Origin of the sequence: Pseudomonas gingeri, assembly GCF_013385635.1 — a bacterium.
Lineage (GTDB): Bacteria > Pseudomonadota > Gammaproteobacteria > Pseudomonadales > Pseudomonadaceae > Aquipseudomonas > Aquipseudomonas gingeri_A.
Genome location: NZ_JACAPR010000008.1, coordinates 171,352 through 225,926 on the forward strand (window position 1 = coordinate 171,352; position 54,575 = coordinate 225,926).

The window sequence follows — 54,575 nt, forward strand, 5'->3', positions numbered from 1 at the left end:
GGGGCGCGAAGCGGTCCTGAAATCAGCCATCGCAGTGTGTCAGGTAGAACGTGGTGATCGGCCTTAGGGCTGCTTCGCAGCCCGGCGCGGGTAAGCCTGCTCGCCACAAGTCCGGTTCCGGCGTGATCCACCCGCCACTACTCGCTGTCCAGGGTACGACGCCGATACGGGAACACATCGATGACCTTGCCGGCGCGAATCGCCTCCTGCAGCCCCTTCCAGTAATCGGCGTTGTACAACTCGCCGTGCAACTGGTCGAACAACCGGCGCTGCGCCATATCGGCAAAGAGAAACGGCGGAAACTCCTCGGGAAAGACGTCCAGCGGCCCGATGGAATACCAGGGCTCGGAGGCCATCTCGTCTTCCGGGGTGCGCGGCGCGGGGATATGACGAAAGTTGGCCTCGGTCAGGAAGCAGATCTCGTCGTAGTCATAGAACACCACACGCCCGTGACGGGTCACGCCGAAGTTCTTCAGCAGCATGTCGCCGGGAAAGATATTCGCCGCCGCCAGTTGCTTGATCGCCAGGCCATAGTCCTCCAGCGCCTCGCGCACCTGGGCTTCGTTGGCATTCTCCAGGTAGAGGTTCAGCGGGGTCATGCGCCGCTCCGTCCAGCAATGGCGGATCAGCACCGTCTCGCCTTCGACCTGGACGGTGGAAGGCGCCACTTCCAACAGTTCCTCCAGGCAGGCCGGATCGAACTTGCTCAACGGAAAACGGAAGTCGGCGAATTCCTGGGTATCGGCCATCCGCCCCACGCGGTCGACGCTTTTCACCAGGCGATACTTCTCGATCACCGTCGCCCGGTCGACGTTCTTCGACGGCGAGAAACGGTCCTTGATGATCTTGAATACCGTGTTGAACCCCGGCAGGGTGAACACGCTCATGACCATCCCGCGCACGCCCGGCGCCATGATGAACTGGTCGTCGGTATTGGCCAGGTGATTGATCAGTGCCCGATAGAACTCGGACTTGCCATGCTTGTAGAAGCCGATGGAGGTATACAGCTCGGCGATATGCTTGCCCGGCAGGATGCGCCGCAGAAAGCCGATGAACTCCGCCGGCACCGGCACATCGACCATGAAGTAGGAGCGAGTGAAGGAAAAAATGATCGAGACATCGGCTTCGTCGGTGATCAGCGCATCGATCTGGATCCCGCGACCTTCACGGTGCAACAACGGAATCACCAGCGGCCATTGTTCCTCATGGGTGTAGATCCGCCCCACCAGGTAGGCGCCCTTGTTGCGATAGAGCACCGAGGAGAACAGTTCGACACTCAGTTCAGGGTCCTTGCAGACCCAGTCCGGCAGGTTTTCGCGCAACTGCGCTTCGAGCCGGCGCAGATCGCCGGGCAGGTCGGCATAGGCCTCGCTGAAGCTGTAGTCGCTGAAGATCTGTTCGAGCATCCCCGAGAGTTCGCCCAGGGGACGATAGGTCCGGGTCTGTGCCGCCCGTGCCCGTCGCAGGGACGGTCGGGTGGTGTGGATAAACATGCAACCGTCGCTGATCAGGTCGTGGCTGAACAGCCCGCAGAAGGTCGAGTTGTACCAGGTCTCCGCCAGTTCATCGTCGAAGCGCAGGTCGATCAGGCTGATATAGGCACTTTTCACCAGAGGCCAGAGGTTGACGTCGAGCAGTGCCTCGGCGTCGAACCCGGCCCGCAGCCGCGCATTGACCTCGCCGACCTTCTCTTCGTAGAGATTGATCCGTGCCGCCGACGCCGCCTGGGCCTCCTGCCAGCGCGCCCCTTCGAAACGGGCGCGGGCACCGTCGGTGATCTGGCGAAAGTGCTCGCGGTAATTGTCGAAGCCATCAAGAATCATGCGGGCGATATCGGCGGCTGGCCATTGCTGCGGCATAGTCAAACCTCTGCGGGATTTTCGGACATTATTCTGATCGCGAGTCACTGGAGCTTAGGTGCCAGGTGTCAGGTTACGCAACCGTTGCCTTGCCGACGACATCCGGGGACACTTGCCCGCCTACCCTGCCAAGGATGCTCCCCGTGAAACCCGTCGATATCGTGCGCATGTTTAGCCTGGCCGCCGTCTGGGGCGCCAGTTTCCTGTTCATGCGCATCATTGCCCCGGTGCTCGGGGCCTTTCCCACCGCCTTCTTTCGCGTCTCCATCGCCGCCGTCGGGCTGCTGGTGATCCTGTCGCTGATGCGCGTCAGCTGGGACTTCAAGGGCAAGTTCAAGGTCTGCCTGATGCTTGGCGTGATCAACTCCGGACTGCCGGCGACGCTGTACTCGGTCGCGGCCCAGGTGCTGCCGGCCGGCTACTCGTCGATCTTCAATGCCACCACGCCGCTGATGGGCGTGCTGATCGGCGGCCTGTTCTTCCACGAAAAACTCAGTCTGAACAAGCTGCTGGGAATATTCCTCGGCCTGTTCGGCGTCGCGGTGCTGACCCGCGCCGGCCCGGTGACCTTCAACCTGGAATTGCTGATGGGCGCCGCGGCGTGCCTGCTGGCCACTACCAGCTATGGATTCGCCGGCTTCCTCACCCGCCGCTGGCTCGACCATCAGGGCGGCCTGGATCCGCGACTGTCGGCCATGGGCAGCATGTTCGGCGCGACCCTGGTGATCCTGCCGTTCTTCGCCTACAGCGCCATCGCCCACCCGCCGGCCAGTTGGGGCGGAATCAGTGTCTGGGGCTCGCTGCTGGGCCTGGGGCTGGTGTGCACGGCATTCGCCTACATCATGTATTTCAAGCTGATCAGCAGCATCGGCCCGGTCAAGTCGATGACCGTGACCTTCATGATCCCGGCGTTCGGCGTGTTGTGGGGCGCACTGTTTCTCGACGAGCCGCTGTCGATGGCCCATTTGTATGGCGGGGTACTGATTGCGGTGGCGTTGTGGCTGGTGTTGAAGCCAGCGGTGTTGGTGGTAAAGGCCGCGACAGAGGGCGACCGGTAGTTATCGGGCGGTTTGCAGGTCCCCTTCGCGGGCAAGCCCGCACACAAGTTCTCGGTTCTACACAGATTATGCGTACGACTCGAACACTGTGGGAGCGGGCTTGCCCGCGAAAAGGCCGGCCCAGACGCAGCGGCACCCCGCCACTGCGCCCATCGCCGCCATTCAGGCAGCTTTGCGGAACACGAATACCAACCCGACGATGATCAGCGCCATGCCCAGCATACTCAGGGCCGCCAGGCGGTTACCGAAGATCAGGTAGTCCATCACCGCCGTCACCGCCGGGACCAGGTAGAACAGGCTGGTGACATTGACCAGGTTGCCCCGGGCAATCAGGCGGTACAGCAGCAAGGTCGCCAGCACCGAGACCACCAGGCCCATCCACAGCACCGGGACGACGAAGCCAACACCGGTTTCAAAGTGGAACGGCTGGAACGGTACGAAGAGCCCGCACAACAGCAGCCCGGCCAGGTACTGCACCGGCAGCGTGCCCAGGGGATTGTCGGTGATGCGTTTCTGCATGATCGAGCCGAACGTCATGCTCGCCAGCGCCAGCAGGCCGAAGAGCATGCCGGCCAGGGACATGCCCGCCAGGCCGATGCCCTGGTAAACCACCAGGATCAGCCCCGCCAACCCGAGCCCGAGGCCGAACATCCGGCTCCAGGAACGCCGCCGCTCCATCAGTACCGCGGTGAGAATCGGCTGCACGCCCATGATCGTCGCCATGACTCCGGGGGTGACCTTCAGGTCCAGGGCCAGCAGGTAGAAGATCTGGTAGGCGCCCAGCAACACCATGCCCGTCGCGGCGGCATACAGCATCGGCTTGCCGCCCCGGGGCAGCTTGAACTTGAGCAACGGGATCAACAGCAACAGCCCCAGCAGGGCAATGGAAAAACGCAACAACAGAAAGGCGAACGGCGAGGCATGGGCCAGGCCCCACTTGGAGAAGATCGCCCCGCTGCTCCAGAGCAGCACAAACAGACTCGTCGAAGCCGCCGCGGTCGCGGATTGTCTTGAAATGACCAACATGGATACCACCTGTGATTCAGGCAAACGCCAACTCAGCTGGAAAGCTGAAGATTCAGTAGGTTTTTTTCAGGCAGGCAGGGGGCGACAGCAACGGTTGCTGATCAGACCCGGATGCCAACGCCCGGCGGTGATACGACTACGTACACCGGCGTGCCACTGACAGGTGGAGGGTAATGACTGATCTGCACAGGCTGCTGGTTCCCGCACGGCACTACGCCAGCGTTGACCGCTGAATCGACTACCGCGTTGATGGGGGAAGCTGGCATGCGCAGGTCTTCTTTGAAGGGGCGAAACGGTGAATCAGGTGATGCACCGAGCGCTGACTATAACCAGCGCTCGACACAGATTGCAACAGGTCAGCCGAACAACCAGTAACCCAGCAAGGTCAGCACCAGCACCGCCAGCACCGGACGCAGGACGCGGTAGGCCTTGGGATGCTTGCGTTTCCACTGCTTGACCACGCCACTGAAGCGATCACTGAAATTCTTGCTCCAGGCGTAGGCCTGGTTGATGCCGCCGACGCGCTCGTCATCGAGGTTCTGCGGCGCGGTGGCGCGCCCCAGCAGGCCGCTGACCCAGCGATTGATCGAGGTCATCAGGCGGTTGCTCAACGGCCGCTCGATATCGCAGAACAGGATCACCCGGGTCTGCTCGGTTTCGTTCTTGACCCAGTGCACATAGGTCTCGTCGAACATCACATCCTGACCGTCGCGCCAGGCGTAGACCTGGCCGTCGACGAAAATCCGGCAATCGTCGGAGTTCGGTGTCGACAATCCCAGGTGATAACGCAACGAGCCGGCGAACGGATCGCGGTGCGGGTTCAGGTGACTACCACCGGGCAACAGGGCGAACATCGCGCCCTTGACGTTGGGGATGCTGCTGACCAGCGCGACGGTTTTCGGGCAGAGCAGCTCGGCCGACGGCAGCGGCTTGTCGTACCACTTGAGGTAGAAACGCTTCCAGCCCTTCTTGAAGAACGAACCGAAACCGGCGTCGTTGTTCTTCTCGGCGGCGCGGATATAACCCTCGTCGAACAGGTGCATGGCCTCTTCGCGAATCACTTCCCAGTTGTCCTTGAGCACATCCAGCTCGGGGAACTTGCTGCGGTCCAGGTACGGCTTGGACGGCACCGCGGAAAACAGGTACATCAGGGCGTTGTACGGAGCGAACAGCGCGGAATGGTTGACGAACTGGCGCAGCACCGGCAAACGCGCCTTGCCGCGCAGATGCACGTAGAGCGTACTGCCGAGGAACAGCAGCAACACTGCGGCCTTGGCGGCAAAGGAAAAGGTCATTCAGCACTCCTTGAAAATGGGCAACGTCCGGGCAAGGCAGTATTCGCCCGACGTGGCAGCCGGCCATGATAAACATTACCGGCCTCGGGAAAAACCCATCGGCCCGCACATTCAACATGAGCGGTCGCGCAACACAGCATTTATGTAGCACGTCCCGCCTGAACCGGGACTGATGCAGATCAGTCCCGCCGGCGTCACCCGTGCCGGTTTACTGCTGGATCTCCTGGTCGGTGAACAGGTCACTGAAGAGCATGCTCGACAGGTAGCGCTCGCCGGAGTCCGGCAGCACCACGACAATGGTCTTGCCCTGCATTTCCGGGGTTTCCGCCAGACGCACGGCCACGGCCATCGCGGCACCACAGGAAATGCCGCAGAGGATTCCCTCTTCCTGCATCAGTCGCAGGGCCATGGCTTTGGATTCGTCATCGGTGACCAGTTCCACCCGGTCCACCAACGACAGGTCGAGGTTCTTCGGCACGAAACCGGCGCCGATGCCCTGGATCTTGTGCGGCGACGGCTTGACCTCCTGTCCGGCCAGGGTCTGGGTAATCACCGGCGACGACACCGGCTCCACCGCCACCGAAAGAATCGGCTTGCCCTGGGTCAGCTTGATATAGCGCGAAACACCGCTGATGGTACCGCCGGTACCCACGCCCGCCACCAGCACATCGACCGCGCCATCGGTGTCGTTCCAGATTTCCGGACCAGTGGTTTTCTCGTGGATCGCCGGGTTGGCCGGGTTGTCGAACTGCGCCGGCATGAAATATCGCGCCGGATCGCCGTTGACGATCTCGGTGGCTTTCTCGATCGCGCCTTTCATGCCCTTGGCCGGCTCGGTCAGCACCAGCTCGGCGCCGAGGGCCTTGAGCACCTTGCGACGCTCGACGCTCATGGATGACGGCATGGTCAGCAGCAGCTTGTAACCGCGGGCGGCAGCGACAAAGGCCAGGCCGATCCCGGTATTGCCGGAGGTCGGCTCGACGATGGTCATGCCTGGCTTGAGCCGGCCGCTGCTTTCGGCGTCCCAGATCATGTTCGCGCCGATCCGGCACTTCACCGAATACCCCGGGTTGCGCCCTTCGATCTTGGCCAGGATGGTCACACCACGCGGGGCGATGCGGTTGATCTGAACCAGGGGCGTATTACCGATGGAATGGGCGTTGTCGGCAAAAATACGGCTCATGACGGGGTCCTTTGGGCAGCGGTTGAGTTGGCTTCAAGGGTATGCCCCGGGGTGTCGGGCGTCCAGTCATGGCGAACGTATAGCGCCGCCGGGGGTCCATCGCCTATAGACAGCCTTCGGGGCACGCCGATGAAACGTCGTTACAGCTGGCCGTTGTGGGGCCTGGCAGGCTTGGTCCTGCTGCTGGTGCTGCTGGACCTGACCCTGCCCTACCTGGTGCGCCACTACCTGAATGAAAAACTCGCGGACATGGGCGATTACCGCGGCCAGGTGACGGATGTCGACCTGGCCTTGTGGCGCGGCGCCTACCGAATCAACGGGCTGCAGATCGTCAAGGTCAGCGGCAAGGTGCCCGTACCCTTCGTCAAGGCGCCATTGATCGATCTGTCGGTGAGCTGGAAATCCCTCTGGGACAATCACGCCGTGGTGGCCGAGGTACAGTTCGTCGAGCCGGAGCTGAACTTCGTCGATGGCGGCGCGAATAACCGCCAGGCCTCCCAGACCGGCCGGGGCACCGACTGGCGGGCACAGTTGGGCAAGCTGCTACCCATCACCCTCAACGAGGTGCGGATCGACGATGGACGCATCACCTTCCGCAACTTCAACTCGCAGCCCGCGGTCAACCTGCAGGCCACCCAGGTCAATGCCAGCCTCTACAACCTGACCAATGTCGTCGACCTCGAAGGCCGGCGCGATGCCCGTTTCGAAGGCAAGGCCCTGCTGTTCGGCCAGGCAGCCCTGCAGACCAGCGCCACTTTCGATCCCCTGAGCAACTTCGAGGACTTCGAGTTCCGCCTGCGGACGACGGGCATCGAGTTGCGGCGGGTCAACGATTTCGCCTCGGCCTACGGCAAGTTCGATTTCAATGGCGGCAGCGGTGACGTGGTGATCGAGGCCCAGGCGCGCAAGGGCCAGCTCACCGGCTATATCAAGCCGCTGCTGCACGATGTCGAGGTGTTCGACTGGCAACAGGACGTCGAGAACCAGAACAAGAGCATCCTGCGCTCGGTGTGGGAGGCCCTTGTCGGAGCCGGTGAAACCGTGCTGAAGAACCAGCAGAAAAACCAGTTCGCCACCCGGGTGGAACTCAGCGGCAGCGTTCACCAGCAAGATATCAGCGCGTTCCAGGCGTTTTTGCAGATATTGCGCAACGGTTTCGTCCAGGCCTTCAATGCACGCTATGAACAGCCCAAGCCTTCCAGCGATCCATAGACCTGACCGGGTCAGGATGTGACGCTCCATTCAGAGACTGAATAAGCCGTCTGCGTTCACACTCGACCGGGCTGCGCGTTATAGTCGGGCATGGGATTTTCCCGCCGCCCTGTCTGCCAGGCCGGCGTTACCGTTCGAGGAATGACAGATGAAGTTCGAAGGCACCCAGGCCTACGTCGCCACCGATGATCTGAAGCTGGCCGTCAACGCCGCAATTACCCTGGAGCGTCCGCTGCTGGTCAAGGGCGAACCCGGCACCGGCAAGACCATGCTCGCCGAGCAACTGGCCGAGTCCTTCGGCGCCAAGCTGATCACCTGGCACATCAAGTCCACCACCAAGGCACATCAGGGCCTGTACGAGTACGACGCGGTCAGCCGCCTGCGCGACTCGCAACTGGGCGTGGACAAGGTCCACGACGTGCGCAACTACCTGAAGAAGGGCAAGCTCTGGGAAGCCTTCGAGTCCGATGAGCGGGTGATCCTGCTGATCGACGAAATCGACAAGGCCGACATCGAGTTCCCCAACGACCTGCTGCAAGAACTCGACAAGATGGAGTTCTACGTCTACGAGATCGATGAAACCATCAAGGCCAGGAAGCGCCCGATCATCATCATTACGTCCAACAATGAAAAAGAGCTGCCGGACGCCTTCCTGCGCCGCTGCTTCTTCCATTACATCGCGTTCCCCGATCGCAATACGCTACAGAAGATCGTCGATGTGCATTACCCGGACATCAAGAAAGACCTGGTCAGCGAAGCCCTCGATGTGTTCTTCGACGTGCGCAAGGTGCCGGGCCTGAAAAAGAAGCCTTCGACCTCGGAACTGGTGGACTGGCTGAAACTGCTGATGGCCGACAATATCGGCGAAGCGGTCCTGCGCGAGCGCGATCCGACCAAGGCCATCCCGCCACTGGCCGGCGCCCTGGTGAAGAACGAGCAGGACGTGCAGTTGCTCGAACGCCTGGCCTTCATGAGCCGTCGCGGCACCCGCTAGGCGCTGTCCGAAAGCGGCCTGCGCGTCGATCGTGCTGCGTTGAAAACAGGCTCGGAATGCTCATTTAGCGGGCTAGACTCCGCTTCCTCGCCTGTTTTTGCCTTGCCTGATCGTCGCTCGGCGAGCTTTCAAACAGACCCTCCTGTTTATCCGAGGCGATTGCCATGCTGCTCAACCTGTTCAATGAAATGCGCGCGGCCAAGGTCCCGGTGTCGGTGCGCGAGCTGCTCGATCTGATCAACGCGCTGAAACAGCGCGTGACCTTCGCCGACATGGACGAGTTCTACTATCTGGCCCGGGCGATCCTGGTCAAGGACGAACGTCATTTCGACAAGTTCGACCGGGCGTTCGGCGCCTATTTCAACGGCCTGGAAAAACTCGACGATCATCTTCAGGCGCTGATTCCCGAAGACTGGCTGCGCAAGGAGTTCGAACGTTCGCTGAGCGATGAAGAACGCGCACAGATCCAGTCCCTCGGCGGCCTCGACAAGTTGATCGAGGAATTCAAGAAACGCCTGGAAGAACAGAAGGAACGTCATGCCGGCGGCAACAAGTGGATCGGCACCGGCGGCACCAGTCCGTTCGGCTCCGGCGGCTTCAACCCGGAAGGCATCCGCGTCGGCGATGCCGGCAAGCGCCAGGGCAAGGCGGTCAAGGTCTGGGACCAGCGCGAGTACAAGAACCTCGACGACCAGGTCGAACTGGGCACGCGCAATATCAAGGTGGCCCTGCGCCGCCTGCGCAAGTTCGCCCGCCAGGGCGCGGCGGAAGAGCTGGATATCGATGGCACCATCGACCACACCGCCCGCGACGCCGGCCTGTTGAATATCCAGATGCGACCGGAGCGGCGCAACACCATCAAGTTGTTGCTGCTGTTCGATATCGGCGGCTCGATGGATGCCCACGTGAAGATCTGCGAAGAGCTGTTCTCAGCCTGCAAGACCGAGTTCAAGCACCTGGAGTACTTCTACTTCCACAACTTCGTTTATGAGTCGGTGTGGAAGAACAACCTGCGCCGGGGTTCGGAGCGCACCTCGACCCAGGACCTGCTGCACAAGTACGGCGCCGACTACAAGGTGATCTTCGTCGGTGACGCGGCCATGGCCCCGTATGAAATCACCCAGGCCGGCGGCAGCGTCGAGCACTGGAACGAAGAAGCGGGCTATGTATGGATGCAGCGGTTCATGGAGAAGTACAAGAAGCTTATCTGGATCAACCCGTATCCGAAGGACACCTGGGGTTATACGGCGTCGACCAATATCGTCCGGGACCTGATCGAGGACCAGATGTACCCGCTGACCCTGCGCGGGCTGGAAGAAGGGATGCGGTTTCTTTCCAAATGATGGGGGCCTTCGCGGGCAAGCCCGCCCCCACGGTTATTGATCGTTCCCACGCGGAGCATGGGAACGATCAGCGTCCTTTGGGGCCTACGCAAACCTGCGCATGAACTCGATCTGCTGCCGATGGGCGCTTTCCTGCACCGTCGGCGCCAGTCTTACCTGTGTCCCCGGCAGGCATTGCGCCAACCGCGCCAACGACAGCGGCGTCAACGCGCCCAGGCGTGGATAACCGCCGATGGTCTGCCGATCATTGAGCAGGACGATTGGCTGTCCGTCCGGCGGCACCTGGATCGCCCCCAGGGGGATGCCCTCGGAAATCATCGGCTCGCCCTGGTACTTCAACTCCGGCCCCAGCAGCCGAATGCCCATGCGATCGGCACGGCTGTCGAGGGTCCAGGCGCTGTTGAACGCATCGAACAGACTTTGCCCGCTGAACTCGCCAATCTGCGCGCCCAGTACCACCTGCAACGGTGCCCTGGCGTGGAAGTCGGGAATCTGCGCCGTCGACAGTACTCGCGGTGCCACCGCCGCGCCCGGATAACTCAGGCTGCCGCCCTTCTGCAAGGGCCGGCCCAGTCCGTCAAGGCCACCCAGTTCCTCGCGCACCACGCAGGCGCTGCTGCCCAGCACCCTGGGCGCATCGAAACCACCCGGGGCCGCCAGATAGGCACGGGCACCGAGCAAGGGCTGGGTGAACTGCAACCGTTGTCCCTTGTTCAGGACAAAGCTGCGCCAGGGCGCCAGGGCCTGGCCATCCACTTGCGCGCCCAGGTCGGCGCCGGCCAGGGCCAGGCAGCAGGTTTCCAGAGCCAGCAGCGTGACGCCGCCGAGGGTGACTTCCACTACCGGCGCATCCACCGGGTTGCCCAGCAGGCGATTGGCCCAGGACATCGATACCCAGTCCAGCGCACCGCCCTGGGTGACCCCGAGATGGCGCACGCCGAACCGTCCGCGGTCCTGCAGCAGGCACAGCGGCGTGCTGGCCTCGATCAACAGATGGCTCATGCCAGGGCCTCCAGCGGCGTGTCGTCGCCACCCAACTTGATGAACTCGGCGTGGTCGACCGCGGCAAACCGCACTGTATCGCCCGGCTGCATCAGGCTGTAGCCGTCGCGCTCGCGGTCGAACAGTTTGCTCGGGGTGCGCCCGATCAGGTTCCAGCCACCCGGTGACACCACCGGGTAGGCGGCGGTCTGCCGCTCGGCGATACCGACGCTGCCCGCCGCGACTTTCTTGCGCGGCGTATTCAGCCGTGGTGCCGCCAACGGCTCCTCCACCAGCCCCATGAAAGCGAAGCCGGGGGCAAAACCCAGGGCAAACACCTGGTACTCCCGCTCGCTGTGGCGGCGGATCACCTCAGCGGTCGACCAGCCGGTCCGTTCGGCCAGCAGGCTCAATTCCGGGCCGACACTCAGGTCGTACCACACCGGCAGCACATGGCATTGGCCGGCAGTCCGGGCATTCGGCGTCAGATCGTCCAAGACCTCGGCGATCAGTTCCCGGGCCTGGCCCGGACTCAGGGTCATCAGGTCGTAATGCACCATCAAGGTCGTGTAGGACGGCACCAGGTCGACCAGGTGTCCGGCAAAACCGTTACGCAGGCGCTGGCTGGCGGCGAGCATCCATGGCATGTTTTCTTCGGCGATCGCGTCGAACAGCCGCACCATCAGGCAGTCGATCGCCACCACTTCAATCCGTGGCTTCATGGGTTCGACTGCCGGTCCAGGGCCTCGCGAATGCGCTGCACGGCCTCCACCGAACTGGCATTGTCGCCATGCACGCAAAGAGTATTGGCCCGCAGGCGCAAGGCGCTGCCGTCGCTGGCGACCAGATCGTCGCCACGGGCGATGGTCAGGGCCTGTTCGACGATGCGCTCCGGCTCGTGGTGCACCGCCCCTGGCAACTGCCGGGAAACCAGGCGTCCGGCGCTGTCATAGGCGCGGTCGGCGAAGGCTTCGAACCACAGGGTCACGCCGTACTGGTCACCCAGTGCCTGGGCCACGCTGTTGTCACGCATCGCCAGCAGCATCAGCGGCAACTCGCGGTCATAGGCGGCAATCGCCTGGATCACCGAACGCAATTGCTCAGGGTTGGCCATCATGTCGTTGTACATCGCCCCATGGGGTTTGACATAGCTGACCCGCGCGCCCTGGGCCCGGCAGATACCGTCCAGCGCGCCAATCTGGTAATGCAGCAGGTCCTGGATTTCCTGGGGCGTACAGGCCATGGAGCGGCGACCGAAGCCGACCAGGTCGGGATACGCCGGATGGGCGCCGATCCGCACATCATTGGCCAGGGCCAGGGTGACGGTCTTGCGCATGATGCTCGGGTCCCCGGCGTGATAACCGCAGGCGACGTTGGCGCAATCGATGAACGGCATGACTTGCGCATCCAGACCCATGGTCCAGTTGCCATAGCTTTCACCGATATCGCAATTCAATAACAAGCGGCTCACGGTCGTTGCTCCTGTGGGCTTTTAACTTTTCTTGACGTGGGGCTTTTCACAGAGACCCACAGATTACTGCGCTTCGAGTTGCTTGCCACGGGTTTCCGGGAGGCTCAGGGCCGCGAGGATCACCACGCCATAGGACACGGCGGCAAAGGCACCGATGCCCACGCTCAACGGCACCGTCTGGCTGAGCAGGCCGATCAGCAGCGGGAACAGCGCGGCCAGCGCGCGGCCGATGTTGTAGCAGAAGCCCTGGCCCGAGCCACGGATCCGGGTCGGAAACAGTTCGGTAAGGAACGAACCCATGCCGCTGAAGATCCCCGAGGCGAAGAAACCCAGCGGGAACCCCAGCCACAACATCACCTCGTTGCTGACCTGCAACTGGGTATAGAGCAGGACGATGGTGAAGGAGCCGACGGCAAACAGGATGAAGTTCTTCTTGCGGCCCAGCAGGTCGGTCAGATAGGCACTGATCACATAGCCGACATAGGAGCCGATGATCACCATCGCCAGATAACCGCCCGTGCCCAGCACGCTCAAGCCGCGCTCGTTCTTCAGGAAGGTCGGCAGCCAGGAGGTGATGGCGTAGTAACCGCCCAGGGCGCCGGTGGTCAGCAATGACGCACGGATAGTGGTGCTGAGCATCCCCGGGGCGAAAATTTCGTAGAACCGCGCCGGGTTGCTCGGCGCTTCCCTGGCCTTGGCCTGACGATAGATTTCCGGGTCCTTGACCAGCCGGCGGACGAAGATCACGAAGATCGCCGGCACGATGCCCAGCAGGAACAGCGCCCGCCAGGCGTCTTCCGGCGGTAGCCAGGAAAACAGCAGGGCATACAGGATCGCCGTCAGGCCCCAGCCCAGGGCCCAACCGGATTGCACCATGCCCACCGCCTTGCCGCGATCCTGGGCGCGGATCACTTCGCCCATCAGCACCGCGCCGGCCGTCCACTCGCCGCCGAAGCCGAAACCCATGAGGGTCCGCGCCACCAGCAGTTGGTTGTAGTTCTGCGCAAAGCCGCAGAGAAAGGTGAAAAAGGCGAACCAGAGTACCGTCAACTGCAGGGTGCGCACGCGCCCGATACGGTCGGAGAGGATCCCGGCGATCCAGCCACCCAGGGCCGAGGCGATCAGGGTACTGGTGGAAATCAGCCCGGCCTGGCCGGTGCTGATGCCCCACAGGGCGATCAGCGTCGGGATGACAAAACTGAGCATCTGGGTGTCCATGCCGTCGAGGCCATAGCCGATCTTGCAACTCCAGAACGTCCGACGTTCCTGCTGATTGATATGGCGATACCAGGCGAACGGACCGGGTGGTCCCTCGGGCTTGGCAACATCCAGCGAGTCGGGCGTACTCATGGGGGAAATTCTCCACAGCAAACTTATTGGTATTGTTCTGGCGGCCGGCGACGCTTATCGTGATTCACCGGTCGAGGGTCATTTTTGGTTGCACCCGCCCTCTGCGTCCAACTAAAAAAAGCCGTCCCCAGGCATAAGAAAAAGTTGATTGCATGAATCTCAAGTTTCTCGAAACCTTCGTCTGGGTCGCCCGGCTCAAGAGCTTTCGCCTGACCGCGGACAAGCTGTTCACCACTCAGGCGTCCATCTCCAGCCGGATCGCGGTGCTCGAAAGCGAGCTCGGGGTCAAGCTGTTCCTGCGTGACTCGCGAGGTGTCAGCCTGACCCCCGAAGGGCTCAAGGTGCTCGATTATGCCGAGCAGATGATCGACACCATGCAGGCCCTCAAGCACTCCATCGAGATCAGTTCGACCAAGGTCGGGCGCATGCGCATCGGGGTCATGGACTCGGTGATCCACACCTGGCTCAGTCCCCTGGTGGCGGAAATGATGGACCGTTTTCCCCTGGTGGAAATCGAGCTGGTGGCCGATACGGCGCTGAACCTCTGCGATCAGCTGCAAAAAGGTTTTCTCGACCTGGTCCTGCAAACCGATCTGTTGCGCCAGGAATCCATCCGCAGCCTGGAGCTGGCCAGCTACCCCATGGGCTGGGTGGTAGCCAGCAACTCGATCTACAACCGCGAGTACACGAGCCTGGCGGAAATCGCCCGGGAACGCATCGTGACCTTCTCCAAGAACTCCCGGCCGCACCAGGAAATCCTCGGCCTGATGCAGACCCACGGAGTCCCGGCGCCGCGCCTGAACTGCGTGAACTCGGTGTCGGCGATTACCCGGCTGATTCGTGACGGCTTCGGTATCGGCGCTTTCCCGCCGGCGCTGGTCAGCGAGGAACTGGCACGGGGCGAATTGACCTTGCTGGCGCTGGAAGTGCGCCCGCCGAACCTGGAAGTGGTGGTGTCCTGGCGGGTCGGCGTGGAGTTGGTGGAGGAGATTGTCGCGCTGTGCCAGAAGGTCCTGCACAGCTACGCCGGCAAGGTCGGGGAACAGTACGTGGTGCTGAGCAAGGCCTAGCCCCCCACAGGACTGATCGTCCCCACGCTCTGCGTGGGAATGCCGCCCGTGACGCTCCGCGTCACCCGCAGAGCGGACGCGGAGCGTCCAACGAGGCGTTCCCACGCTGGAGCGTGGGAACGATCAATTCATTGTGGGAGCGGTTACCAGCCCCGCTCCCGCCGCGCCAGGCGCTCACGCTGGCGCTTGCCGCCGAGCACGACCCAATCCACCAGCCGGAAGAAACCTTCGATGACGAAGGAGAACAGCAGCGCCGCGCCCATGGCCCAGCCGATCGCTTCGGGCGACAGCAGCACCTGATAGGTGTAGCCCTGCAGGGTTTCCTGGCGGATCGCCGGGTCCGCCGCATACGCCACCTGCAACGCGCGCTTGTACCAGGGCCCCTGCATCGCCTGGAACTGGTCATCGAGCAGGCGCTGGCGATTGAGCAAGGTGCCGAGGCTGTCGGCATCGCTGCGGAATACCGGGTCGTCACTGGCGCGATAGTGCGCCACCAACGCCTGCAGATCGCCCTTGAAGAATTGCTCGGCGGTCTTCTGGAAGCCCTGCAGACCGGTCTGCGCCTCGATCAGATGCGCCTCGACCCGCTTGGCGTAGTCGTTGATGAAGCCCGGCACCTGGACGCCGATCAACAGCCCCAGGGTAAACAGTATCAGCCGCAGGTAACTCAACCACATAACGGACGTCCTTATTCAGTCTGGCCCTGGCTGACGCATTCACCGCGCCGCCACAGGCTCCATTGGCCCGGTTCGTAGCGGGTCCAGGTCTCGTTTTCGGTCAGGGGTTCGGTGGCGATCACCGTGACCACGTCGTTGGGGGTAGTCTCGGCCTGGAAGTCGACGATCACATCGACATCCTTCAGCCGTGCCGGACCAAAGGGCGCACGGCGGGTAATCTGCGCCAGCTTGGTCGAGCAATAGCAGAACAGCCAGTCGCCGTCGCTGAGCAGGCAGTTGAACACCCCCTTGCCGCGATACTCGGCACAGGCCTGGACCAGAGACGGCAACAACGCCTCCACCTCGACCGGCTCGGGGAACGCCTGGCGTACGCGATTGAGCAGGTCGCAGAAAGCCGCCTCGCTGTCGGTATCGCCGACCGGGCGATAAAAACTGCTCGGCGGCTGGAAGTCCGCCAACTGGCCGTTATGCGCGAAACACCAGTTGCGTCCCCACAGCTCGCGGACAAAGGGATGGGTGTTGGACAGGCAGACCTTGCCGACATTGGCCTGGCGGATATGCCCGATCACCACTTCGCTCTTGATCGGGTAACGCTGCACCAATTGCGCGACTTCCGATTCACAGCTCGCGGCCGGGTCCTGGAACAGGCGCAGCCCGCGACCTTCGTAGAACCCGATACCCCAGCCGTCGCGATGGGGACCGGTACGTCCACCACGCTGCATCAGCCCGGTAAAGCTGAAAACGATATCGGTCGGCACATTGGCGCTCATGCCCAACAATTCACACATGCTCGGACTCTCGCTTCAATGCAGGAACACGCTTACAAACGCGGCTCGACCCGTGGGCGACCGGCGCCAGCAGGAGGCGGCGGACGACGCGGGCGTTCCTGGCGATCCGGGGCGGCAAAAGGCTGGTCATCCGCCTCGACTTCAGCGCGAGCCGCGGCGGCAGCTGCCGACTGCAGCTTACGGGCCTTGCCGGCACGCTCGATCGGCCAACGGATCAGCACAAAGACCACATACACACCGAGGGCGATGATCAGATACATGAACAGGTCGGAGACCGCGCGCCAGGCGTTGTTGCCGACCTTGAACAACAGGTCGAGGGCGGTAATCGCGACGGCCGGGGCAAAGCGTTCCTTCACCGGGTCGAGAATGGTCGGGCTGAACAGCAGCACCGCCCCCACCACGCGCAGCGGTTCGCGCAACCAGCGCCAGGTCCAGCGGGTCAGGCGAAACCACACCAACAGGCAGCCCAAGGCGGCAAAGGCGTAGCAACCCCAGGCGATCAGATAGTCGTTCTCGGTCATGGTGTCCATGGCATGGCTGGCAATGAGGGGCTTATGATAACGGCTTTTCGCCGGTCCGGCTGCACCGCCGTCAGCGAACCTCAAGACAGAGAGTTGCCCATGTCCCGCAAAGCCACCGTCAGCAGTGCCCCGATTGCCCACAAAGGCCCAGGCCCGGATCCCTATGCCTGGTTGCAGGAACGTGACAGCGCGGCGGTACTCGACTACCTCAAGGCCGAAAACAGCTACCAGGAAGCACAACTGGCCGACCAGGCCGAGCTGCGTGAAAGCCTGTTCGAAGAGATCAAGGGGCGGATTCTCGAGACCGACCTGTCCCTGCCCTCGCCCTGGGGCCCGTTCCTCTACTACACCCGCACCACCGCCGGTGACGAGTACGCCCGCCACTATCGCTGCCCGCGCCCGACCGATGACAGCCTGACGGTCGATGAGAACGCCGAGGAGCTGCTGCTCGATCCCAATGTGCTGGCCAATGGCGGCTTCTTTTCCCTTGGTACCTTCAGCATCAGCCCGGACCACCAGCGCCTGGCCTACAGCCTCGACACCACCGGCGAAGAGGTCTACCAGCTGTACGTCAAGGAATTGGCCAGCGGCCAACTGATCGAACTGCCCTTCGAGGATTGCGACGGCAGCATGACCTGGGCCAACGACAGCCGCACGCTGTTCTTCGGCGAACTGGACGACACCCACCGCCCGCACAAGCTGTATCGCCATACTCTCGGCGAAGCGGCTGCCGAAGCCGTGCTGCACGAGCCCGACGGGCGATTTTTCCTGCATTGCTATCGCAGCAGCTCCGAACGGCAACTGGTGGTGCTGCTCAACAGCAAGACCACCAGCGAAGCCTGGGTGCTCGACGCCGATACCCCGGACCAGGCCTTCACCTGCCTGGCGGCACGGGTCGAAGGCCATGAGTATTTCGTCGACCACGGCCGGTACGAGGATCAGTGGCGCTGGTTTATCCGCAGCAACCAGGACGGCATCAACTTCGCCCTGTTCCAGGCCGCGGACGACGGCGTGCCCCGGCGCGAAGACTGGCAGCGGCTGATTGCGCACAATGACCAGGTGATGCTCGAAGGCCTGACCCTGAACGCCCGTGCCCTGTGCCTGAGCCTGCGCGAAGGTGGCCTGCCGATCATCGAAGTGCACCCCGAGGGGTTGCCGGTCTATCGCGTGCAACTGCCGGATGCCGCCTACAGCCTCTACGTGCAGGACAGCCTGGAGTTCCACAGCGAGCGAATCCGCCTGCGCTACGAAGCCCTCAACCGCCCGGCCCAGGTCCGTCAGCTAAACCTCGCCGACGGTGAGCAGAAAGTCCTCAAGGAAACCCCGGTGCTCGGCCCGTTCGATGCCGACGCCTACGTCAGCCAGCGCCTGTGGGCGACCGCGCCGGACGGTACACAGGTGCCGATCAGCCTGGTGGTCAAGCGCGAACTGCAGGGCCAGGCCACCCCGCTCTACCTCTATGGTTATGGCGCCTATGGCGAAAGCCTCGACCCCTGGTTCTCCCATGCCCGCCTGAGCCTGCTGGAGCGCGGGGTGGCCTTTGCCATCGCCCATGTGCGTGGCGGCGGCGAGCTGGGCGAAGTCTGGTATCGCGCCGGCAAGCAGGAACACAAGCAAAACACTTTCAGTGACTTTATCGCCTGCGCCGAACACCTGATCGCCAACGGCCTGACCACCTCGAAGCAATTGGCAATCAGTGGCGGCAGCGCCGGTGGCCTGCTGATCGGCGCGGTGCTCAACCAGCGTCCGGAGCTGTTCCAGGCGGCGATTGCCGAAGTGCCGTTCGTCGATGTGTTGAACACCATGCTCGACCCCGACCTGCCGTTGACCGTCACCGAGTACGACGAGTGGGGCAACCCGCAGGAGCCCGAGGTGTACGCGCGGATCAAGGCCTATGCGCCTTACGAGAACGTCAGCGCCCAGGCCTATCCGGCGACACTGGTGATTGCCGGCTACAACGACAGTCGCGTGCAATACTGGGAAGCGGCCAAGTGGGTGGCAAAATTGCGGGCCACCCGCACCGATGAACATCTACTCTTGCTCAAGACCGAACTGGGCGCCGGCCATGGCGGCATGAGCGGGCGCTACCAGGGATTACGTGACGTAGCCCTCGAATATGGCTTTGTCTTCAAGGTTCTCGGCATTGCCTGAGGAACTCTGCCCGGCGGCCTTGTCTTAACTCTGGGCCAACGGGTCTCGAAACCCGCAAAGAACAGGCAAACAAGAACAGATCGTGAACCATGCCAGAACCGACCTTACTGAATAACGAAATTCGCGACATGCTGATGGACTGCGGTCTGTTCAACCAGCTGCTGCCGGCCGACTGCCAGGCGGCGGCCGGCTATTTCAGCATCAGCACCATTGGCAAGGGCGAGGCGATCTTCCACGAGGGCGATGCCGGCACTTTCATGTGCATCATCCATTACGGCAGCGTCAATGTGCAGAAGAACAACGACGCCGGCCAGCCGGTGGTGATCGCCACCTTGCGCGCCGGCCGGGCCTTCGGCGAAATGGCGGTGCTCGATGGTGAGCGGCGCTCGGCCAGTTGCGTCGCCGCCACCGACTGCCAACTGTTGAACCTGGGCAAGGACTCCCTGGAAAAGATGCTCAACGACGCCCCGAAAATCGCCGCCAAGATCATTCGCGCCATCGCCATCGCGCTGTCGAAACGCCTGCGCATGGCCGACGGACAGTTGCTCTCGCAACAGATCTAGCTGGAGATCGGCTTGGCCTTGTCGTTCTGCTCCAGGCCCGGCAGCGTCTGGTCCTTGGGCGGTGACGGCAGCTCGATGCTGGGCAAGGGTTCGCCGGGCTTGGGCGGCGTACGCGGCGTGACCTGAGGATACGGCGTTGGAGTCGCCGTGCCGGGGGAGCCCGGGGTCGGTGTCACCGGTACCGGCGACAACTCTTCGGCCTGTACCGCGGTAAACGTCAACGCGGACAGCACAATGCCCGTTAGAATGGTGCCCTTGATCATAAAATAATGCTCTTGATCATCAAATAATGCCTTTCAATAGAATCGCGTCTTTCATCAAATAACCGCGCAGCCACATCGATCAGTCTGCTATCAGGCTACTCGCAACGCGACCATTTTGCCCCCCTAATGAGATTTCCATGAAACGTTTCGTTCTGCTCGACACCACACCGATTCCCGAAAACGGCGGTGCCCTGTGCCTGTTCGAGTATGGCGAGGACTTCGTGATCAAGATCCAGGGCGGCGACGGCGGGCAATTGATGAACACCCGCATGCACGGTTCCGAAGATGCCCTGGCCGAGATTCCCTGCCGCAAGGTCGCCGGCCGGCCGCAGTCGCGGGTGCTGATCGGTGGCCTGGGCATGGGCTTTACCCTGGCCTCGGCGCTCAAGCACCTGGGCAAGACCGCCGAAGTGGTGGTCGCCGAACTGGTACCGGGCGTGGTCGAGTGGAACCGCGGCCCGCTCGGTGAAAAGGCCGGGCGCCCGCTGGACGATTCACGCACGGTGATCCGCATGGAAGACGTGGCCAAGGTGCTGCAGGCCGAGCCCAATGGCTTCGATGCGATCATGCTCGATGTCGACAACGGCCCCGAAGGCCTGACCCAGAAGGCCAACAGCTGGCTCTACTCGGCCGGCGGCCTGAGCGCCTGTGCCAAGGCCCTGCGGCCCAAGGGCGTGCTGGCGGTGTGGTCGGCCAGTGCCGACAGCCATTTCTCCGACAAGCTGCGCAAGGCCGGCTTCAAGGCCGAGGAAGTCCAGGTCTATGCCCACGGCAACAAGGGCACGCGTCATACCATCTGGATCGCCGAGAAGCTCAAGAACTGAGCTAAACTTTGCCGCATAACCGTCATTAACCTATTCGACAAGGTGAACCCATGAGTTCGGCCAACCCACCCTCCCATACCGCCAAGCTGGATCGCATCCTGGCCGATGCGAAACGCGATAAAGAGATGGGCTATCGTGACAAGGCGCTGAAGATGTACCCCCACGTCTGCGGTCGCTGCGCCCGTGAATTTTCCGGCAAGCGCCTGAGCGAACTGACCGTGCACCATCGCGACCACAACCATGACAACAACCCGCAGGACGGTTCCAACTGGGAACTGCTCTGCCTGTTCTGCCATGACAACGAGCACTCGCGCTACACCGACCAGCAGTACTTCGGCGACAGCTCGCTGAGCAGCCCGAAGATCGCCAAGGCCACCCACAACCCGTTCGCGGCGCTGGCCGGGCTGATGAAGAAAGACGAGTAGAACGGCTGCACCTAGACCGTAAAGCGCTGGACCAGCACGCTGAGATCACAGCCCAGGCGCGACAGCTCGAGGCTTGCCGTTGCCGTACGAGCGGTCGATTGCGCCGACTCGTCGGCGATATCGCGCACGCGGGCGAGGTTACCGCTGATCTGTTCGCACGCACGGGTTTGCTGATCGGCGGCCGTGGCAATCTGTGAGTTCATCGACTGGATCAGCGACACCGACTGACGGATCTCACTGAGCACGCCACCGGCCTCGCGCGCCAGGGCCACACTGGACAGGCTCATCTCCTGGCTCTGGCGCATGATCGCCGTGGCCTGCTCGGTGCCGCCATGCAAGGCCGCGATCAGCCCCTCGATCTCCTCGGTGGAGCGCTGTGTACGCTGGGCCAAGGCTCGTACCTCATCGGCCACCACCGCAAAACCCCGTCCCGCCTCGCCGGCACGCGCCGCTTCGATGGCCGCGTTGAGCGCCAGCAGATTGGTCTGCTCCGCCACCTCGCGAATCACCCCGAAAACCCCGCCGATGCGTTCACCGTCCTCGCGCAAACGCGCCATGGCCAGGGCGGAGCGATCGACGTTGAGCACCAGGGCTTCAAAGTGCTCGATCGCCAGGGTCACCACACGATTGCCCTCGACACTGCGTTGCTCGGCCGCCTGCGCCGCTTGCGAAGCATGCTGGGCATTACGCGCGACATGCTGGGCGCTGTCGACCATCTCGCTCATGGCACCGGCCACCTCTTCGGTCTGCTGGCGCTGTTGCGAAACACCCGCGCTGCTGTGCGCCGTGACCGTCGACAAGCCTTCCGCGGCCTGGGTCAGTTGCCGCGTACCGTCGCCGATGCTGCCGATCAACTGCCGCAGGTGCCCGGCCATTTCCCGCGTGGCCGCCATCATTTGTCCCAGTTCGTCGCGGCGGTGGCTTTCCAGGTTGCCAGTCAGGTCGCCCGCGGCGATCTGTCGGGCGAGGGCCAGGGTACGTTTGAGCGGTGGCACGATCTGCCGCGTCATGCCCCAGGCCGACAACAAGCCCAGCAACAGCGCGAGAAAACCGGCCGCCAGCAACTCACCCCGGGCCATCCGCACATCGTCACCGCGCCCCAGCAGTTGCCGTTGATAGACCGCCGCGCTCAGTTGCTGCAGATCGCCGGCCTGCGCCAGCATCGCCTGCTTGGCCTGCTGGCTGTTGAGCACGCTGTCGCGAAAATCCACGACCCGGTCCTGGTAGGTCACCGCCGCCCGCAATGCTTCCAGCAATGGCGTTTGCAAGGCATCCCCCGGTAGCTGTCCGTACAGGTCGTTGCCCTGCACGCGAATCCGGTCGGCTATCTGCGAAACACGCACCTGCGCCTCGGGTTGCGGGTCGGCGATATACAGGCGCACCTGATCGCGCAGTTGCGCCATCAGCCATTGCAGTTCGACCACCGACTGCGCCTGGTCGATGGTCACCGCCGGGTCGCTGCGCATCTGTTGAAACAACTGGGTACGCAAACGCGTCAGTTGCTCGGCGATGTTCTCCATCACCGGCACCATGGCGGCTTCCGCGGCCCGGGCCTGACGCCGGGCCGCGACGAACTGGGCGAAACTCTGCTGATAAGTCCGTGCCACCTCGCGGATACGCGCCAGGGTTGCCTGGGCGTCGGTTTCCAGGCTCATTTGCAGCTTGTCGACCCCGGCATACAGCGCCTGCATCTGCCCGGCATAGGCGTCGACCGCCGAGCCCTGCCCGGTGCGATCGAATTCGTTTTCCTGCAAGCGCACGGCCGCGATCTGGGTGTCCAACGAGACGCTGTCCACCAACGCCTCGCTGCGCATCGTCAGTTGCCCGATGCTGTACAGGGCGATGGCGGTGACCAGCGCGGTGAGCAGCAAGACGATGCCAAATCCCAGCGTCAGCTTGCGACGCACCGAAGCCCCCATCAACCAGTCGGCGACGCCATGCATAACGAACTCTCCTGTGAGGCCGGCAGCCGGCCGAGGCAATGAGCAAAACACCTTGAGGCACTTTGATATCGCTGGCATTCTAAATCGATCGCTCTAAAACACAAGATCAAGATTTTTTCAATCCGCTGTAATTTAAAGCCCTTCGGCGTCTCAACAGGGCGAAGTGCCATTACGCACGCTTTCTTCCTTGCTTCCGTCACGAGAGCGCCTTCGATGAAGCTGAACCAACTGATTCAAAGCCTGCTGGGCTCCCGCCAACCGGCACAGGTTTCGCGCCCGGAGCAGGAACTGCTGTCCAGCCTGCTGGTGATGGCCTGGGTGGTGGAGGCACGCGACCCCTACACCGGCGGGCATCTGTGGCGGGTGGCGCAGTTCTGCGAACTGCTGGCGCAGAAGGCCGGTTTCACGACGGAGGAAGTGGCGCGGATTGCCCTCGGCGGTTTTGTCCATGACCTGGGCAAGATCGGCATTCCCGACGCGGTGCTGCGCAAGGCCGGGCCCTTGAGCGACGAAGAGTACGCGGTGATCAAGACCCACCCCGACATCGGCTACCGGCTGCTGCATGCCCATCCGCTGGCGGCGCTGGTCGAGGACGCCGTGCGCCTGCACCACGAAATGCCCGACGGCCGGGGTTATCCACTGGGACTCAAGGCCGGGGAGATTCCCCACCTGGCGAGCATTGTCGGCATCTGCGACGCCTTCGATGCCATGACCAGCACCCGCCCCTACCGTGCGGGCATGCCCCAGGCACAGGCGCTGCAGATCATCGGCAAGAACCTGGGGAGCCAGTTCGACGAACACTTTGGCGCGCTGTTTATCCAACTGGGGGAGTCAGGGGCGCTGAGCCCGATCATCGGTCATACCGACCAGGGCATTCCCCTGCGCCATTGCGGCATGTGCGGGCCGACCGTGGTGCTCAGGCGCACCCACCGCGCGGGCGATCATGTGTTCTGCGGCAATTGCGGCGCCGACTACCTGCTGCAACAGAAAGAACCGGGAAGCACGCTGGAGCTGCAAGCCACCGGCGGCGGTGGCAACGCACAGGACCTCAGCCCCCAGGCCGATATCGAGTTGATCGAGCGGCTGGTCCGGCAGCAATTCGTCCAGGTTCTGTAGCCATGCGTGCCCGCCGTCGGGACGCCCTATTTCAATAAGGCGAAGAGCGGGCGCACCAACCCCTCCAGCAGTTCCCGCTCGGGCCTGGAGCGGGCCAGCACCCGCAGCCCCATCAACACGCCCAGGCACAGGCGCGCCAGATCGTCCGCCGACTGCGCGGCATTGATGCTGCCCTGGGCCTGGCCGGCACGGATACAGCGCAGGAAAAAGTCCTCCATCCCTTCCTGGACCCTGGCCAACAGCGCCTTGAACTCCGGATCGTGGGGCGCCACCTCCAGGGCCGCGTTGACGATAAAACAGCCCTTGTGCTCAGGGTCGCCCAAGGACCGCTCGATGATCTCGTCGAAGAACGCCAGCACCGCTTCGCGGGGTGGCAGTTGCCGCTCCAGGCGCGCGGAACGCTCGCAGAAGCCGTTCTGGATGTAATGATCGAGCGCCAGGCCGAACAGCGCGCGCTTGTCACCGAAGGCGTTGTACAGGCTGGCTCCGGTGATCCCCATGGCCTGCGCCAGGTCCCGTACCGAGGTCGCCTCGTAGCCGCGGGACCAGAAGCAGCGGATCGCCGCCTCCAATGCCCCGGTCTCGTCAAATTCTCTTGGTCGCGCCATAACTCACACATTGATTCAAATTGAAGTCGAACGGCGATTGTCACATAACCGGGTTCTGATCTATTTTATAACACTCGATCTAAAACATCAGCCAGGACCTTTTCCATGATCCGCTTCTTTTTCCACCCCACGCCCAATCCCGCCAAAGTCTCGCTGTTTCTTGAAGAAACGGCACTGCCCTACGAAGTGATTCCCGTCGATACCAGCAAGGGCGAACAACACAGCCCGCAGTTCCTGGCGATCAACCCCAACGGCAAGGTACCGGCCATCGTCGATACCGAAGGCCCGGGCGGCCGTGAAGTGCGGGTGTTCGACTCCAACGCGATCCTGCTGTACCTGAGTGAAAAGACCGGGCTGCTCGGCGGCGAACCCGCTGATCGCGGTGAACTGCTGTCGTGGCTGATGTTCCTCGGCACCGGCCTCGGGCCGTTTTCCGGCCAGGCGGTGCACTTCCAGCATTCGGCCCCGGAAAGCCTGCCCTATGCCATCAATCGCTATCGCCGCGAAGCCGAGCGGCACTACCGGGTGCTTGACCGGCATCTGGCCGGGCGCACTTACATCGTCGGGGACAGCTACTCGATTGCCGATATCTCGGCCTGGGGCTGGATCGACCGGGCGGCGCGAGTGCTCAAAGGCGAAGAGTCGCCGCTGGCCGCCTACCCTCACCTGTCGGTCTGGTTCCAGCGTATCGACGCCCGTCCGGCCGTGGCCCGCGCCCGCCAGGTGGGCAAGAGCCATGCCTTCAAGCAGGTCAATGACGAACAAACCCGACGGGCGCTGTTCCCTTCGAACTATCCCGACACCACGGCCTGACGGAGATGCCGGTATAATCGCGTCTTTTTCCTGGAAGGCACCCGGCTCGTGGCAAACAAAAGGTACAGCTGCATTGGTTTGTATAACCCCAAGTCACCGGAAAACGTCGGTTCGGTGATGCGTGCAGCTGGCTGCTACGGCGTGGCCTCGGTGTTCTATACCGGCAAGCGTTATGAGCGGGCCCGGGACTTCGTCACCGACACCAAGAAGGTCCACCAGGATATTCCGCTGATCGGCATCGACGACCTGAAGAAGATCCTGCCCCTGGGCTGCATCCCGGTCGCCGTCGAGCTGGTGGAAGGCGCCCGCTCGCTGCCGGAGTACACCCACCCGGACCGCGCGCTGTACATCTTCGGCCCGGAAGACGGCTCGCTGGACAAGGAAATCCGCGACTGGTGCGAGGATGTGGTGTACATCCCCACCACCGGCTGCATGAACCTCGCCGCCACCGTCAACGTGGTGCTCTACGACCGCCTGGCCAAGGGCAACAACACCCGTTCGGGCCCCAAGTTCTGAGATTTTCGGAACCCGCACGGCCGCCCGCAGTCTGCAGTCTATCCATCAGCCGTCTAGCGATTGACCGTCCAGGAGACAGACCATGAGCGACAGCAAAATCGTACAGCGCATCGAATCCACCCCGTTCCAGTCCCCGGACCCGCACCAGAACGTCCAGGGCTGGGAGCGTATCGGCTCGCTGGCCGGCGGCGTGGTGATGATGGGCAAGGGCCTGCGCCGTGGCGGCGTGTTCGGCCTGATCCAGGTGGCCATCGGCGGCGTGGCGCTGGCCCGTGGCATCACCGGCCACAGCTCGGCCAAGAGCCTGCTGGAAAAAGGTCGCCAGGACCTGCACGGCGTGCGCACGAAGATCGAGCGGGCGGCGGATGAGTTGAAACAGATGAAGGCCAATGCCGACGCGGCTACCCGCACCGCGACCGTGACCGGCAATGACTCGCTGAAGACGCCGAAGGCCTGAGCCTGAGGCTACTTCAGCAAATCACTGGCCAGGACCTTCGACGACCCGCCCATCACGCTCTCGCTGAGCTGGATGAATTCGTGGGTCGTCACCGTGTCCAGGCGCATCGCCGCCCGGCTCACATCGTCCAGTGAGTGCTGGTTGCCGGTGCGCTGGCGAATTTCCCGATCCAGCTCCTGCAACAACAACACCGCACGGGCCACCGTCGGCCCGCTGACCTGGTCGCCACGCAGACCGGTGACCTTGTGGCTGACGCGGGCCAGCTTCGCCTGCAGGGCCTGATAGCGTTCCTCGCTCATGCCCCCCGCCCGGCGCACCAGCTCGATGGCGTAGTACTCCGCCAGGCCTTCACCGATCCAGTCGCTGCGATGGCTGTCGTTGATCCGCCCGAAGACGTGCACCAGCTCGCGCACCAGCGGACTGGCCCCGGACTCACCGATCAGCGGCCCGGTGGTGTGCAGGTAGATCGAGTCATGGGCCGCCTGGCTGCCGCGCATCATCGACTCGCCCGCCCCGACCACCAGCAGTTTCGGCGGATTGCGCGGGAAGACTTCCTGCACCTTGGGCCAGACAAACGTCAGCAGCGTCAGGACATCCATGCGCCGCATGCCTTCGCCCCGCGGACCGGCGACCGTCACTTCGGTTTCCCCCAGGCGCGTGCGCCGGCTGCCGAGATTGCCGGCCAGCATCCAGCCGGTCGGGCGATCGAACAGGCGCGAGACGTTATCGATGCGAAAGCGGTTCCTGCCGATCCGGGGCCAGGCGGTCTCGACGCTTTTCCAGCCGGTGGGCAGCTCGAACTCCAGGCGCGCCACCAGTTCCGTGCCGTCCTGCTGGTCCAGGTGTGCCGGCGGGACCAGTTCCTCGCCGCGCAACAGGGCCCAGTTGGCGGTCATGCGGGTATCGAAGGTGCCGTTCTTGCGCGGATGGCTGATGCTCACCCGATAGCTGAGACTGGCCTTGCCGGGAGCCGGCCGCCAGATCCCGCGGCTGGCGCTGCCGGCCTGGTCGGGTGCCTGCAACCACTGGCCATCGGCCTTGAAGTCGGTGTAGTAACCCTGGCTGCCCAGGTCGAAGTCGAGGCTGCGCACCGCCGAGCCCTGGGCCAGGGTCAGGCGCACTTCGGCCTGATCGCTCTGGGGCAGCAGGCGCACATGATAATCCAGGTCGACTTTTTTCCCGGCCCAACCGGGACCGGCCAGCATCAGCAGCAGCAACCCCAGCAACAGTCGGCAATGCACCGGCATACACACTCCCTCGGGCCCGCCTGACTCAACCGGCGCGGAAAATCAGGTGATCTTCCCAATCGTCCTCGGGCACGCTGCCTTCGGCCAGCATGCGTCCGGACTGGGAAATCCGCTCATGGTGCACCGCATCGCGATCGCCACAGACCAGATGGTGCCAGAGCGGCAGGTCCTTGCCTTCGCTGACCAGGCGATAGCCGCAGGTCGGTGGCAGCCATTTGAACTGGTCGGCCTTGCCCGGCGTGAGCTGGATGCAGTCGGGCACCGAATCGCGACGATTGCCGTAGTCGGTGCACTGGCAGGTCTTCAGGTCGAGGAGCTTGCAGGCGATCCGCGTGTAATAGACGCTGTTGTCCTCCTCATCCTCGAGCTTTTGCAGGCAGCACAAGCCACAACCGTCGCACAGCGACTCCCATTCCTCCTGATCGAGTTGATCGAGGGTCTTGCGTATCCAGAAGGGTTCGACTCTTGCGGCCATGGCTCAAACATCTGCATCGGGTAGTGAAAAGGCCGCCAGTCTAGTGCCCGCGCCGCAAAGGGCCAAGCATTGGCGACTGTCGGTTGAAGAAGACTTGTCAGCCGGCACGCCGCGCAGTAGCTTTGGTGCTCGTAAAAGCCCTAGCCAACCGCCATTAGCGCTCTACCGCGCCGCACGAAGCAGATTGTAGACGGGCCAGATATCACCACCGGATACCGCTGCAACGGCCCGGGTCGACTCCCACCCTTCATCCCAGACTCTAGTTCAGGAATTTCCCATGAGCGCCAACCCACGTGTCGCCGATTACCCGATCGATGCCCAGTTCACCCAACGCTGGTCGCCCCGCGCCTTCACCGGCGAAGCCATTCCGGAAGAAACCCTGCTGAGCTTTTTCGAAGCCGCCCGCTGGGCGCCGTCGGCCTACAACTCGCAGCCGTGGCGCTTCCTCTACGCGCGCCGTGACACGCCGAACTGGCAACGCTTCCTCGGCCTGCTCAACGAGTTCAACCGTGGCTGGGCGCAACACGCTTCGGCGCTGGTCATCGTGATCTCGAAAACCACCTTCAAGGTGCCCGGCGCCGCCGAGGAAACCCCGGCCCTGTGGCACACCTTCGACACCGGTTCGGCCTGGGGCTACCTGGCCCTGCAGGCCAGCAAGAGTGGTTGGCACACCCACGGCATGGCCGGCTTCGACCAGGAACTGACCCGCCAGGAGCTGAAGATTCCAGAAGGTTATGCCCTGCACGCGGCGGTGGCGGTGGGCAAGCTGGGCGACAAGGCGACCCTGGCCGACTACCTGCAGGCCCGCGAAGTACCGAGCCCACGCGAGCCGTTGAGCGCGCTGGCGGCCGAAGGTGATTTCAGCCTGTAATCGCCCAGCGGACTGTCGATCGTTCCCACGGTCCCCGTGGGAATGCGGCCCGTGATGCCCTAGTGGGAGCGGGCTTGCCCGCGAAGCTTTTGAAGCGGACGCAGAGCGTCCAGTGAGGCATTCCCACGCTGGAACGTGGGAACGATCTGGCGTCAATCAGTACCCGCGATCGAAGTCCACTTCCCCGCGCAACGCGGTCTCGGCCTGATAGGCCCGCAGGTTATCGACGAACAACTGCACCATCATGGTCGGTGAAGTCGGTGCCGAGCTGTGGCCGGTCAGCAACAATCCCCACGCCGTCCAGAACGGGTGGCGCTGCGGCAACGGCTCCTGGCGGCAGACATCGATCACCGCCCCCGCCAGATGTCCTTCCTTCAAGGCCTCCACCAGATCAGCATCGACCACCGCCACGCCGCGCCCGGCATTGATGAACAGGCCGGTCGGCTTGAAGCGCTTGAACAGCGCCGCGTCGTACAGGTCATGGGTATTGGGTGTGTTGGGCAACAGGTTGATCACATAATCCACCTCGCCGACCCGCTCACCCAGCGCCTCGAGGGCATCCACGCGGATAAACGGCGGCTGCTCCCGGGCCTCGCTGGCGATCCCGTACAGCTCGACCCCGAACGGTTGCAGAAACTGCGCCACGCTATGGCCGATGTCCCCGGCGCCGACGATCAGCACCTTGCGCCCCGCCAGGCTCTGTCCCAGGCGATTGTCCCATTTGCGCTCGACCTGGCTGACCAGTCGCGCCAGCACTTCGCGCTCGTGGCCGAGCATATAGGTCAGGACGTACTCGGCCATCACCTGGCCAAAGATCCCCACGGCGCGGGTCAGGCGGTAGTGGCGCGGCAGTCCTTCGGCCAGCAGCGGCGTGACACCCGCCCAGGTCGATTGCAGCCACTGCGGCTGGTGGCCCTGGCGCAACAGGGTCGCCAGCAGATCCGGCTGCCCCAGCCAGATCGGGCAGTCGGTCGCCAGGCTCGACAGCGTGGCCGAATCACCGCTGGTCATTACTTCAAGTTCGGGTGCCGCCTGGCGCAGCAGGCGGGCATACAGGGCGTGGTCGTGTTCGGCAATCAGAACGCGCATGGTTCAAACCTTTCAAAAACGGTGCAGGCAGCCGCCGACGAAGCGCTCTCCATCGTGCTCGGCCACCGCCAGAAAATACATTCCATTTGAGTCGAATGCCCTGGACAGGGCATTCAGGGATATCCGTCAGACCGGATCATTGCGCCGCAACAGCTCTTCGGGCAAGTGTTCGATGTACTCGTCTTCCGCCGGCGGCATCTGCAGGTGATAGCCCTGGGTCTCGAGGTTTTCGAGCACCTTGTGGATATCTTCGCGCGACAGCTTGCGCTCGGGCGTCAGCACCAGGTCGAAGGCATGCTGCGGTTTGCCGAACGCCAGCAACAGATTCTCCGGCACGCGCTCCAAAGCATCGCTCTTGAGCACATAGAGGTACATCTCGTTCTTGCGCGGGCTTCGGTAGATGGAGCAAATACGTTTCAAGGCTGTTCTCCGGCAGTCGCCAGGCTATCGAGCAAGGCCTGGCCCATCAATTCGCGGCGCCAGCCACGCAGCGAATCGGGCAATTGATAAGGTCCGTCAGGAAAGCCGCTCTTGATCAGCGCTTCCAGGGTTTTCTTGCGCAGCATCAGTTCCGGCGCGATACCCAGGCGCTCGGCCTCTGCCTGGCCGACCGCCCGCAGGCGCTTGACCAGCGCCCCGGCTTCGATCGGCAGCGGCTCGGGCACCGCCGGTGGCCACTGGTCCATCGGCACGCTGCCGGCCTGCTTGATCAGTCCGAGGAGGAATTCTCCGTCCTGGCGCACGGTACGCGGGTGCATGTCGTCGATACGGGCGAGGGTCACCAGATTGTCCGGCTGACTCTTGGCCAGGGGCCACAGGGAATGTTCGCGGACAATCCGATTGCGCGGCAGGTCACGGGCCCGGGCCTCGCGCTCGCGCCAGGCACAGAGTTCACGCAGCACCGCCAGTTGCGCCCTGGACAGCTTCCAGGCCAGCTTAGCCTCGCGATAGACCTCGTAGGGATCGACCTCGCGGCGCAGGTTGGCAACCAGTTCGGCACCGTCCTCCAGGACCCAGGCGAACTTGTCGTCCGACAGTTGCGGACGCAGGCGGGTATAGACCTCGGCCAGGTGCAGCGCATCCTCGGCGGCATAGCTGACCTGGGTGTCCGACAGCGGGCGCTGAAGCCAGTCCGAACGGGTCTCGCCCTTGGGCAATTCGATGCCGAGCACTTCCTGGACCAGGCGCGAATAGCCCATGGAAAAACCCAGGTTCAGGTACGCGGCGGCCAGTTGGGTGTCGAACAGCGGCACCGGCAGGCTGCCGGTCAGGCGCAAGAGGACTTCGAGGTCTTCACTGCAGGCATGCACCACCTTGATCACCGCCGGGTTTTCCAGCAAGGCGGCCAGGGGTTGCCAGTTGTCGATAGTCAAAGGGTCGATCAGGTAAGCGCGGACGCCATCACCGATCTGGATCAGCCCGGCGATGGGATAAAAGGTGTCGACCCGCATGAATTCGGTGTCGAGGGCAACGAAGGGTAATTGTTGCCATTCAGTGCAATGCTGACCGAGGCTATCGTTGTCGCGAATCCAGTGAATATCGATGGCCACACGGCTCTCCCTTGAAGAATGGCGCGCAGTATATATCGCCACAGGCGATTTCCGAGCATTCACTCTGCAACAGCATGAGTGAAAAGACCCGCTGCGAAAAAAGAATAGTCCTACTCATGAAGTTCAGCCCGACCGAGGATGACTCAACTGTCCTTGCGCAGGACATAGACCCGACGCATGGCGTAGCCCGGCAGGAAATCCCGATGGCCGACAATCTCGAAGCCGGCTTCCTGGAACTCCGCCTCGATCAGCGCCTTGCCCAGCACCACGCGCTGGCTGTTCAGACCTGAGTGGGCGGCCAGGCGCCGGCGACGCCAGGCCATGACATTGCCGTCCACCCACAGCGAGACAATCACTGTATCGCGGCTGACCCGATGAAACTCCCGGAGCATCGCCAGGCGCTGCGCCTTGTCGGCGACATAGGCGAACAACTGCACGCAGAAAATGCAATCCACCGCGTTTTCCGGCAAGCCGATGGCGAACACCGAACTCTGGAAGGTTCGGACCCGCTTGAGCAATTCGAGAGAATGATGCGCCGCGCAATGGTCGAGCATGTCCTGGGACGAATCGGCGGCCAGCACCACGCGATTGCCCCGCTCCGCCAGGACCGACCAGAACCGCCCGGAGCCACAGGGCAGATCCAGGACCAGGCCCGGTTCGCCGGCGATCTTCAGCGCATGGCGCATCAGTTGCCTTTCGCGCCAGTACCCCAGGCGGTACAGCAACCCCTCGGGACCGATCTCGCGATACACCCGGGCATGCTCGCGCGCATGGTGGCGGGCGAACTCAAGCTCGACGAGTGAAGGCGGTTGCGCTGACATGTCTGGCGAACTCTGGTGCATTGGCCGGTGCCGGTTCTACCTGGAACACCAGGCCGATTGAAAGAGCTGCCGGGAAGCGCTATGCATCTCCCGGCAATGCTCGAACCTTAGTCAGGCGTGCATCAATATTTCGTGAAAAAAATGCCGCTGCCGCTCAAGAATGCGCTCCCGGATCGAAATTGCTTTTTTTGCCGCGACTCACGCCTGATGCAAATACCAGCGCCAGTCCTGCTCACCGACCTCGCCCATGAACTGCCGGTACTCGGCGCGTTTGACCGCCAAGTAGACACCGAGGAACTCGCCGCCGAAAGTCTCGCGGGCCCAGGCGGAACCTTCCAGCGCCCGCAAGGTGGTCAGCCAGTCGGTGGGCAAGCGTTCACCGGCCTGAGCATAACCATTGCCTTCGATGGGCGCGCCGGGGTCCAGTTGCTGGCGGATACCGTGATGAATCCCCGCCAGGATCGCGGCGGCGGCCAGATAGGGATTGGCATCGGCGCCGCAGATCCGGTGTTCGATGTGTCGCGAGAAAGCCGGTCCACCCGGCACACGCAGGCTCACCGTGCGGTTGTCGACGCCCCAGGTCGCCGCCAGCGGGGCATAACTGTTGCTCTGGAAACGCCGGTAGGAGTTGGCATTGGGGCAGAACATCAGCAACGAATCGAGCAGGGTCGCCAGCATGCCGCCCACCGCCTGCTTCAACAGCGGCGTACCCTCCGGCGCTTCGCTGGCGAACAGGTTGTGGCCGTCCTTGTCGGCCAGGCTGACATGCATATGCATCCCGGTACCGGCCAGGTCATCGAAGGGCTTGGCCATGAAGCAGGCGATCATTCCATGCTTGTGAGCCACCCCCTTGACCAGCCGCTTGTAGCGCACCGCTTCGTCCATGGCCTGCAAGGCATCGCCACGGTGCTCCAGGGTGATTTCCACCTGGCCGGGGGCGTATTCGGATATCGCCGTGCGTGCGGGGATCCCCTGGAGTTTGCAGGCGTTGTAGAGGTCGGCGAGAAACGGTTCGATCTGCTCCAGTTCGCGCAGGCCGTAGACCTGGGTAGCCCGCGGGCGTCCGCCATCGGCATCGCGGGCGGGCTGCGGGCGACCGTTGCTGTCGCGCTGCTGGTCCAGCAGGTAGAACTCCAGTTCCGCCGCCATCACCAGGTAATAACCGTCGGCCTGGAGTTGCCCGATCACCCGCGTCAGCAATTGCCGTGGATCGGCCACGGTGGCCGGCAAGCCCTCGGTGGGGTGCATGCTGACCTGCACCGCCGCCGTCGGGATAAGGCGCCAGGGCATGCGTTGCAGGCTGCCGCTGATCGGGTAGGCCCGGCAATCGATATCGCCGACTTCCCAGACCAGCCCGGAGTTTTCCACATCGTCGCCATTGAGGGTCAGGCCAAGAATGGTGCTCGGCAACGGACGACCGCTGGCGTACACCGCCAGCAATTCGTCGCGGTGCAACAACTTGCCCCGGGGCACGCCGTTGTTATCGACAATGAACAACTCGAACATCTCGATATCCGGGTTCCGTTCAAGGAACGACCGGGCTTCTTCCAGGGCAGCAAAGGACTGGCAGGCAACACTCATGGGCTTCTCGTATTCCGCGTCAGGCGCACGCGCGCCGGTTCGAACCAGGCGACCGGCACGGCCGCCTGCGATCAGTGAAATGACTTAACGGGAATGACGCCGATCCGGCGGGCGCGCATGGCGGCAATGCCAGAGAGCCCAGAAGGCCAGTTCGGAAGGCAGGGCAACCAGACTCGGTACGGTTATCGACGGGCGAGAAGAACCGACGCCCGGCGCCTGGGCGCCCGTCGAAACTTCATGCTTGTTCCCGTTGATCCAACCGTCCATAGGACTGCCGCAGTAGACACGAGCCTGCAGACTCACACGACACGATAAGTCGTTAAATCCAGTATTTACAACGCTTGGTTGCACAACGACTAAACATTCCCCCAATTCAGCACGGTTTGCACAAAGGCTCGGGAGGCGGCACTGCGATAGGCCCCCTGGCGCCTCAGCAAGACCACACTGCGGGTGGGCAACGAGGGTTGCAGCGGCAATGCAACGAGGCCCGGCTGCTCGCGGGCAATCGCACTCGGCAGGATCGTCGCCAGTTGCCCGCGCCGGACAATCTCGACAATCGCGCTGATGGAGTTGGCTTCGATCGCCACCTGGGCACCGATGCCTTGCTGGCGGCAGTACAGGTCGATGTGCTGGCGGGTCGCGAAATCCCTGCTGAGCAGGACCAGGGGCTGGCGCTCAAGGTCCTGGAGACTGAAGGACGCTGTGCGATCGGCCTGCGGGTGAGGCTCACCGACCACCAGGCTCAGGGTTTCGGTAAAGAGCACCTGGCTGTCGATATCCGCCAGGTGTGTTCCGGCGAAGGCAATGCCGATATCCAGCAGGTCCTCGGCCAGGGCGGCTTCGAGACGATCCTGGGTCAGTTCCTGGACGCTGAGGGTGATGCCCGGATAACAACGGTTGAACTGTTCGAGCAGCGGCCCGACGAGATAAGCGGTGAACGTTGGCGTCATCGCCAGGCGCAGCGTCCCCCGGCTGAGGTCCTGGACATCATGCATCGCCCGCTTGCCCGCCTCCAGGTCCTGCAAGGCCAGTCGCGCAAATCGCACGTAGGCCGCTCCCGCATCCGTCAGGCGTACGGCGCGCCCGGAGCGGTCGAACAACGGCGCACCCAGGGACTCTTCCAACTGCTTGATCTGCTGCGAGAGCGTCGGCTGGGAAACATGCAGCGCCTCGGCGGCCCGGGTGAAATTGCCATGTTCGGCGACCGCCAGTAGATAACGCACATGACGTAGGAGCATCGGACATCCAACTATAGGTCTGGCTTATGGAAACCATAATAAGCCGGTCTTGGACGCTATGGCTGAAAACTTCCATCCTTGCCCCATCAGCCACGCAAGGAGAAAGCCCATGCAAGCCATTATCGACGGCGTCCTGAAGTTCCAGCGCGAAGCCTTTCCGGGGCGCAGCGCACTGTTCAAGCAACTGGCCAACACCCAGAGCCCCGACGTGCTGTTCGTCACCTGCTCGGACAGCCGGGTCGTCCCGGAACTGCTGACCCAGCAAGAGCCCGGCGACCTGTTCGTGATTCGCAATGCCGGCAATATCGTGCCGTCCTATGGGCCGGAGCCCGGCGGCGTATCGGCTACCGTCGAGTACGCGGTCGCCGTGCTGGGCGTGCGCGATATCGTCATCTGCGGCCATTCCGACTGCGGTGCGATGACCGCCATTTCCACCTGCAAATGCCTCGATCACCTGCCGGCCGTCGCCAACTGGCTGCGCCATGCCGAGTCGGCCAAGGTCATCAATGCCGCCCGGGGCCACGCCTCGCCGCAAGCACGCCTGGACTCGCTGGTCAGGGAAAACGTGGTCGCCCAACTGGCCAATCTCAAGACCCACCCATCAGTCGCCCTGGCGCTGGAACAAGGCCGGCTGAACCTGCATGGCTGGGTGTATGACATCGAGAGCGGCTCGATTGCCACACTGGACGGCGCTACCGGCCGTTTTGTCTCCCTCGCCGAACATCCACAGGCCTGTGCGCTGTCGACTCAACCACAACACGTTGCCTGACTTGCACACCCACCCCGTAAAAGAGGAAATCACCATGCTGCAGTCCCAATTCGCACAAGCTCCGCGCCTGGCCCTGGCCGACACCATCATCGACGCCAAGCAGCGCCTGAACCTGTCCTGGCAGGATCTGACCGACGGCACCGGCCTGAGCCTGGCCTTTGTCACCGCCGCCCTGCTCGGCCAGCATCCACTGCCGGCCGAGGCCGCCGAGGTGGTCTGCGCCAAACTCGGGCTCGACCAGGATGCCAGCCGCCTGCTGCAAAGCGTGCCATTGCGCGGCAGCATCCCGGCCGGCATTCCCACCGACCCGACGATCTATCGCTTCTACGAAATGATCCAGGTCTACGGCACCACTCTCAAAGCCCTGGTGCACGAGCAGTTCGGCGACGGCATCATCAGTGCCATCAACTTCAAGCTGGACATCAAGAAGGTCGAGGACCCGGAAGGCGGCTCCCGCGCGGTGATCACCCTCGACGGCAAGTACCTGCCGACCAAACCGTTCTGAGAAAACGCCAACGCCCTCCCGGATGACCCGGGAGGGCGTTGTCATGTCCGCCTCAAAGCACCGTCTGGAGGTAGGGCTCGCGCGCCATGTCGACCACGTCCACCGACAGGTGCACTTCCACCGTCGAAGGCCAGCCGTCGAGGTCCTTCAATCCGTTCAGGATGCTCTCCGACAGCTGCTTTTTCACCTCGACCGAACGCCCGCCGAACAGCTCCAGCTTCACATGCACGAAGCCACGTTCATTCAGGCCGGTGCCCACGCGAAAAACGGTCAGTTGCGTTGCCCGGCTCTTGATATCGGACTCGGCGGCGAACTGCCCGGAGGCCACCAGGGCATGGTTGATGCGCAACAACGCCTTGTCGGCATCGAAGTCGCTCAGGTTCGGTGTGTATTCCAGGAAAACGTGAGGCATGGACGGGCTCCGAAACGTCGAGGGAGAAGAGGCGGATAGGTATAACACGCAGCTTTCGGGAAAGATCATGAAACGATGATGCAATGGCGCGAATATGCTTCTTCGACCAAATAAAAGGAGGTCAACCTGAAAAAATGGCGCCTCACCCTTGAAAAAAGTATCCGAACTACTACAATAAAAACCAACGCATAACGTCGTCACCACCCATGAATTCGAGCAGTGGCTCAAACGATTGAGGGATCCGATCGCCAAGTCGCGGATTGTCTCGCGATTGATCGCCGCGCAGTTTGGAGCGTTGAGCGATACCCGGGTCATTCACGACGGTATCAGTGAAATGCGTATTCACACCGGGCCCGGCTATCGAATCTATTTTGCTCGCCAAGGCAGGCGCTTGATCCTGCTGTTGTGTGCTGGAGACAAGTCCTCACAAAAACGGGACATCAAACAGGCCAGGTTGATCCTGGACGATATCGAACGAGGTAATGCCAGATGAGAACCCTCAAGCCCTTCGACGCTGCCGACTACCTGGACGACGAAGCAACGATTGCCGAACTGCTGACTGTCGCCCTGAAAGACGAAAACCCCGATGTCTTTCTCACCGCCCTGGCTGCCGTCGCCAAGGCACGCGGCATGACCCAGGTCGCCCGGGATTCCGGCATGGGCCGCGAAAGCCTCTACAAGGCCCTGGCTCCCGGCGCCAAGCCTCGCTATGACACGGTTTTGAAACTGGTCGATGCACTGGGCGTCAAACTGGTGGTGCAGCCTTCATAAAGCAATTATCCAGGGCGCCACTAAGACAGCAGGGGCAACCGGTCACTCATGAACTTCTCCAACCGCGAACGCAACCAGCGCTCGGCCGGATCGGTGTCGACGATGCCGAGCCAGACCATCGACAGGTCCAGGGTCGGTGCCTTGAACGGCAACGGTTCGGCGAACAACGCTCCCGACGCCGCCATGGCCAGGGCGGTATAGTCCGGCAGGCCGGCAATCAGGTCGGTTCCCGCCAGCAGGGCCGGCAAGGCGCTGTATTGCGGCACCGACAACACCACATGACGCTTGCGTCCGATTTCCGCCAGCCACTCATCAGCCAGGCTGCTGACATTCGCGGTATGGGAAACCAATACGTGCGGGCGAGCACAGTATTCATCCAGGGTCATCGGACTCGACGAGGCGTCGGCCCGCAGGATCATCGGCTGGATATGCCGCAGCAGCTTGCGCTTGGCATTGGCCGGCAGGCCGCGGGTCTGGCTGATGCCGACGGTGATATCACCGGAAGCGAGCAGGTCCGGGATACGCCAGTAGTCGACGTGCTGGACCACGATCATCACGTTCGGCGCTTCCTGGCGCAGGGCTCGCAGCAGGTTCGGCAGCAGGCCGAACTCGACATCGTCCGACAACCCGATGCGAAAGGTCATGGTGCTGCTGGTCGGATCGAAATCGTGGGTCAGGCTCAGGGCATTGGACAACGAGTCCAGCGCCGGGGACAGGTGCTGGATGATTTCCTCGGCCCGCGCCGTCGGTTCCATGCGGTGCCCGACACGGATAAACAGCGGGTCGTTGAACATTGCCCGCAGGCGGTTGAGCGCCGAACTGATAGTCGGCTGGCCGAGAAACAGCTTCTCCGCCACCCGCGTCACATTGCGTTCGAGCATCAGTGTTTCGAAGACCACCATCAGGTTGATGTCGGCCTTGCGCAATTCATTGCGATTCATCCGGTGCTCCCGCTCCCCAAAACCCTGTCAGTGTAGAAAGGCGCTGCCCTCGACGTCTACGCGGATGCCGGGTTGTCGATGAAATACTGGCAGATCAGCCGGCCGTCCCGCAGGCACTGCTCGACGGCCGGGCGTCCGGTGGCTTCGGAGAAAAACGAGGCCAGGGCCCGGCACACACAGGGTTGGTCGCGCACCGCACTGCCCAGGGGACAGCTGTAGTTGCGCACCATCACTCCGTCCTCGCGGACCTGCGCCTCGGTGCTGGCGCCCAGCGAGTCCGCCGCGGCCATGGCCGAACGCAGCCCGCTATCGAAATCCACCGGCTCGCTCAAGCCGGACTCCTGGGCCAGGCGCCGCCCCGTACGCTCCAGCAGGTCGCCCAGGACCGGCTCGCCGAGTTGCTCCTGCATGACCCCCAGCAGCCCGAGCAGGAAGCTGCGATAGGCGCTGGAGGATTTGTCTTCACTGCCGGCGCAGGCCTCATAGAGCGTGGCCGGTTTGCCCAGGGCCCCGCGCTGGCGAACCTTGCTGCGCTGCACCAGGCCTTCGGCTTCCAGCTGCTTGATCTGCACATTGATGGCGTTGCGCGTGACGTCGAGGCGCTCGCACAACTGCACCACCGTCAGCGGTTCGCGCTGCAGGAGGCTGAGGATGTCGTTCTTGGTGGTCACTGAACACTCAGGGTCGAAGGACAAAAACCGATTATACCCTTTCGTTTGTGGACGAGGACTTAAAAAACAATAACGACAACCCGCATTGTCATTATTGTTTTTATGTTGCTAGACTTCTCCCGCCGATAACAACTCCAGCAGGAACCGACCGTGAAACCTTCAATCCTTCGTCGCTTGACCCTGGCCCCGCTCCTGGCCGCCGTCAGTTGCGCCGTGCTCGCCCAGAACGAAACCGCCGCCCCTCAGGTCGGTCCTGTCAAACACGTCGACGCCTTGAACAAAGTCTTCGGCCAGCATCCGGGAGCCCGCGCCATCCATGCCAAGGGCATCGTGCTCGAAGGCAGCTTCAGTCCCGCGCCCGGTGCCGCCTCGATCAGCAAGGCGGCTCATTTCCAGCACGCCAGCGTGCCGGTGACCGTGCGTTTCTCAAACTTTGCCGGGATCCCGGATATCCCCGACAATCACCCGCTGGCCAATCCTCGCGGTCTGGCGATCAAGTTCAAGCTGCCGGACGGCACGGTCACCGATATCGTCGCCCACTCCTTCAACGGCTTCCCCGCGCCGGACGCCGATGAGTTCCATCAGTTGATCGTGGCATTGGGCGCGAGCGGCCCGGGTGCGGCCAAACCCACCGCGCTGGACACCTACCTGGGCAGCCACCCGGTGGCGAAGAACTTCCTGACCACGCAGAAAACCGCGCCGGCGAGCTACGCAACCCTGCCCTACTACGGCGTGAACACCTTCAAGTTCACCAATGCCAGCGGCCAGGTCGCGTACGGGCGCTACCAGTTCCTGCCGGTCAGTGGCGAGCATCTGCTCAAGCCTGCCGATGCGGAGAAAGCCGCGCCGGATTACCTGAGCAGTGAAATACGCCAGCGCGTCAAACAGGCGCCGGTGCAATTCAAGTTGCAACTACAGATCGCCGAGCCCGGCGACAAGCTCGACGACCCGTCGATTGCCTGGCCGGACAACCGACGCACGGTGGAACTGGGCACCCTGTCCGTCAACACCGTCGTCGACAACAGCCCGGCCGCGGAGAAAGCCCTGTTGTTCCAACCGAACGTGCTGACTCCGGGCATCGACGTACAGGACCCGATGGTCAATGTGCGCTCGGCCGCCTACGCGGTGTCCTTCGGTCGCCGGCAACAGTAACCGGCGAGCAACTATGCCGTTCGGGCGTCGCCAAGGGCGCCTTCCAGAGAACACAACAGGTGAAAACACCATGAGCACCAGCCTGATACCGGGTAACACCCTGATAACCGCAACCCCTGAAGAAGGCCGGCAACTGGCGATCAAGATGTCGCGCCTGGTCATCAAGACCACCCAGCCGGACGAAGCCGCGCGCAATCGCTTGCGCGACGTATACGCCAACGACGCGGCGATGCTGATCCAGATCGGCCAGGTGGTGGCGACGGAGTTCGCGGTGATCGCGGCAGCCAACAACTACTGGCGCAGCTAGCGGATAAAACGGCAAAACCGAAAAAGCCCCTGAGTCTCACACCTCAGGGGCTTTTCATTATCCTGGCCACTCAAAGGCCTGAACCCGGTGGCTCTGCGCAAAGCGGCCTCACAAGTACCTTGGATATTCAGGATAGCGGCATCCTGGCGTGTGAAGTCAGTGGCAAAGGTTGCAGGATTCTTCTCATATACCTCACGAACCCTGGCAACATAGTGCTCGACTCGCGCCGCCTTCAGGCAGGCCGCGCTGCAAATGGATCAACACGGCTTGAGTCGTCATAAGACTGTCCTCGCCGCCCAAGCGCCCCCCAAGCCAACGATTTTCAGCGAAGATACTGTTACGGGATTTTCAGACCTCGGTGATCGCCGCTTTTCAGAAACCGCCCCTGGAATCAGGATCGAAGTCATTGTCGGAAACAAACCGCTCAATCCGGCTCGCGGCGATGAAGACATTCGCATCTTCCCAAGCCCAAAATACCGCCCAAGTCCGCCTGACCTGAAGCATCGCATCGATTGCACTGATGATTACTATCGAAACGAGCGCCTGCCCGATTGTCGCGACTGATTCATATAATCGCCTCAAAATTCTCCCCCTCGCCTGGTTTCAGGCGACATTCACCCTGGAACACCATTCCATGCCAAGCACCAGTCAGGCCCCTCGCGGTCTACCCGAACATAATCAGCAAAGCGTCAAACAGCAGTGGCTGGCGATTCTTTCGGTCGCCGTGGGTGCCTTCGCCCTGGTGACCAGTGAGTTTCTCCCGGTGGGCGTACTCAACGATGTCGCCACCGACCTCGGCATCACTGCCGGCCACGCCGGCCTGATGGTTACCCTGCCCGGCATCATGGCCGCCCTCGCCGCGCCCTTGCTGTCTATCGGCATTGGCGCCATGGACCGGCGTTATCTGCTGATCGGCCTGACGCTGATCATGATCGTCGCCAACTCGGTCGTGGCCTTCGCCAGCGACTTCAGCCTGCTGCTGTTCGGCCGCGTATTACTGGGCATCAGTATCGGTGGCTTCTGGGCAACGGCTATCGCCCTCAGCGGCCGACTGGCGCCCAGGGGCGTGGGCGTGGCCCAGGCCACCTCGATCATCATGGTCGGCGTGACCCTGGCCACCGTGCTGGGCGTGCCCGCGGGCACCTGGCTCAGTGGCCTGATGGGCTGGCGCATGACCTTCCTGATTACCGCGCTGATGGGCGTACCGGTGCTACTGGCGCAGGTCTTCCTGCTACCGCGGCTCAACCCGGAAAAAGCCATTCTCATCAAAGACCTGCCAGCCTTGTTTATCAATCCACGGGCTCGGGTCGGCCTGATCGCGGTATTGCTCATCGGCCTGGCCCACTTTGCTGCGTACACCTATGTCGCGCCGTTTTTCAAAAACAGTTCCGGCTTCGACGGGCCGACCATCGGCTCACTGCTGCTGCTCTTTGGCGTGGCCGGGGTGCTGGGTAATATTTTTGCCGGTTTCGCCGCCAACCGCAGCGTACGTTACACCTTGTTGCTGGTTGCGCTGATGATCGGCACCAGCACCGCCCTGTTCCCCTACTTCGCCACCGGCATGACCGGCGCCGTGATGCTGATTGCGCTCTGGGGCTTCGCCTTCGGCGCATTCCCGGCCTGCGCCAGTATCTGGATGTTTGTCGTCGCGCCCAAGGATGTCGAACGTGGCATGCCACTGTTTGTCGCGTTGTTCCAGGTGATCATTGCGCTGGGCTCGTTCTTCGGCGGTCGGATCGTCGACCAGTTGGGCAGCTCGGTGCTGTTGAGCCTGGCCACGGCCCTGGTGGGCTGCGGTTTTGTGACGGTGCTGGTGCTGGGGCGCAACATCAGTAACAGCCTGGCGGCCCAACCCGGCTGATCGGTATCGTCCAGGCGCTGTCTGAAACTATCCAGCAGGAAAAAGCCTACAAAATAATAAGACCAGGGCCTCTATTGCCTAGTCCATGCCTGACTATTAGATTGGCAGCGCCGCCACTAGCCTAGTCCCGCCACAGTCGATCCTGTGGCCGGGTGTGACAACCTGAAAGTGTTCGAGGCGCGGTATCGCGTCATGGCTGTTTGGCTGCCGCATTATTGCGCCCAGCTACTACACCTATGGCGGACCGTGTGGGGCAGGCTTCGGCCTGGCCGGTTCCCTCGGACGCCGGTTTGTCACCCTCGCACGGTCTGCCTCCCTACTCCGCGTGACAACGGTGGGAGTCAGTTCCTCAATCGTCCGAGGAGACAAGGAGAATGGCTTACCCCCCTTTTACGCACGGGCACCGCCCGCTACGTCCAGCCTTGCCGCACTGCAGTCACGGGGGTCCCCTCCATGATTGATCGCTCGCTACTGTCCCGCCTGCCACCGCCCAACCTGATCCGACTGGCGTCCCTGCATCCCAGCGAGGCCGCCGCTCATTTCCGTGTCGCGGCCAGATTCTGCCTGGACGGCGCCCGTTGCGTGGCCTTTCATGATCAGGAACAGGAGCGCCTGGCCCATCGACTGATCGCCGACGCCATCGCGCTGTACACCCTGGCCTTCCAGCGGTTCGACTCGCCACCACCCCGCCCCATCACGATTCCGGCGACACGACGCGCCGCCAACGATGCCAACGAAAGTCCGACGCCCTGGGACACCCACTTCGCCCGGGAACTCGCCGATGGCGCCCGCGAGGCAGAGCGATGGCTGAACGGCCACGGCACATCGCCGCTGTGGACCGAACTGGCTCGACGTCGACGACTTTATCTGAAGGAACAGGGGCGAGAGGCATTCGAAGCCGGGTTTCTGCGACAGATTCAAGGCTACCTGAAAGCCTGAATACGAGGTTTTGGAAAGCGGCCCCTGGACCGACTCAACCGAATGCTGTTGGCCTGCAGGCTTGTTCTGCCGGCCCCTTCAAACGCATAACACTTTGCCGAGCTTTTTAACGCCGAAAACAAAAAGCCCCCGAAGTCTCGCGACTTCAGGGGCTTTTCTATGTAATGGCGGAGAGATAGGGATTCGAACCCTAGGTACCGGTGAAGGTACAACGGATTTCGAATCCGTCCCATTCGGCCACTCTGGCATCTCTCCAACGGCGCGCATCATAACAACACTTTTGCCGGAAGCGAAGCCCCAATTGCAAAAAAATTACGTGCTATCAGATGCTTGCGTCGATTACAGCGGTACGCCCAGGCGATTGGCAACTTCTTCGTAGGCTTCGATGACATCACCGAGGCCCTGGCGGAAGCGGTCCTTGTCCATCTTCTTGCGGGTTTCCTTGTCCCACAGGCGGCAGCCGTCCGGACTGAACTCGTCACCCAGGACGATCTGGCCGTGGAATACGCCGAACTCCAGCTTGAAGTCCACCAGCAGCAGGCCGGCGTCGTCGAACAGCTTGCTCAGCACTTCGTTGACCTTGAGCGACAGTTCCTTCATGCGGACCAGTTGCTCGGCGGTGCCCCAACCAAACGCCACGACGTGGGATTCGTTGATGAACGGGTCGCCCTTGGCGTCGTCCTTGAGGAACAGTTCGAAGGTGTAGGGGTTGAGCTTCAGGCCTTCCTCGACACCCAGGCGCTTGACCAGGCTACCGGCCGCGTAGTTGCGCACCACGCACTCCACCGGAATCATGTCGAGCTTCTTCACCAGGCACTCGTTGTCGCCCAGCAGCTTGTCGAACTGGGTCGGCACGCCGGCTTCTTCGAGCTTCTGCATGATGAAGGCGTTGAACTTGTTGTTCACCATGCCCTTGCGGTCGAGCTGTTCGATGCGCTTGCCGTCGAACGCCGAGGTGTCGTTGCGAAACAGCAGGATCAAGCGGTCGGCGTCGTCGGTCTTGTACACCGACTTGGCTTTGCCGCGGTAGAGTTCTTCACGTTTTTCCATGATGGGCTCCGCTTGTTAAGTTGTTGGGCTAGGCGATGTGTCGCCAGTCGAGCCCTGAATCTTGATCGGCCAGTTGCAGCCAGTCCGGGTCGCACCCGAGGGTGTCGACAAAACATTGCCGGGCCAGCTGCGGCAGGTTGTTCTTGCTGCTCAGGTGGGCCAGCACCAGGTGTTGCAGGTCTTGCCAGCCCAACTCGGCCACCAGGCTTGCGGCCTGGTGGTTGTTCAAATGTCCCAGTTCACCACCGACCCGCTGCTTGAGAAAGGTCGGGTAATGCCCCCGCGCCAGGCGGTCCCGGCAATGGTTGGCCTCGACCATCAGCGCATCGAGGCCGCTGTAGCTGTCCATGACGCTTGCACAATATGATCCCAGGTCGGTCAGCAGGCCGAAACGCCGCTGACCGTCGTTGAACACATACTGCGTCGGCTCCAGGGCATCGTGGGCCACGGCGACGACGTCAATGGCCAGCGCGCCGACCTGCAACCGCTCGCCACCCGCCACGAAACCCGCGGGTTCGATGGGCTTGCGCATCCCGCGCAACGTCCCGCGACTGAGATACACCGGTAGATTGTAGCGCCGAGACAGCAAACCCACGCCATGCACGTGGTCGGCATGTTCGTGGGTCACCAGGATCGCGCTCAGTTGTGCCGGGCTCATGTCCAGGCGTGCCAGGCGCCGCTCGGTTTCCCGCAGGGAGAAACCACAATCGACCAGCACGCAGGTATCGCCACTGGCTATCAGCGTGCCGTTCCCCTGGCTACCACTGCCGAGAACGGCAAAACGCATAAGGATCAGCCCAGGTTGTCTTGAATCACGCCCAACACTTTGCGCGCCACTTCAGCCGGCGCCACGGTGTTGATGTCCTTCTCGACCGTCACCTGCACGTTGTCGCCGACCTTGCTCAGGCGAACCTGGTAACGCACGGCACGGGCTTCGATTTCTTCCTTGGCCGGCTTGCTGCCGAAGAGTTTGCCGAAGAAGCCAGGCTCTTCGTTCTTCTTCTCGGCCTTTTCCGCCAGGTTGATGTAGTACAGGCCCAGGCTGCGGTTGATGTCTTCAACGCGCCATTCGCCCTGCTCCAGCGCACGACCGACGCTCGACCAGGCACGGTCCAGGTCTTCGCCGACGTTGAGCACCGGGTTGCCACTGCCGTCCTGGCTCAGGCTGACACGGCTCGGGGTATCGAAATCACGGGCGGCCAGCAGGGACACCGAACCGCCTTTCTCGGCGCTGCGGCTCATGCTCGAGAGCATTTCGTCGATCAGGATCGAGTCGCGGCCGATGTTGACCGAACGCGCGGTGAAGTCGACATTCGCGGTGCTGCCAACCGGACGCTCGGCGCTGACCACGTAGATTTCGCTGCTGTTGCGCTGTACGCCCGGCTCGATACGAACCCGCACGCGCGCTTCGGTATCGGCGGAGTTACCAGTACCCAGGCGCTTGGACATGTTCGCGGACAGCTCGTTGGCCGGCTGCCAGGCAGTGGTGAACTCACCGGTCTGCGGACGCTGGGAGTCGATACGGAAGCCGTTGTCCTGGAAGAACTGCATGGCCACCGGCCAGACTTCAGCCGGGGCGTGCTGCCCCATGATCCAGCTCGAATCGCCGCTCTTCTGCAGGCTGTAGTCGCTGGCGCTGGCCGAGGCCTGCAACGGCTGCGGGCGCGGCACTTCGTACTCGCCCTTGACGGTTTCGGTGGCGACGTTGCGTGGAATCGGCAACAGCGGATCGAGACGCTTGCTGGTGGTGACATCCGGCGGCAACTGCATGGCTGGCGTCTGTTGCGCCTCCAGGTAATCGCTGCCGCGGTCGCGGAAGTAACCTTCCGGGCCCCAGATCCAGCCACAACCGCTGGTGCTGGAGATAATCAAGGCAAGTGCGGAAAGTCCGGCCAATCGCTTCATGCGGTGTATTTCCTCAATTAAACCAGGACGCCGGACTGGCGCATGGCCTGCCGCAGCGGTTCGTGACTCGGGGTGCTGAGCCAGGTGAGCGGCAGACGGATACCGTCCGGCATCAGGCCCATCTCATGCAGCGCCCATTTCACGGGGATAGGATTGGATTCGATGAACAGGGTCTTGTTCAGCGGCATCAGTTTCTGGTGGATCGCCCGCGCGGTGACGGCATCGCCACGCATCGCGGCGGCACATAGCTCGCTCATGTCACGCGGGGCGACGTTGGCGGTCACCGAGATGTTGCCCTTGCCGCCGAGCAGGATCAGCTCGACCGCGGTGGCGTCGTCGCCGGAATAGACCAGGAAGTCGCTGCTGACGCCGGCCAGGATCGCCTTGGCACGGTCGAGGTCGCCGGTGGCTTCCTTGATGCCGATGATGTTCGGCACGGTCGACAGGCGGATCACGGTCTCGGCCTGCATGTCGCAAGCGGTACGGCCCGGCACGTTGTAGAGGATCTGCGGGATATCGACGGCTTCGGCGATGGTCCGGAAATGCTGGTACAGGCCTTCCTGGGTCGGCTTGTTGTAGTACGGGGTCACCAGCAGGCAGGCGTCGGCGCCAGCGGTTTTCGCGTTGGTGGTCAGCTCGATCGCTTCACGCGTCGAGTTGGCGCCCGTGCCGGCGATCACCGGGATGCGCCCCGCCACCTGATCGACCACGCGACGAATCACTTCGATGTGTTCGTGCACGTCAAGGGTAGCCGACTCACCTGTGGTGCCGACCGCGACAATGGCGTTGGTGCCGTTTTGCAGGTGGAAGTCCACCAGTTTGCTCAGGCTGTCCCAGTCAAGACGACCCTGTGCATCCATGGGTGTGACCAGTGCCACCATACTGCCCGCAATCATGCAACCGCTCCTGCCGGAAAAAGAGAGCGGTAATGGTACTGGCGCCATCAGCCTTGTACAAGCGAAGTACTCGCCATGAGCATTCCCCTTGGCGCTGCTTTTCGCTACCCTTCAGACTTTGATCGGTACTGAGTCAGTCACGTGCCGGGTTCCAGCCTTCCTTTTCGCTGCCCGAAACCCGATCCAGCCTTGCCATTGCCCGCTCTCGCCCGTGCCTGAGCCCGGCGCAAGTGTTTGATCCGCAACTCGGTCAATGACCTGCGAACTCCCGAACCCGACCCGCGACGCCCCTGTCGTACCGACCGCTCATCGCTTTAGGAATGCTGCATGTCCACCCCCACAGTCCGCGAACAATTCCTTGTCATCAGTGCCCTCGGCGCCAACCCCATGGAGCTGACCAACGTCCTGTGCCGCGCCAGCCATGAAAATCGCTGCGCCGTCGTGACCTCACGCCTGACCCGCCACGGCGACTACAGCGCGCTGGTCCTGCAGATTTCCGGCAGTTGGGATGCCCTGGCCCGCCTCGAAGCCGGCCTGCCGAACCTGGCGAAGAAGCATGCCTTCATCGTCAGCGTGGTGCGCAGTGGCGCCCTGGAGAACCGTCCACAGGCGCTGCCGTACGTCGCCTATGTCAGCTCGGCCTACCGCTCGGACATCATCAACGAGCTGTGCCAGTTTTTCATCGACCACAACGTCGAGCTGGAAAACCTCACCTGCGACACCTACCTGGCGCCGCAGACCGGCGGCACCATGCTCAATGCCACCTTTACCGTGACGCTGCCGGCCGGTGTGCAGATCAGTTGGCTGCGCGACCAGTTCCTCGATTTCGCCGACGCGATGAACCTCGACGCGCTGATCGAACCGTGGCGCCCACAAAACCCCATGTAAGGAGCCAGCATGGCCGTTGTCATCAATGAAGCCGTCACCGATTTCCAGGCCCCGGCCACCAACGGGCAGACCGTCAGCCTGGCCGACCTCAAGGGCAAGCAGGTGGTGATCTACTTCTACCCGAAGGACAGCACCCCCGGTTGCACCACCGAGGGCCAGGGCTTTCGTGACCAGTACGCGGCGTTCAAGGCCGCCAATACCGAGGTTTTCGGTATTTCGCGCGACAGCCTGAAGTCCCACGAGAACTTCAAGGGCAAGCAGGAGTTTCCGTTCGAGCTGATCAGCGACAAGGACGAAGCCGTCTGCCAGCTGTTCGACGTGATCAAGCTGAAGAAGCTCTACGGCAAGGAATACCTGGGTGTCGACCGCAGCACCTTCCTGATCGATGCCAAAGGTGTCTTGCGTCAGGAATGGCGTGGCGTGAAGGTGCCGGGCCATGTGGATGCGGTGCTGGCCGCGGCACAGGCGCTGAACAAGGCCTGAAACGCCCGGAACCTGTAGGAGCCGGGTTTGTGTGGCAGCAGACTTTGTGAGAGCGGGTTTATGTGGGAGGGGGCTTGCCCCCGAAGCTTTTGGCGGTCTCACGGACCTCTTCGCGGGCAAGCCCGCTCCCACGCAAGCTCCACTCCCATACAAGTCCCATCCTGCCCCCCCTACAACAGCGGCGCCACCATCGGCTCCTTGCGCGGCCAGGCATCCAGCACTGCCTTGAACAGGGTCGCCAGGGGAATCGCAAAGAACACCCCCCAGAAGCCCCACAGCCCGCCAAACAGCAGGACCGCACAGATAATCGCCACCGGGTGCAGGTTCACCGCCTCGGAGAACAACAGCGGCACCAGCACGTTGCCATCCAGGGTCTGGATAATCCCGTAGACCGCCATCAGGTAGATGAACTGGTCACTCCAGCCCCACTGGAACAGCGCGATCAGCATCACCGGCACCGTCACCACCACCGCGCCGACATAGGGCACGACCACCGACAGGCCCACCAGCAAGGCCAGCAGGGCGGCGTAGTTGAGTCCCAGGGCGACAAAGGCGACATAGGTCACCCCGCCGCAGATGATGATCTCGATCACCTTGCCGCGAATGTAGTTGGCGATCTGCCGGTTCATTTCCTCCGCCACCCGGGTGATCAGCGCCCGCTCACGGGGCAGGTAGCCACGCACCCAGTCGCGGATGGTCGCCCGGTCCTTGAGGAAGAAGAACACCAGGATCGGCACCAGCACCAGGTAGATCATGATATTGACCAGCAGCGGCAGGCTGGACAGGGAAAAGGTCAGTGCCCATTGGCCGAACTTGCCGATTTCCCCGCGCGCCACTTCGATCGCCTGCAGCACCTGCTCGTCGGACACCAGGTGCGGATAACGCTCGGGCAGCAACAGCAGCAACGACTGCCACTTGGCCAACATCCCCGGCAGTTCGTTGAACAGGGTGATCAATTGGTGCCAGAGCAACGGCACCACCACCAGCATGAACAACAGCAGGCCGCCCATGAACAACGCGAATACCAGGCCGACCGCCGCCGCGCCCGGTAGCCGCATACGCTCCAGGCCGAACACCAGCCCCTGCATCAGGTAGGCGAGTACCATCCCGGCCAATACCGGGGCGAGCATCTTGCCGAGAGTGAGCACGGCAGTGAACGCCAGGAACAACAGCACCGCCAGGACCACCGCTTCCTCATCGGAGAAATAGCGCTGGATCCAGTCTCGTAACACTTTGAACATCAATATTCCTTAAAAAAATCGACGGCGATTTCAGTGTCGAAAATCAGGCCTTGCGCAGCCAGTAACGATAAACCCCGGCCTCTTCCTCTTCGCGCAACAGCGTATGCCCGGCGAGTTTGGCGAAGGTACGGAAGTCGCGCTGCGAACCGGCATCGGTGGCGATAACCTTGAGCACCGCGCCGCTGGCCAGGCGATTGAGTTCCAGCTTGGCCTTGAGCAGCGGCAGCGGGCAATTCAGGCCGCTGGCGTCCAGCTCGGCGTCGTACTCTACAGCGTCGGTCATTGCTTCACTCCTGGCTGGGCGCCGGGTCGATTATTCAAGCCGCCTAGGATACCCCAAGCGGTGCCACCTCTGGTCGTCTGCGTGGTGTACGGCTACAGTAAGGGCTTTGCCAAACCAGAGCCCTGTGCATGACTTTTCTGCGCCCCACCCTGTTGACGCTCGCCTGCCTGCTCGCCTCCCCCGGCTTCGCCGACGACCTGCCGTCACTCGGTGATGCCAGTTCCGCGATTGTCTCGCCCCAGCAGGAGTATCAACTGGGCCGTGCCTGGTTGAGTCTCTTGCGCAGCCAGGTCAAGCAACTGAACGACCCGCAGCTCAAGGACTACGTGGAAACCACGGTGTACAAGCTGGTGGAAACCAGCCAGGTCCAGGACCGCCGCCTGGAATTCATCCTGATCGACAGCAACCAGCTCAACGCCTTCGCCGCCCCCGGCGGGATCATCGGGATCAACGGCGGCCTGTTCCTCAACGCGCAGACCGAAGGCGAGTATGCCTCGGTGCTGGCCCACGAACTCGCGCACTTGTCGCAGCGCCACTTCGCCCGGGGCGTGGAAGCCCAGCAACGCATGCAACTGCCGATGATGGCGGCGCTGCTGACCGGGATCATCGTGGCCGCCGCCGGTGGTGGTGACGCGGGCATCGCGACCATCGCCGGGACCCAGGCCGCCGCCTTCCAGGAGAAACAGCGTTTCTCCCGCCAGAATGAACAAGAAGCCGACCGTATCGGCATTCTCAACCTGGAGAAGGCCGGCTACGACCCGCGCAACATGCCGACCATGTTCGAACGCCTGATGCGTATCTACCGCTTCGATGCCAAGCCGCCGGAATTCCTCCTGACCCACCCGGTCACCGAATCGCGGATCGCCGACACCCGCAACCGTGCCGAGCAGGCCAAGCCCGGCGGCATCGAGGACAGCCTGCGTTATCAACTGATCCGCGCCCGCGTGATGCTTTCGTACGAGGACTCGCCGGGACTGGCGGCCAAGCGTTTCCGTGCCCAGCTGGACGAAAACCCCAAATCCGATATTGCCCGTTACGGCCTGGCCATCGCGCAGATCAAGGGCAGCCAGTTGAATGAAGCACGGGAAAACCTCAAGCCGCTGCTGGCCAAGTCGCCCAACGAGGTCATCTACAACCTGGCCCAGATCGAACTCGACATCACCAGCGGCCACCTTCCCGATGCCGTGTCACGCACCGACCGGATGCTCGCGCTGTATCCGGGCAACTATCCGCTGAAACAGGTCCAGGTCGATCTGCTGGTCAAGCAGAACAAACCGGCTGACGCGGAGAAGATCCTGGTGGACATGCTCAAGACCCGCTCGGAGGATCCGGATATCTGGTACCAGATCGCCGAAACCCGCGGCCAGGCCGGCAATATCATCGGCCTGCACCAGGCCCGGGCCGAGTATTTCGCCCTGGTCGGCGACTTCAAGCAGGCGATCCAGCAACTGGACTTCGCCAAGCGCCGGGCGCCGAACTTCCAGCTGGCCTCACGCATCGACGCGCGGCAGAAAGAGATGATCGACCAGGAACGCATGGTCAAGGACATGATGGGCGGCTAACCGTTCGTTCGAGCGTTCCCACGCTCCAGCGTGGGAACGCCTCACTGGACGCTCCGCGTCCGCTCTACAAGTGACGCAGAGCATCACGGGCTGCATTCCCACGCGGAGCGTGGGAACGATCAGCCGGCACCATCAGGCGTTGCCGCTCAACTTCAGGCGCGCGGCCTGGGTGAAATCCAGCATGCGCTTGAGCGGACGAACCGCGCGGGGAATGATCGACGGGTCGACGAAGATCTCGTTGCTGCCCTCGCGCAAACACTGCAAGGTGCGCTCAAGTGTGTTCATGGCCATCCACGGGCAATGGGCACAACTGCGGCACGCCGCGCCATTGCCGGCGGTCGGTGCCTCGACAAAGACCTTGTCCGGACACAGCTGCTGCATCTTGTAGAAGATGCCGCGATCAGTAGCGACGATAAAGGTCTTGTTCGGCAGGGTCTGCGCGGCCTTGATCAACTGGCTGGTGGAGCCGACCGCATCGGCGAGGTCGATCACCGACTCGGGGGATTCCGGGTGCACCAGGATCGCCGCCTCGGGATACAGCGCCTTCATGTCTTCCAGTTGCTTGGACTTGAACTCTTCGTGAACGATGCAGGCACCGTCCCACAGCAACATATCGGCGCCGGTCTGCTTCTGGATATAGCGTCCCAGGTGCTTGTCCGGCGCCCAGATGATCTTTTCGCCGTTATCCATCAGGCTTTCGACGATTTCCAGCGCGCAGCTGGAGGTCACCACCCAGTCCGCACGCGCCTTGACCGCCGCCGAGGTGTTGGCATACACCACCACCGTGCGTTCCGGGTGCTGGTCGCAGAAAGCGGAAAACTCGTCCACCGGGCAACCCAGATCCAACGAACAGGTCGCCTCCAGGGTCGGCATCAGGATGCGTTTTTCCGGGGTGAGGATCTTCGCCGTCTCGCCCATGAAGCGCACGCCCGCCACCAGTACCGTCCTGGCCGGATGCACGGCGCCGAAACGGGCCATTTCCAGGGAGTCGGACACACAGCCGCCGGTTTCTTCGGCCAGGGCCTGAATCACCGGGTCACAGTAGAAGTGCGCCACCAGCACCGCGTCCTGAGCCTTGAGCTCGGCGGCGATCTCGGCACGGAGGGTCGCCTCCTGCTCGGCACTCAAGGGTTTGGGCTGCTTGGCGTCGAGGTGGGCTTGAACCAGAAGGCGTTCGGAAATCTGCGTCATGTTCGCAAGACCTGCAAGCGCGTGAGCGCGAAAGTCGAGTATACCCCGGCCCCTGTCTCTTTCCGAGGCAGGATATTAGGTGTAGCGCGCGGCGACCGGGAAAGTGAATCCATCAGGCATGGAGTGCTTTTCAGCGCCGCAAGGCTACAGAATATCCAATGGATTCAAAAGATTATTCTGACCTTCGGACACGCGGGGGCAACTCGATGGATAATCCGCTCATTGACGAGACGTGGGACAGTAACCGATGACCGCTGATGACTACCTGGTAATGGACCGCACGGAGTGGGCCGGCCTGCGCGCCAACACGCCCCTGACGCTGTCGGAAGAGGACCTGGCGACCCTGCGCGGGGTCAACGAGGACATCTCCCTGGAGGATGTCGCCAACGTCTACCTGCCGCTGTCGCGGCTGATCAGCCTGCACGTCGGCGCGGCTCGCCACCTGGCCGGCATCAAGGACACCTTCCTCGGCCGGGCCAGTCCGCGGGGGCCGTACATCATCGCCATCGCTGGCAGCGTCGCGGTGGGCAAGAGCACTTTTGCCCGCGTCCTCCAGGCATTGATGGCGCGCTGGCCGGATCATCCGAACGTGGCTCTGGTAACCACCGATGGCTTTCTCTACCCCAACAGCAAGCTGGTAGCCGACGGCATCATGCACCGCAAGGGTTTTCCGGAAAGCTACGATCGCCGGCAGATGGTGAAATTCCTCGCCGACGTCAAGGCCGGTGAGGGTGAAGTCCAGGCACCGATCTATTCCCACATCAGCTACGACATCGTACCGGGCGAACACCAGACAGTGGATCGACCGGACATCCTGATCTTCGAAGGGCTCAATGTCCTGCAGACGGACGGCACCGACGAACCGAAGCCGAGCACCATCGTCTCCGACTTCTTCGACTTCTCGATCTACCTGGACGCCGACGAACAGGATATCGAGCAATGGTACGTCGACCGTTTCCTGCTGCTGCAGAAGACCGCGTTCCGTGCGCGCGGCGCCTACTTCCGCAAGCTGGCGGACCTGACACCCGAGGAAGCCCCCGAAGCCGCGCGGCAGATCTGGCGCGATATCAACCGGGTCAACCTGCTGGAAAACATCCTGCCAACCCGCGAGCGGGCCGACCTGGTGGTACGCAAGACCCGGGATCATTCGGTCGGGGAAATCTGGCTGCGTTGAGACGCGGTTCCTATAACACGAAACAACCCTGCCCTATACTTGCGAAGCTTTATGCAACACCAATGGAATTGACCGAACATTCGAGGGACGACCCGTGAGCGCCGCACTCTGCAACAACATTGCCGCCGTGACATTCGTCAGCAAGCACAAGGCGGTCTGCCAGCCGATTGCCGACCAACTGGACCTGCCGGTCGA

60 protein-coding genes, 1 tRNA gene and 1 pseudogene (1 of these 62 running past the window's edge) are annotated in these 54,575 nt (G+C 62.7%); 28 read left to right on the forward strand and 34 right to left on the reverse strand.

Going from position 1 to position 54,575, the window contains the following annotated elements; genetic code table 11:
* Nucleotides 1–137: 137 nt before the first annotated feature.
* Nucleotides 138–1,859 (reverse strand): bifunctional isocitrate dehydrogenase kinase/phosphatase, encoded by a 1,722-nt coding sequence (gene aceK, locus HX851_RS37100; protein WP_177064757.1) that lies wholly within the window; start codon nt 1,857–1,859, stop codon nt 138–140.
* 143 nt (nt 1,860–2,002) lie between these two features.
* Here aceK and HX851_RS37105 point away from each other — a divergent pair, with 143 nt between their 5' ends.
* A complete protein-coding gene (locus HX851_RS37105) occupies nt 2,003–2,917 on the forward strand; it encodes a DMT family transporter (RefSeq protein ID WP_177060207.1) in 915 nt (304 codons plus the stop codon).
* Nucleotides 2,918–3,079: 162 nt separating this feature from the next.
* Here the strand turns inward: HX851_RS37105 and HX851_RS37110 are convergent, their stop codons facing one another.
* The 3 genes from HX851_RS37110 to cysK all read right to left on the reverse strand — a co-directional run bounded on the left by HX851_RS37110 (nt 3,080) and on the right by cysK (nt 6,421).
* On the reverse strand, nt 3,080–3,943 hold the full coding sequence (locus tag HX851_RS37110; protein WP_177060205.1) for a DMT family transporter: 864 nt from the start codon (nt 3,941–3,943) through the stop codon (nt 3,080–3,082).
* Between the two features lie 356 nt (nt 3,944–4,299).
* The gene (locus tag HX851_RS37115) at nt 4,300–5,238 is read right to left on the reverse strand and encodes an aspartyl/asparaginyl beta-hydroxylase domain-containing protein (RefSeq protein WP_177060203.1); all 939 of its coding nucleotides are present in this window, start codon (nt 5,236–5,238) and stop codon (nt 4,300–4,302) included.
* A 208-nt stretch (nt 5,239–5,446) separates the two neighbouring features.
* A complete protein-coding gene (gene cysK, locus HX851_RS37120; protein ID WP_177060201.1) occupies nt 5,447–6,421 on the reverse strand; it encodes a cysteine synthase A in 975 nt (324 codons plus the stop codon).
* A 129-nt stretch (nt 6,422–6,550) separates the two neighbouring features.
* Here cysK and HX851_RS37125 point away from each other — a divergent pair, with 129 nt between their 5' ends.
* The 3 genes from HX851_RS37125 (at nt 6,551) to HX851_RS37135 (ending at nt 9,970) form a co-directional block, all read left to right on the forward strand.
* The gene (locus HX851_RS37125) at nt 6,551–7,633 is read left to right on the forward strand and encodes a DUF748 domain-containing protein (protein ID WP_177060199.1); all 1,083 of its coding nucleotides are present in this window, start codon (nt 6,551–6,553) and stop codon (nt 7,631–7,633) included.
* Nucleotides 7,634–7,781: 148 nt separating this feature from the next.
* On the forward strand, nt 7,782–8,627 hold the full coding sequence (locus HX851_RS37130; RefSeq protein ID WP_017124541.1) for an AAA family ATPase: 846 nt from the start codon (nt 7,782–7,784) through the stop codon (nt 8,625–8,627).
* Nucleotides 8,628–8,791: 164 nt separating this feature from the next.
* The gene (locus HX851_RS37135; RefSeq protein ID WP_177060197.1) at nt 8,792–9,970 is read left to right on the forward strand and encodes a vWA domain-containing protein; all 1,179 of its coding nucleotides are present in this window, start codon (nt 8,792–8,794) and stop codon (nt 9,968–9,970) included.
* Between the two features lie 84 nt (nt 9,971–10,054).
* On the opposite strand, the gene HX851_RS37140 is transcribed toward HX851_RS37135, so the two are convergent.
* The 4 genes from HX851_RS37140 to HX851_RS37155 all read right to left on the reverse strand — a co-directional run bounded on the left by HX851_RS37140 (nt 10,055) and on the right by HX851_RS37155 (nt 13,772).
* A complete protein-coding gene (locus HX851_RS37140) occupies nt 10,055–10,972 on the reverse strand; it encodes a 5-oxoprolinase subunit C family protein (RefSeq protein ID WP_177064755.1) in 918 nt (305 codons plus the stop codon).
* Nucleotides 10,969–11,673, reverse strand: coding sequence for a 5-oxoprolinase subunit PxpB (pxpB, locus tag HX851_RS37145; protein WP_177064753.1), 705 nt, complete (start codon nt 11,671–11,673; stop codon nt 10,969–10,971). The genes HX851_RS37140 and pxpB overlap by 4 nt, the downstream gene beginning before the upstream one ends.
* Entirely contained in the window at nt 11,670–12,422 is a 753-nt protein-coding gene (locus HX851_RS37150) for a 5-oxoprolinase subunit PxpA (RefSeq protein ID WP_177060182.1), read from the reverse strand. Before HX851_RS37150 ends, pxpB begins: the two co-directional genes overlap by 4 nt.
* Nucleotides 12,423–12,485: 63 nt before the next feature.
* Entirely contained in the window at nt 12,486–13,772 is a 1,287-nt protein-coding gene (locus tag HX851_RS37155; protein ID WP_177060180.1) for an MFS transporter, read from the reverse strand.
* Between the two features lie 152 nt (nt 13,773–13,924).
* Between HX851_RS37155 and HX851_RS37160 the strand changes: the two genes are divergently transcribed.
* Nucleotides 13,925–14,842: a LysR family transcriptional regulator gene (locus tag HX851_RS37160; RefSeq protein WP_177060178.1), complete on the forward strand. Its 918-nt coding sequence runs from the start codon at nt 13,925–13,927 to the stop codon at nt 14,840–14,842.
* A 143-nt stretch (nt 14,843–14,985) separates the two neighbouring features.
* Here HX851_RS37160 and HX851_RS37165 read toward each other — a convergent pair whose 3' ends face one another.
* Genes HX851_RS37165 through HX851_RS37175 form a run of 3 tightly spaced genes read right to left on the reverse strand, consistent with a single transcriptional unit; the run spans nt 14,986 to nt 16,837 of the window.
* The gene (locus HX851_RS37165; RefSeq protein WP_017124548.1) at nt 14,986–15,519 is read right to left on the reverse strand and encodes a DUF2937 family protein; all 534 of its coding nucleotides are present in this window, start codon (nt 15,517–15,519) and stop codon (nt 14,986–14,988) included.
* 11 nt (nt 15,520–15,530) lie between these two features.
* On the reverse strand, nt 15,531–16,307 hold the full coding sequence (locus HX851_RS37170; RefSeq protein WP_177060176.1) for a class II glutamine amidotransferase: 777 nt from the start codon (nt 16,305–16,307) through the stop codon (nt 15,531–15,533).
* A 32-nt stretch (nt 16,308–16,339) separates the two neighbouring features.
* Nucleotides 16,340–16,837, reverse strand: a complete 498-nt coding sequence (locus HX851_RS37175) for an MFS transporter (protein WP_177064746.1) — start codon at nt 16,835–16,837, stop codon at nt 16,340–16,342.
* Nucleotides 16,838–16,927: 90 nt separating this feature from the next.
* Between HX851_RS37175 and HX851_RS37180 the strand changes: the two genes are divergently transcribed.
* Nucleotides 16,928–18,979, forward strand: coding sequence for a S9 family peptidase (locus HX851_RS37180; protein WP_177060173.1), 2,052 nt, complete (start codon nt 16,928–16,930; stop codon nt 18,977–18,979).
* Nucleotides 18,980–19,068: 89 nt separating this feature from the next.
* Nucleotides 19,069–19,542 (forward strand): cyclic nucleotide-binding domain-containing protein, encoded by a 474-nt coding sequence (locus HX851_RS37185; protein ID WP_177064744.1) that lies wholly within the window; start codon nt 19,069–19,071, stop codon nt 19,540–19,542.
* Here the strand turns inward: HX851_RS37185 and HX851_RS37190 are convergent.
* Complete coding sequence (locus tag HX851_RS37190) at nt 19,539–19,802, reverse strand: hypothetical protein (RefSeq protein ID WP_177060495.1); 264 nt, start codon at nt 19,800–19,802, stop codon at nt 19,539–19,541. The two genes, HX851_RS37185 and HX851_RS37190, sit on opposite strands and share 4 nt — an antisense overlap.
* A 140-nt stretch (nt 19,803–19,942) precedes the next feature.
* Between HX851_RS37190 and HX851_RS37195 the strand changes: the two genes are divergently transcribed.
* Nucleotides 19,943–20,629, forward strand: a complete 687-nt coding sequence (locus HX851_RS37195; RefSeq protein ID WP_177064742.1) for a spermidine synthase — start codon at nt 19,943–19,945, stop codon at nt 20,627–20,629.
* 50 nt (nt 20,630–20,679) lie between these two features.
* Complete coding sequence (locus HX851_RS37200; protein ID WP_017124556.1) at nt 20,680–21,054, forward strand: YajD family HNH nuclease; 375 nt, start codon at nt 20,680–20,682, stop codon at nt 21,052–21,054.
* 11 nt (nt 21,055–21,065) lie between these two features.
* Here HX851_RS37200 and HX851_RS45395 read toward each other — a convergent pair whose 3' ends face one another.
* A complete protein-coding gene (locus tag HX851_RS45395; RefSeq protein ID WP_439899215.1) occupies nt 21,066–21,947 on the reverse strand; it encodes a methyl-accepting chemotaxis protein in 882 nt (293 codons plus the stop codon).
* Nucleotides 21,921–23,075 (reverse strand): annotated as a pseudogene (locus HX851_RS45400) (methyl-accepting chemotaxis protein); the annotation flags it as partial. The pseudogene HX851_RS45400 and the gene HX851_RS45395, both read right to left, overlap by 27 nt.
* A 135-nt stretch (nt 23,076–23,210) precedes the next feature.
* On the opposite strand from HX851_RS45400, the gene HX851_RS37210 reads away from it, so the two are divergent.
* Nucleotides 23,211–24,113 (forward strand): HD-GYP domain-containing protein, encoded by a 903-nt coding sequence (locus HX851_RS37210; RefSeq protein ID WP_177060167.1) that lies wholly within the window; start codon nt 23,211–23,213, stop codon nt 24,111–24,113.
* Nucleotides 24,114–24,139: 26 nt separating this feature from the next.
* On the opposite strand, the gene HX851_RS37215 is transcribed toward HX851_RS37210, so the two are convergent.
* On the reverse strand, nt 24,140–24,721 hold the full coding sequence (locus HX851_RS37215) for a TetR/AcrR family transcriptional regulator (RefSeq protein WP_177060165.1): 582 nt from the start codon (nt 24,719–24,721) through the stop codon (nt 24,140–24,142).
* 105 nt (nt 24,722–24,826) lie between these two features.
* Between HX851_RS37215 and HX851_RS37220 the strand changes: the two genes are divergently transcribed.
* The 3 genes from HX851_RS37220 (at nt 24,827) to HX851_RS37230 (ending at nt 26,507) form a co-directional block, all read left to right on the forward strand.
* Nucleotides 24,827–25,534: a glutathione S-transferase family protein gene (locus tag HX851_RS37220; RefSeq protein ID WP_177060163.1), complete on the forward strand. Its 708-nt coding sequence runs from the start codon at nt 24,827–24,829 to the stop codon at nt 25,532–25,534.
* Between the two features lie 48 nt (nt 25,535–25,582).
* Nucleotides 25,583–26,050, forward strand: a complete 468-nt coding sequence (locus HX851_RS37225) for an RNA methyltransferase (RefSeq protein WP_095107241.1) — start codon at nt 25,583–25,585, stop codon at nt 26,048–26,050.
* Nucleotides 26,051–26,132: 82 nt separating this feature from the next.
* The gene (locus HX851_RS37230; RefSeq protein WP_177060161.1) at nt 26,133–26,507 is read left to right on the forward strand and encodes a YgaP family membrane protein; all 375 of its coding nucleotides are present in this window, start codon (nt 26,133–26,135) and stop codon (nt 26,505–26,507) included.
* Nucleotides 26,508–26,515: 8 nt separating this feature from the next.
* Here the strand turns inward: HX851_RS37230 and HX851_RS37235 are convergent, their stop codons facing one another.
* A complete protein-coding gene (locus HX851_RS37235) occupies nt 26,516–27,754 on the reverse strand; it encodes a hypothetical protein (protein WP_177060159.1) in 1,239 nt (412 codons plus the stop codon).
* A 25-nt stretch (nt 27,755–27,779) separates the two neighbouring features.
* Entirely contained in the window at nt 27,780–28,229 is a 450-nt protein-coding gene (locus tag HX851_RS37240; protein ID WP_017124564.1) for a YcgN family cysteine cluster protein, read from the reverse strand.
* A gap of 277 nt (nt 28,230–28,506) precedes the next feature.
* Between HX851_RS37240 and HX851_RS37245 the strand changes: the two genes are divergently transcribed.
* Nucleotides 28,507–29,100, forward strand: a complete 594-nt coding sequence (locus tag HX851_RS37245) for a nitroreductase family protein (RefSeq protein WP_177060157.1) — start codon at nt 28,507–28,509, stop codon at nt 29,098–29,100.
* Between the two features lie 156 nt (nt 29,101–29,256).
* Here HX851_RS37245 and HX851_RS37250 read toward each other — a convergent pair whose 3' ends face one another.
* The 6 genes from HX851_RS37250 to cynR form a co-directional block, all read right to left on the reverse strand.
* Nucleotides 29,257–30,189, reverse strand: a complete 933-nt coding sequence (locus tag HX851_RS37250; RefSeq protein WP_177058831.1) for a D-2-hydroxyacid dehydrogenase — start codon at nt 30,187–30,189, stop codon at nt 29,257–29,259.
* A 126-nt stretch (nt 30,190–30,315) separates the two neighbouring features.
* The gene (locus HX851_RS37255) at nt 30,316–30,609 is read right to left on the reverse strand and encodes a YcgL domain-containing protein (RefSeq protein ID WP_042934650.1); all 294 of its coding nucleotides are present in this window, start codon (nt 30,607–30,609) and stop codon (nt 30,316–30,318) included.
* Nucleotides 30,606–31,739 (reverse strand): ribonuclease D, encoded by a 1,134-nt coding sequence (gene rnd, locus HX851_RS37260; RefSeq protein ID WP_177064731.1) that lies wholly within the window; start codon nt 31,737–31,739, stop codon nt 30,606–30,608. The genes HX851_RS37255 and rnd overlap by 4 nt, the downstream gene beginning before the upstream one ends.
* Before the next feature lie 143 nt (nt 31,740–31,882).
* Nucleotides 31,883–32,560 carry a class I SAM-dependent methyltransferase gene (locus HX851_RS37265; protein WP_177058827.1) on the reverse strand — a complete coding sequence of 226 codons (678 nt, stop codon included), beginning with the start codon at nt 32,558–32,560 and terminating at the stop codon, nt 31,883–31,885.
* Between the two features lie 198 nt (nt 32,561–32,758).
* A complete protein-coding gene (locus tag HX851_RS37270) occupies nt 32,759–34,141 on the reverse strand; it encodes a glutamine synthetase family protein (protein ID WP_177064729.1) in 1,383 nt (460 codons plus the stop codon).
* Nucleotides 34,142–34,497: 356 nt separating this feature from the next.
* Complete coding sequence (gene cynR, locus HX851_RS37275) at nt 34,498–35,379, reverse strand: transcriptional regulator CynR (RefSeq protein ID WP_177058823.1); 882 nt, start codon at nt 35,377–35,379, stop codon at nt 34,498–34,500.
* 109 nt (nt 35,380–35,488) lie between these two features.
* Between cynR and HX851_RS37280 the strand changes: the two genes are divergently transcribed.
* Nucleotides 35,489–36,148 carry a carbonic anhydrase gene (locus HX851_RS37280; protein WP_177058822.1) on the forward strand — a complete coding sequence of 220 codons (660 nt, stop codon included), beginning with the start codon at nt 35,489–35,491 and terminating at the stop codon, nt 36,146–36,148.
* 34 nt (nt 36,149–36,182) lie between these two features.
* Nucleotides 36,183–36,653: a cyanase gene (cynS, locus tag HX851_RS37285; RefSeq protein WP_177058820.1), complete on the forward strand. Its 471-nt coding sequence runs from the start codon at nt 36,183–36,185 to the stop codon at nt 36,651–36,653.
* Nucleotides 36,654–36,705: 52 nt separating this feature from the next.
* Here cynS and HX851_RS37290 read toward each other — a convergent pair whose 3' ends face one another.
* Nucleotides 36,706–37,065, reverse strand: coding sequence for a 5-carboxymethyl-2-hydroxymuconate Delta-isomerase (locus tag HX851_RS37290; RefSeq protein WP_177058818.1), 360 nt, complete (start codon nt 37,063–37,065; stop codon nt 36,706–36,708).
* A 232-nt stretch (nt 37,066–37,297) separates the two neighbouring features.
* On the opposite strand from HX851_RS37290, the gene HX851_RS37295 reads away from it, so the two are divergent.
* Nucleotides 37,298–37,558, forward strand: coding sequence for a type II toxin-antitoxin system RelE/ParE family toxin (locus tag HX851_RS37295; RefSeq protein WP_177064727.1), 261 nt, complete (start codon nt 37,298–37,300; stop codon nt 37,556–37,558).
* Entirely contained in the window at nt 37,555–37,836 is a 282-nt protein-coding gene (locus HX851_RS37300) for an addiction module antidote protein (RefSeq protein WP_177058814.1), read from the forward strand. Before HX851_RS37295 ends, HX851_RS37300 begins: the two co-directional genes overlap by 4 nt.
* 20 nt (nt 37,837–37,856) lie before the next feature.
* Here HX851_RS37300 and HX851_RS37305 read toward each other — a convergent pair whose 3' ends face one another.
* Nucleotides 37,857–38,777 (reverse strand): LysR family transcriptional regulator, encoded by a 921-nt coding sequence (locus tag HX851_RS37305; RefSeq protein ID WP_177058813.1) that lies wholly within the window; start codon nt 38,775–38,777, stop codon nt 37,857–37,859.
* 56 nt (nt 38,778–38,833) lie between these two features.
* Nucleotides 38,834–39,448 carry a helix-turn-helix transcriptional regulator gene (locus HX851_RS37310; protein WP_177064725.1) on the reverse strand — a complete coding sequence of 205 codons (615 nt, stop codon included), beginning with the start codon at nt 39,446–39,448 and terminating at the stop codon, nt 38,834–38,836.
* Between the two features lie 150 nt (nt 39,449–39,598).
* Between HX851_RS37310 and HX851_RS37315 the strand changes: the two genes are divergently transcribed.
* The 5 genes from HX851_RS37315 (at nt 39,599) to HX851_RS37340 (ending at nt 43,707) form a co-directional block, all read left to right on the forward strand.
* The gene (locus HX851_RS37315; protein WP_369680885.1) at nt 39,599–40,600 is read left to right on the forward strand and encodes a catalase family peroxidase; all 1,002 of its coding nucleotides are present in this window, start codon (nt 39,599–39,601) and stop codon (nt 40,598–40,600) included.
* A gap of 70 nt (nt 40,601–40,670) precedes the next feature.
* Nucleotides 40,671–40,907 (forward strand): hexameric tyrosine-coordinated heme protein, encoded by a 237-nt coding sequence (locus HX851_RS37320; protein WP_177064723.1) that lies wholly within the window; start codon nt 40,671–40,673, stop codon nt 40,905–40,907.
* A 267-nt stretch (nt 40,908–41,174) separates the two neighbouring features.
* A complete protein-coding gene (locus HX851_RS37330; protein WP_177064721.1) occupies nt 41,175–41,471 on the forward strand; it encodes a hypothetical protein in 297 nt (98 codons plus the stop codon).
* A 70-nt stretch (nt 41,472–41,541) separates the two neighbouring features.
* Entirely contained in the window at nt 41,542–42,768 is a 1,227-nt protein-coding gene (locus HX851_RS37335) for an MFS transporter (RefSeq protein WP_177064720.1), read from the forward strand.
* Nucleotides 42,769–43,221: 453 nt separating this feature from the next.
* The gene (locus HX851_RS37340) at nt 43,222–43,707 is read left to right on the forward strand and encodes a LasR-specific antiactivator QslA (RefSeq protein ID WP_177064718.1); all 486 of its coding nucleotides are present in this window, start codon (nt 43,222–43,224) and stop codon (nt 43,705–43,707) included.
* A gap of 165 nt (nt 43,708–43,872) precedes the next feature.
* On the opposite strand, the gene HX851_RS37345 is transcribed toward HX851_RS37340, so the two are convergent.
* The 5 genes from HX851_RS37345 to dapA form a co-directional block, all read right to left on the reverse strand.
* A tRNA-Ser gene (locus tag HX851_RS37345) sits at nt 43,873–43,962 on the reverse strand.
* A gap of 84 nt (nt 43,963–44,046) precedes the next feature.
* Nucleotides 44,047–44,757 carry a phosphoribosylaminoimidazolesuccinocarboxamide synthase gene (gene purC, locus HX851_RS37350; RefSeq protein ID WP_017124579.1) on the reverse strand — a complete coding sequence of 237 codons (711 nt, stop codon included), beginning with the start codon at nt 44,755–44,757 and terminating at the stop codon, nt 44,047–44,049.
* A 28-nt stretch (nt 44,758–44,785) separates the two neighbouring features.
* On the reverse strand, nt 44,786–45,544 hold the full coding sequence (locus tag HX851_RS37355; RefSeq protein ID WP_177063745.1) for an MBL fold metallo-hydrolase: 759 nt from the start codon (nt 45,542–45,544) through the stop codon (nt 44,786–44,788).
* 5 nt (nt 45,545–45,549) lie between these two features.
* Nucleotides 45,550–46,662 carry an NlpB/DapX family lipoprotein gene (gene bamC / locus HX851_RS37360; protein WP_177063744.1) on the reverse strand — a complete coding sequence of 371 codons (1,113 nt, stop codon included), beginning with the start codon at nt 46,660–46,662 and terminating at the stop codon, nt 45,550–45,552.
* A gap of 17 nt (nt 46,663–46,679) precedes the next feature.
* Nucleotides 46,680–47,558, reverse strand: a complete 879-nt coding sequence (gene dapA, locus HX851_RS37365) for a 4-hydroxy-tetrahydrodipicolinate synthase (protein WP_017124582.1) — start codon at nt 47,556–47,558, stop codon at nt 46,680–46,682.
* 327 nt (nt 47,559–47,885) lie between these two features.
* Between dapA and HX851_RS37370 the strand changes: the two genes are divergently transcribed.
* Together HX851_RS37370 and HX851_RS37375 are read left to right on the forward strand one after the other, a co-directional pair.
* Complete coding sequence (locus tag HX851_RS37370) at nt 47,886–48,446, forward strand: glycine cleavage system transcriptional repressor (RefSeq protein WP_177063743.1); 561 nt, start codon at nt 47,886–47,888, stop codon at nt 48,444–48,446.
* A gap of 9 nt (nt 48,447–48,455) precedes the next feature.
* On the forward strand, nt 48,456–48,929 hold the full coding sequence (locus HX851_RS37375; protein WP_177063742.1) for a peroxiredoxin: 474 nt from the start codon (nt 48,456–48,458) through the stop codon (nt 48,927–48,929).
* A gap of 170 nt (nt 48,930–49,099) precedes the next feature.
* On the opposite strand, the gene HX851_RS37380 is transcribed toward HX851_RS37375, so the two are convergent.
* Both HX851_RS37380 and HX851_RS37385 read right to left on the reverse strand, forming a co-directional pair.
* Entirely contained in the window at nt 49,100–50,170 is a 1,071-nt protein-coding gene (locus tag HX851_RS37380; protein WP_017124585.1) for an AI-2E family transporter, read from the reverse strand.
* Between the two features lie 43 nt (nt 50,171–50,213).
* Nucleotides 50,214–50,453 carry a sulfurtransferase TusA family protein gene (locus HX851_RS37385; protein WP_177063741.1) on the reverse strand — a complete coding sequence of 80 codons (240 nt, stop codon included), beginning with the start codon at nt 50,451–50,453 and terminating at the stop codon, nt 50,214–50,216.
* Nucleotides 50,454–50,581: 128 nt separating this feature from the next.
* On the opposite strand from HX851_RS37385, the gene HX851_RS37390 reads away from it, so the two are divergent.
* On the forward strand, nt 50,582–52,015 hold the full coding sequence (locus tag HX851_RS37390) for a M48 family metalloprotease (RefSeq protein ID WP_177063740.1): 1,434 nt from the start codon (nt 50,582–50,584) through the stop codon (nt 52,013–52,015).
* A gap of 132 nt (nt 52,016–52,147) precedes the next feature.
* Here the strand turns inward: HX851_RS37390 and nadA are convergent, their stop codons facing one another.
* Nucleotides 52,148–53,206: a quinolinate synthase NadA gene (gene nadA / locus HX851_RS37395; RefSeq protein ID WP_177063739.1), complete on the reverse strand. Its 1,059-nt coding sequence runs from the start codon at nt 53,204–53,206 to the stop codon at nt 52,148–52,150.
* Between the two features lie 247 nt (nt 53,207–53,453).
* Between nadA and coaA the strand changes: the two genes are divergently transcribed.
* Both coaA and HX851_RS37405 read left to right on the forward strand, forming a co-directional pair.
* Nucleotides 53,454–54,380, forward strand: a complete 927-nt coding sequence (gene coaA, locus HX851_RS37400; protein WP_177063738.1) for a type I pantothenate kinase — start codon at nt 53,454–53,456, stop codon at nt 54,378–54,380.
* 94 nt (nt 54,381–54,474) lie between these two features.
* Nucleotides 54,475–54,575: the 5' portion of a glucosaminidase domain-containing protein gene (locus HX851_RS37405; protein WP_369680886.1), read on the forward strand. Its footprint extends 355 nt past the window's final position; the window shows 101 of its 456 coding nt (coding positions 1–101); it begins with the start codon at nt 54,475–54,477; the stop codon falls past the right edge of the window.

Bases quoted from the DNA above. Each gene is read 5' to 3' on its own strand.
- HX851_RS37270 (WP_177064729.1), bottom strand. From the start codon at position 34,141: ATGAGTGTTGCCTGCCAGTCCTTTGCTGCCCTGGAAGAAGCCCGGTCG.
- coaA (WP_177063738.1), top strand. From the start codon at position 53,454: ATGACCGCTGATGACTACCTGGTAATGGACCGCACGGAGTGGGCCGGC.
- HX851_RS37340 (WP_177064718.1), top strand. From the start codon at position 43,222: ATGATTGATCGCTCGCTACTGTCCCGCCTGCCACCGCCCAACCTGATC.
- HX851_RS45395 (WP_439899215.1), bottom strand. From the start codon at position 21,947: ATGGCGGCCACGCGGGAAATGGCCGGGCACCTGCGGCAGTTGATCGGC.
- cynS (WP_177058820.1), top strand. From the start codon at position 36,183: ATGCTGCAGTCCCAATTCGCACAAGCTCCGCGCCTGGCCCTGGCCGAC.
- HX851_RS37370 (WP_177063743.1), top strand. From the start codon at position 47,886: ATGTCCACCCCCACAGTCCGCGAACAATTCCTTGTCATCAGTGCCCTC.
- HX851_RS37115 (WP_177060203.1), bottom strand. From the start codon at position 5,238: ATGACCTTTTCCTTTGCCGCCAAGGCCGCAGTGTTGCTGCTGTTCCTC.
- HX851_RS37170 (WP_177060176.1), bottom strand. From the start codon at position 16,307: ATGTGTGAATTGTTGGGCATGAGCGCCAATGTGCCGACCGATATCGTT.
- HX851_RS37130 (WP_017124541.1), top strand. From the start codon at position 7,782: ATGAAGTTCGAAGGCACCCAGGCCTACGTCGCCACCGATGATCTGAAG.
- HX851_RS37280 (WP_177058822.1), top strand. From the start codon at position 35,489: ATGCAAGCCATTATCGACGGCGTCCTGAAGTTCCAGCGCGAAGCCTTT.
- nadA (WP_177063739.1), bottom strand. From the start codon at position 53,206: ATGACGCAGATTTCCGAACGCCTTCTGGTTCAAGCCCACCTCGACGCC.
- HX851_RS37165 (WP_017124548.1), bottom strand. From the start codon at position 15,519: ATGTGGTTGAGTTACCTGCGGCTGATACTGTTTACCCTGGGGCTGTTG.
- purC (WP_017124579.1), bottom strand. From the start codon at position 44,757: ATGGAAAAACGTGAAGAACTCTACCGCGGCAAAGCCAAGTCGGTGTAC.
- HX851_RS37210 (WP_177060167.1), top strand. From the start codon at position 23,211: ATGAAGCTGAACCAACTGATTCAAAGCCTGCTGGGCTCCCGCCAACCG.
- HX851_RS37240 (WP_017124564.1), bottom strand. From the start codon at position 28,229: ATGGCCGCAAGAGTCGAACCCTTCTGGATACGCAAGACCCTCGATCAA.
- HX851_RS37265 (WP_177058827.1), bottom strand. From the start codon at position 32,560: ATGTCAGCGCAACCGCCTTCACTCGTCGAGCTTGAGTTCGCCCGCCAC.
- HX851_RS37380 (WP_017124585.1), bottom strand. From the start codon at position 50,170: ATGTTCAAAGTGTTACGAGACTGGATCCAGCGCTATTTCTCCGATGAG.
- bamC (WP_177063744.1), bottom strand. From the start codon at position 46,662: ATGAAGCGATTGGCCGGACTTTCCGCACTTGCCTTGATTATCTCCAGC.
- pxpB (WP_177064753.1), bottom strand. From the start codon at position 11,673: ATGAAGCCACGGATTGAAGTGGTGGCGATCGACTGCCTGATGGTGCGG.
- HX851_RS37200 (WP_017124556.1), top strand. From the start codon at position 20,680: ATGAGTTCGGCCAACCCACCCTCCCATACCGCCAAGCTGGATCGCATC.
- HX851_RS37375 (WP_177063742.1), top strand. From the start codon at position 48,456: ATGGCCGTTGTCATCAATGAAGCCGTCACCGATTTCCAGGCCCCGGCC.
- HX851_RS37230 (WP_177060161.1), top strand. From the start codon at position 26,133: ATGAGCGACAGCAAAATCGTACAGCGCATCGAATCCACCCCGTTCCAG.
- HX851_RS37300 (WP_177058814.1), top strand. From the start codon at position 37,555: ATGAGAACCCTCAAGCCCTTCGACGCTGCCGACTACCTGGACGACGAA.
- HX851_RS37195 (WP_177064742.1), top strand. From the start codon at position 19,943: ATGAAACGTTTCGTTCTGCTCGACACCACACCGATTCCCGAAAACGGC.
- HX851_RS37175 (WP_177064746.1), bottom strand. From the start codon at position 16,837: ATGGACACCATGACCGAGAACGACTATCTGATCGCCTGGGGTTGCTAC.
- HX851_RS37215 (WP_177060165.1), bottom strand. From the start codon at position 24,721: ATGGCGCGACCAAGAGAATTTGACGAGACCGGGGCATTGGAGGCGGCG.
- HX851_RS37385 (WP_177063741.1), bottom strand. From the start codon at position 50,453: ATGACCGACGCTGTAGAGTACGACGCCGAGCTGGACGCCAGCGGCCTG.
- HX851_RS37355 (WP_177063745.1), bottom strand. From the start codon at position 45,544: ATGCGTTTTGCCGTTCTCGGCAGTGGTAGCCAGGGGAACGGCACGCTG.
- HX851_RS37185 (WP_177064744.1), top strand. From the start codon at position 19,069: ATGCCAGAACCGACCTTACTGAATAACGAAATTCGCGACATGCTGATG.
- HX851_RS37110 (WP_177060205.1), bottom strand. From the start codon at position 3,943: ATGTTGGTCATTTCAAGACAATCCGCGACCGCGGCGGCTTCGACGAGT.
- aceK (WP_177064757.1), bottom strand. From the start codon at position 1,859: ATGCCGCAGCAATGGCCAGCCGCCGATATCGCCCGCATGATTCTTGAT.
- HX851_RS37320 (WP_177064723.1), top strand. From the start codon at position 40,671: ATGAGCACCAGCCTGATACCGGGTAACACCCTGATAACCGCAACCCCT.
- cysK (WP_177060201.1), bottom strand. From the start codon at position 6,421: ATGAGCCGTATTTTTGCCGACAACGCCCATTCCATCGGTAATACGCCC.
- cynR (WP_177058823.1), bottom strand. From the start codon at position 35,379: ATGCTCCTACGTCATGTGCGTTATCTACTGGCGGTCGCCGAACATGGC.
- HX851_RS37125 (WP_177060199.1), top strand. From the start codon at position 6,551: ATGAAACGTCGTTACAGCTGGCCGTTGTGGGGCCTGGCAGGCTTGGTC.
- HX851_RS37235 (WP_177060159.1), bottom strand. From the start codon at position 27,754: ATGCCGGTGCATTGCCGACTGTTGCTGGGGTTGCTGCTGCTGATGCTG.
- HX851_RS37250 (WP_177058831.1), bottom strand. From the start codon at position 30,189: ATGCGCGTTCTGATTGCCGAACACGACCACGCCCTGTATGCCCGCCTG.
- HX851_RS37245 (WP_177060157.1), top strand. From the start codon at position 28,507: ATGAGCGCCAACCCACGTGTCGCCGATTACCCGATCGATGCCCAGTTC.
- HX851_RS37390 (WP_177063740.1), top strand. From the start codon at position 50,582: ATGACTTTTCTGCGCCCCACCCTGTTGACGCTCGCCTGCCTGCTCGCC.
- dapA (WP_017124582.1), bottom strand. From the start codon at position 47,558: ATGATTGCGGGCAGTATGGTGGCACTGGTCACACCCATGGATGCACAG.
- HX851_RS37160 (WP_177060178.1), top strand. From the start codon at position 13,925: ATGAATCTCAAGTTTCTCGAAACCTTCGTCTGGGTCGCCCGGCTCAAG.
- HX851_RS37335 (WP_177064720.1), top strand. From the start codon at position 41,542: ATGCCAAGCACCAGTCAGGCCCCTCGCGGTCTACCCGAACATAATCAG.
- HX851_RS37135 (WP_177060197.1), top strand. From the start codon at position 8,792: ATGCTGCTCAACCTGTTCAATGAAATGCGCGCGGCCAAGGTCCCGGTG.
- HX851_RS37305 (WP_177058813.1), bottom strand. From the start codon at position 38,777: ATGAATCGCAATGAATTGCGCAAGGCCGACATCAACCTGATGGTGGTC.
- HX851_RS37180 (WP_177060173.1), top strand. From the start codon at position 16,928: ATGTCCCGCAAAGCCACCGTCAGCAGTGCCCCGATTGCCCACAAAGGC.
- HX851_RS37220 (WP_177060163.1), top strand. From the start codon at position 24,827: ATGATCCGCTTCTTTTTCCACCCCACGCCCAATCCCGCCAAAGTCTCG.
- HX851_RS37155 (WP_177060180.1), bottom strand. From the start codon at position 13,772: ATGAGTACGCCCGACTCGCTGGATGTTGCCAAGCCCGAGGGACCACCC.
- HX851_RS37290 (WP_177058818.1), bottom strand. From the start codon at position 37,065: ATGCCTCACGTTTTCCTGGAATACACACCGAACCTGAGCGACTTCGAT.
- HX851_RS37140 (WP_177064755.1), bottom strand. From the start codon at position 10,972: ATGAGCCATCTGTTGATCGAGGCCAGCACGCCGCTGTGCCTGCTGCAG.